Genomic DNA, 57,671 nt, shown 5'->3' with positions numbered 1-57,671 from the left:
TTTTTCATCAGTAATATGTATAGCTGTTATCTCAGTTTGGGTGATAAGAAATTTCATTGTTATGGAAACAAATGAAATTATACTCACAACTTCTTCCGGTGCAGTAATGGCTAAGGGCTGGAACAGTAAAGTCGTGAAAAATCACACCAATACTAAAGGAGATCTGGCCGATGAAGGCCTTGTACTTAAGGAATTTGAATATGATAAGAATATCGGATATAAAGAAGTTGAAAGAATGCAACTTTATAAAGATGCTACCCTAGACTTTATTCGCTCAAATCCCGAACTTATTCTTCCTATAATTGGCAAAAAACTGCTGAGTGCCTTCAACCCCTTTCCCGAAACTCCAAGGTCTGGAATTCTCGAAACAGGTAGGTGGTTATTCCAGTTCCTTGCACTGCTATCGCTTATTTACATACTGTTTTTCTCCAGGAACAAACTAATTCAATCTCTTGCAATCGGTTTAATTCTTTCCACAATTGGAATAAGCATTTTAACCTATTCCGGTTTTCGATTCCGAATGCCGCAGGCTGGACTTGAAATGCTTTTTATTATTTTTGTAATTGATGATATTTTAAAAAGAAATAAATTTCATTTTAATTTTAAAATCGCTAAAACCATTTAAAATCAAACCCTTCTCCTTACCTATTAAAACCAGATTGAATTAAGCAATTAGTTTCGGAAATTAGAAAGTTCACTTCACGATCAAAGGTTATGAAAAGGTCAATGCTATATGGCGTGTTCATACAAACGACAAACGGTAAACTTTAAACCGTATCAATAAAATTCTTCTCTGTGCGATTAAAGACTATGAGTCCAAATAAAAATAAAAATATGGAAATCAATAGTGTATATGTAAACCCGAACCATGTGAAAGTACCCGAATCCAGGATCATGTACCGAAAGCCTTCTATTATTTGTGTAAGTGGATTATATTGAACGATCCAGGCATAATCCGGCATCTTATTCTCTACCTCACTTAGAGGATAAGGAACAGCTGAAAGATATACCAACAAGGAGGTTGCAAAACCTACCAAAACAGTAAGGTCCCTATATTTAGTAGTAAATGCTGAAATGATCATTCCCAGGCCTAATCCAAGCATTGCCATCATCAAAATATAAATTGGCAGTAACAAAAGATTGAAATTTGGACTTATTTGCACTCCACTCCATACCACATAAATATAGGAGACCAGCAAAACCAATAGTTGAATTCCAAATTTAAATAAATTTGTAATTACATTGGAAAGTGGCATTATTACCCTGGGAAAATAAACTTTTCCAAATATTCCGGCATTTGCCCTAAAAGTATCCGAAGTACCTGTTAAACATTGACTAAAATAATTCCATGCAGTAATCCCTGTAAGATTAAACAAAAATGGAGGAATATCTCCGGTAGGAATATTTGCAATATTATTAAAAATTAAGGTAAATGTTATCGCAGTAAAAATAGGTTGAATTAAGTACCATAAAGGACCGAGTATTGTTTGTTTGTAAACGGTAACTATATTACGTTTTACAAAGAGGATCAAAAGATCTCTATACCGCCAGATCTCCTTAAAATTAAGATCGATCAGTTTGCGTTTAGGGGTGATCTCGTAAAGCCAGTCATCATTCAATTCCTTCATCTTTTATTCAAAATTTCGCATCGCTTTTCTCCACACTTTCTTAATTTGATCTAATTTATTTGGTCCTTCTCCATAGGCATTGTATTTATTATATGAATAGCCATAACCGTAACCATAGCCGTATCCATAACCATAACCATAGCCGTATTTTGCTCTGTGCTGGAAGTAATTAAGTACAAAGCTTATGTTTTTAACCTCACCCTTAGAATATTTTTCGTTTATAGATTCTAACATCCCTCTTTTAGTGTAATCTTGTCTAATTAGATATAGGGTAGCATCGGCATATTTCACTAAATTCATAGCATCGGCCACGATCCCAATAGGCGGAGTATCCATAATTATATAATCATATTTTTTCTTTAATTCACTCATGAGTACTTGCATCTGATCGCTCATCAATAATTCTGAAGGATTAGGAGGAATAGCACCCGCAGTAATTACATCTAGATAAGGAATTTTACTGGATTGAATAATTTCATCTACGCTATTATTCCCTATTAAATAATTAACAACTCCAAGATCGTTATCCAATTCAAAATCGTCAAAGATCTTTGGTTTACGCAAATCCAATCCAAGTAACACTGTTTTCTTTTCACTTAGGGCAAAGACTGTAGCCAAATTCATGGCACAAAAGGTTTTCCCCTCCCCCGAGACAGAAGAGGTGATCATCACGGTTTTAGAGCCTTTAACACTTAGTTTTTTATACATGAATTGTAAACTACTCCGAATCCCCCTAAACCCTTCGGAAATAGCGGATTTTGGTTTTTCGAAAACAACAAGATTTGATTCCACTTTATTCTTACCAATTAGACCCAAAATAGGAATTGGGGATAACCTGGAAACTTCTTGTGCATTCAACACATTTGTGTTTAGGAAAACTATAAGAAAGACGAAAACTAACGGGATCACTGCTCCTACCAATAAGGCCATTACATAATTCAATTGCGTGTTTGGGCCTATTTGGCCTCCTCCTGTATCTTTAGCGCCATCTATGATCATTACATCACTCACATTTGCCGCTTTTATTAAACTAGCCTCACTCCTTTTCTCTAGAAATAGATTATAGGTTTTTTCACTAATACTATATTTTCGCTGGATCTTAAGTAGATCTTGTTCTTCCTGAGGTAATTTTTTTATTGCAGCTTCAGATTGAGCAATTTGTCCATTAATAGATCTCAATTCACCTTGTAAAAGCCCTGTAGAAGAGCTTATATTTTCTAGTAATACGGTCTTTATCGAATTGATCTGTCTATCTATATCTGCAAACACAGGAGAATTCTCCTTCAGAGAATATTGATACTTACTTCGCTCCTGAGATAATTCTAGAATCTTTCCGACGCCTGAGGTGATACTTCCTTCAGTGATTCCTGCTACAGATGGCGCTGGAACATTAGAATAATCTGTCTTGGTTTGCAGATAACCTTCTAACGTACTGAAATATGCAAGTTGTCTTCGGATATCTTCCTTTCTGACATCAAAGCCTGCCAATTTTGAGGAAATCTGGGAGCTTTCCGCAGAAATATCTAAAATGGCATTATCATTTCTAAAGTCATTTAATTCATCTTCGACGTCTTTTAATTCCCGTGATTTGACCGCTAGACTACTATCAATAAACCTTATTGTTTTAGTTGCGAATAAATTCTTACGTTCCAGCATATTATCACTAAGAACCCCAACAGTACCATTTAAATATTCTACGATACGGGCTTTGTTGCCGCCTGTCATAGAAAGATTTAACATAGAGCCATTCATATTATCTGCTCCAATTGCCACTCCTCTGTATTGACCTACAGCGCTATCAAAATTCGTGAAGCTAATATAAAAAGGGGTACCTACTTGAAGTGCTTGATTACTCCTATTTATTACAGCACTAAAAAAAGGAAGTTGAATGGGTTCTCCAACCTTAAAATCTCTACTAAAATCCTGAGAATCCAGACTTACGGATCCTTTTTCCTTTGTCCCGTAATTTTGTGTAGCAACGGAGGCTGGAAGATTTGCTTTTAAATTAAAAGTGTCTTCAGATTTAAACGTAATCGTAATTGGTAAATTTACAGCTTGAAACCGAGTTGTATCAACAGCTATCGTAAATGGTGTACTTCCATAAGCATCCACTCTTTGATATTCACCCTCTTTTAAATATTGTAAATAATATTGAAGCTTTTCTACTACTTCTTCATTGTGAGATCTTGACTTTAGTATTGTGGTTGCGGTACTTACTTTGTCTGAAACCCCACCCCAATTAAATGTAAGACTTGTATTTGTAGTGAAAAATGGATTCTGATCATCTTTTATAGCAATAGAATTGCCCAATTGATAAACTGGTAATTTCCTAACATTATTATAATAAGCGACGGCCATACTGATAGCCACAGAAACCAAAATGAGTTGCCAGTAACTTAGAATTTTAAGAAGAAATCCTTTAAAATCGAAGGTGGAACCTACATCGGAAATATGATCATCTTCATTTGCCATTATCTTGTGAAAATTAAGATTACAGAAGTCAGTAAGGTTACAACCCCTACGATATCTCTTGCTGTCGCCAAACCTGTTGTTCCAAAGCCTAATGCTTTTTGAGGTAATGGATCTACTAAAATCAAGTCATTTGGTTGTATATAATAATAAGGACTTTTGGTTGCTGCTATGGAAGTAAGATCTATACTATGAATTTTTTCTCCTCCGGGATATTGCCTGATAATTTTAACATTGGTCATATCTCCATATTCTGTGATTCCACCTGCATTTGCCACCGCTTCCATAATAGTCACTTGTTCCTTGTATACAACTTGGCTACCAGCACTTATTTCACCTAAAGTCGTATATCTAATCCCAGCTAATTTTACTGTGACAAAAATATTTGCCTCGCTTTTAAAATATTGATCTAATAATTCTTTTTCTATACGTTCTCTTACCTCATCTACGGTAAACCCCATTACATTGATCTCCCCTAAAGAAGGTATCCTTATATTCCCATGAGGGTCTACCAAAAATCCATCATAGTACAATCGTTCTTCTCCTGTGGCAGCAATATTAGCCTCATTAATAGGATTAAACATCCCGACTAATTCCTGGTCGAGTGCTTTTACCCGAATACTCAATAGGTCATTGATCTGGATTCTATATGGTTTTTGAAGACGTTGAATTTGAATAATGCTATCTACCGCTGTTTCATCTTGCTGTAAATAGGTGATCTTTTTTGTGGAAATACATGATGTAAAACTTAAAACAACAATTCCAATGAATACCAATAATTTATATTTCATAAGCGGAGATCGGAGTAACAAAATTCAATTAAACCAGATGTAGGGGTTAAGTTTATGCAATTCATAATATTTAAATATACTACGAATATTACACTTGAAAAACAAATATAGCGGTTGTATGTTAATAATAAAATTTATCTTCTTTTAACTCCGTAAATTCTAGCTATTTTTGCAAAAAATTATTCTGTGAATTACTTATCGGTTGAAAATATAGCTAAATCTTTTGGCGAAGTAGGATTATTCTCTAACATCTCTTTCGGGATCAATGAAGGACAAAAAGTAGGCTTTGTTGCTAAAAATGGAAGTGGGAAAACCACTTTACTTCACATCTTAGCAGGCACCGAATCTCCAGATGAAGGGAGAGTGGTATATAGAAAAGATATTACTTCTGCATTTTTAGCTCAGGAACCAGATCTGGATCCTAATCTTACGGTAGAGGAAACTATTTTTGCTTCAGATAATGAGATCATGCGAGTGATCGCGCAATATGAAAAAGCATTAGAAAATCCAGAGGATGCAGATGCCTACCAAAAAGCTTTCGAGCTTATGGAAATGCATCAGGCTTGGGATTTTGAAACCCAATATACTCAGATCCTTTTCAAGATGAAACTGGATCAATTAGACAAAAAAGTAGGTGATCTTTCGGGAGGGCAAAAGAAACGTCTTGCGTTAACCGTGATGCTTTTAAGTAAACCAGATTTTATTATTCTAGATGAACCTACCAACCATTTAGATCTGGATATGATAGAATGGTTGGAAGAATTTTTTAGAAAAGAGAATTTCACCATTTTCATGGTTACTCACGACAGGTATTTCCTTGAAAATGTATGTAATGAGATCGTAGAATTGGAAGATGGAAACCTCTATACTTACAAAGGAAACTATTCTTATTATTTAGATAAGAAAGATGCTAGAATAGAACTAGATCAAACCAATACAGATAAAGCAAAACAACTTTTCAAGAAGGAATTGGACTGGATGCGCAAGCAACCGAAGGCGAGAACCACCAAATCTAAATCCAGAATAGACGATTTCCATGAGATCAAGGACCGGGCTTCCAAAAGAAGAAAGGATCATCAAGTTCAATTGGAGATAAATATGGAACGTCTTGGAAGCAAGATCGTAGAGATCCATAAAATATCTAAGAGTTATGAAGGAAAACAACTTTTAGATAAATTTGAATACAATTTTCAAAAAGGAGAACGAATTGGGATCATAGGGAAAAATGGAACTGGAAAATCTACCTTTCTAAACATTTTAACTGGAGCTATCAAGCCAGATTCCGGAAAAGTGATCATTGGAGACACCATTAAGTTTGGATATTATACTCAAGGCGGAATTCAAGCGAAACCGGGACAAAAAGTTATAGATGTAATTCGTGAGTTTGGAGATTTCATCCCTTTGCAAAAAGGAAGACAGATCTCTGCTCAGCAACTATTAGAACGTTTTCTTTTCGATCGTAAAAAACAATATGACTTTGTAGAAAAATTAAGTGGTGGAGAACGAAAAAGACTTTATTTATGTACTGTTCTTATTCAGAATCCTAACTTTTTGATATTAGATGAACCTACAAACGATCTGGATATTGTAACCTTGAATGTTTTAGAGAATTTCTTATTGGATTTCCCGGGATGTTTAGTGGTAGTATCTCATGACAGGTATTTCATGGATAAGATCGTGGATCACCTTTTCGTTTTTCGAGGAAATGCTGAAGTTGAAGATTTCCCAGGTAATTATTCCGATTATCGTGAATATGAGGACAGTCAGATTTCTGAATCCAACGGAAAATCTAAGAATACTAATGTAAAAGAGGTTGCTTCTAAATCTGAAGCAAAACCTGAAAGCGGACTTACCTATAACGAAAAGAAAGAATTCAATAAGCTTGAAAAAGAGATCGCTAATCTTGAAAAGAAAAAGGAAAAGATTCAGCAGGAGTTTTTAGAAAACTTGACTTCCAATGAGATCGCCAAGAAATCTATAGAGCTTAAAGAAGTTGAGGACTCTATAGAAAATAAAACTGAACGCTATTTTGAGTTAGGGGCGAAAGATTCTTAAGTTTCGGGTTTTGGGTTTTGGGTTTCGGGTTTTGGGTTTTGGGTTTTGGGTTTTGGGTTTTGGGTTTTGGGTTTTGGGTTTTGGGTTTAAAATTCAATAAAATTTTGAATTTTGAATTTTGAATTTTGAATTTTGAATTTTGAATTTTGAAAATAAATTTAAATTATTGCATCAATTAATAGCTTATATAAAATTCCTATTCAGATCTACCAATCAACATGGAGTGCATTCCCCATTTGTATATGATCTGCTTACAAAGTGTTTGTATCTGAAAAATGATACACCCGCATTTCAGAAAATAAGAGCTTATTGGAAAGCGGTGAACCAAGATCCCGAAATTATTAAAGTAACAGACTTTGGCGCTGGTAGTAAGGTCTTTAAATCTAATGAACGTAAGGTTTCTAATATTGCGAAAAATACCGGGATCCCTATAAAAAGAGCTTTGCTTTTAAATAAGATGGTTTCTTATTTTCAATTTAAATCTGGTCTGGAATTAGGAACTTCCGTAGGATTATCCTCTGCGGCAATAGCAATGGAAAACCCGATTTTGCTAACTACTCTAGAAGGTTGCCCCGAAACTGCAAAAGTAGCTCAAAGGTATTTTGAAGAATTCAAATTAGAAAACATCAATTTAAAAGTCGGGGAATTCGATGAGATCTTAGATTCGACTTTCTTAGAATCTTCTCAAAAATTTGATCTTATCTATTTTGATGGAAATCATCAAAAAGTTCCAACTCTAAAGTATTTCAAGAAACTACTTCCCGCGGCTCACAATAATTCGGTATTTATTTTTGATGATATTCATTGGTCTGCAGAAATGGAGGAAGCCTGGGAAGAGATAAAAGCGCATCCTTCTGTTCGTGTAACTATAGATAGTTTTTACTGGGGACTGGTTTTTTTCAGAAAAGAACAAGAAAAAGAGCATTTTACAATTCGCTTGTAACAAAAAGCAGAACTTTACGTCCTATTGAAGCAATAAATTTATTGGAATCATACTATGAGCAAAGTTATTGAGATACGCAGCATTACTCGAGACTTCCCTTTAGGGCAAGAGATCATTAAAGTTTTAAAAGGGATAGATCTAGATATAGATAGAGGAGAATATGTAGCATTTATGGGGCCTTCTGGTTCTGGAAAGTCTACGTTAATGAATTTATTAGGTTGTCTGGACACTCCTACTTCTGGTCAATATATTCTTAATGGGAACGATGTAAGCAAGATGAGTGATGATGAGCTTGCAGAGATCCGGAACAAGGAAATTGGCTTTGTATTCCAAACTTTTAATTTATTACCACGTACCACCGCGTTAGAAAATGTAGCACTACCAATGGTGTATGCAGGATACTCTAAAGCCGAGCGTAAAACTCGTGCGGAAGAAGTATTAACCAATGTTGGATTAGCCGATAGAATGGACCATAAACCCAATCAACTCTCTGGAGGGCAAAGACAACGTGTGGCAGTAGGTAGAGCCCTTGTAAATAAGCCTTCTATTATCCTTGCCGATGAACCTACAGGAAATTTAGATTCCATCACTTCTTTGGAGATCATGACTTTATTCGATGAAATTCATGCAGCCGGAAATACAGTGATCTTAGTAACACATGAAGAAGATGTTGCCATGCATGCTCATAGAATTATAAGACTTAGAGATGGGGTTGTGGAAAGTGATGTTAGAAAGGAAGTTTCCAAAACTGTTAATTAGGCTTCGACAAGCTCAGCCTGACACGTTTTTTATGACTATTATCTTGTCTCGATAGTTATGGTGATTATCAAGAGTTTTCCAATAAGGCGTTGGATTAAATCAAATGAATTCTCAACCCTGATAGCCAGCGGGACGCTCGAAGTGACAAACAATCTTTAATGTCATCCTTAATTTATTCTAAAGATTTCTCAACCAGTAAGATCTAGGGAAAGAATAACAAAAGCTAACTGTGACTTTAATTGAACTTGGCATTTAAAATTCATTTTCTTACCTTGTATTAAATTCATCTACAAATGATTGATTTTGACAGGGAAACCTGGATTTATTTATTGATAATTGCAGCTGTGATCACCTATTTTATTTGGAATAAAGGCAGTGCAAGTAGACTTCGTAAGCACAAGAAAAATCGAAATTTTAGAATGCGTTATCTAGAGCGTAAAAAGAAAAGGAAATCAACAAACGAAGTCTAAGGTTCAAATTTCTCTATTCAAAAACACATTTTCACAGCATCCTATTATCAAAGTTTTCTCCCATTACCTTCTTTGAATGTTTGTATCTTTGAAATGCTCAAAATAAACTGACATGAAAATATACACCAAGACAGGCGATAAAGGTACTACCTCTCTCTTTGGAGGAACCAGAGTTCCTAAACACCATATAAGAATAGAGAGTTACGGTACAATAGATGAGTTAAACTCCCATATTGGTTTAGTAAAAGATCAGAAAGTTGGCGACCAAACTAGGGAAATACTAAACAGAGTTCAGGATAGACTTTTTACATTGGGGGCGATCTTAGCAACAGATCCAGAAAAGGCCATCCTTAAAAGCGGGCAAGAGCGTTTAAACATTCCAACTATCACTGAAGCAGACATTAAACTTTTGGAAAATGAAATGGATTCTATGAATGAGAAACTTCCAGAAATGACCCATTTTGTGCTTCCTGGCGGCCATCCTTCTGTGTCAATATGTCACATAGCGCGTTGTGTCTGTCGTCGTGCAGAACGTTTATCTACAGCACTTTACGAAATAAGCCCTTTTAATGAATTGGTTTTACAATACCTAAATAGACTCTCTGACTACCTGTTTGTGCTGGCACGAAAATTGTCCAAAGACTTACATGCAAATGAGGTAAAATGGATTCCTGAAAAGGGGAGTTAAACAAATTGATATTTTTCAGCTAAAATCTTGATTTTATATAAAAATTGACTTTTTAGACTATGTTCTTAACATTATTGATTAAAATAATAGATTTTTTACTTGCCAATTACAACAAAAAAATTATTTTTGCAAAAAATAAATACCGATAAATCAATGTATTGGACATTAGAATTGGCATCCTATTTAAGTGATGCACCTTGGCCGGCAACAAAAGATGAATTAATTGACTACGCAATTCGAACTGGAGCTCCATTAGAAGTAGTAGAAAACCTTCAGTCGATAGAAGATGAAGGAGATTCATATGACTCTATTGAAGAGATCTGGCCCGACTATCCTACAGACGAAGATTACCTTTGGAATGAGGATGAATATTAGAAAAACATAACACGTAAATACTAAAAAGTCTCCTAAAAGAGGCTTTTTTTTTGCGTACATTTGAACCATATAAACACAAAAAACTATGAGTTTTTTAGATTCTGTATTAAAAGTATTTGTTGGCGATAAGTCCAAGAAAGACGTTAAAGACATACAACCTATAGTAGAGAAGATCAAGGCTTTGGAGAAGGAGTTCGAAGCGCTTTCTATAGATGAACTAAGGGAGAAAACTGTTACTTTTAGGAAGAAGATCGCCGATGCTACTGCAGATATTCGCTTGAAAATTGAAACATTAAACAGCGAAGCTGATGCTTCAGAAGATATAACCAGAAATGAAGATATTTACACCGAAGTTGATGCATTAAAAGACGAAATGTATAATATTACGGAAGCTGTTCTTAACGAAATTCTTCCTGAAGCCTTTGCAACCGTAAAAGAAACCGCCAAACGTTTCGTTCATAATCCCAAATTAAAAGTTACTGCTACTGCTTTCGATAGAGAAATTTCAGCAGAGAAAGATTATGTAGAATTAGATGGAGATCATGCTATTTGGAGTAACTCTTGGGATGCTGCTGGAAAACCTATCACCTGGGACATGATACATTACGATGTTCAATTAATTGGTGGTGTAGCAATGCATCAAGGTAAAATTGCAGAGATGCAAACTGGGGAAGGAAAAACACTTGTTGCAACTCTTCCTATGTATTTAAATGCCTTAAGCGGAAACGGTGTTCACCTTGTAACCGTGAATGATTACCTAGCAAAAAGAGATAGTGCCTGGATGGCACCAATCTTTCAGTTCCACGGAATTAGTATAGACTGTATAGATTATCACAGACCTAATTCTGCTGCAAGAAGAAAAGCATATAACGCAGATATCACTTATGGAACAAATAACGAATTCGGTTTCGATTATTTAAGAGATAATATGTCTCACGCTCCAGATGATCTTGTACAACGCCCTCACAATTTTGCAATTGTAGATGAGGTGGATTCTGTACTTGTAGATGATGCTAGAACACCTTTAATTATTTCTGGACCTATTCCGAAGGGAGATATTCATGAATTTGAAGCATTAAAACCTGCTATCCACAATATTGTAGAAGTACAAAGAAGTCATTTAATTAAGGTTTTGGCTGAAGCTAAGAAATTAATTGCTGCTGGCGATACTAAGGAAGGTGGTCTTCAACTTTTAAGAGTTTTTAGAGGTTTACCCAAAAACAAAGCACTTATTAAGTATTTAAGTGAAGATGGTATAAAGCAACTTCTTCAGAAAACCGAGAATCAATACATGGCAGATAACAATCGTGAGATGCCAAAAGTAGATGAGGAGCTTTATTTTGTTATTGAAGAAAAAAACAATCAGATAGATCTAACCGATAAAGGGGTAGAATTTTTATCTGGAGAAGATGATCCAGACTTTTTCGTTATGCCAGAAATTGGGATGGAAATTTCTAAGATAGATAATGAAGGACTTAGTAAGGAAGAGGAAGTAGAGAAAAAAGAAGAGCTTTTCCGTGAATATAGTGTGAAAAGTGATCGTATACATACCATGCGACAGTTGTTAAAGGCTTATACCTTGTTCGAAAAAGACACAGAATATGTGGTAATGGAGAACAAAGTGAAGATCGTAGACGAGCAAACTGGTCGTATTATGGACGGGAGAAGATATAGCGATGGATTACATCAGGCTATTGAAGCTAAAGAAAATGTAAAGATCGAAGATGCTACTCAAACTTTTGCTACTGTAACCCTTCAGAATTTCTTTAGAATGTACCGTAAACTTTCTGGGATGACGGGAACTGCGGTAACTGAAGCTGGAGAATTATGGGAGATCTATAACTTGGATGTAGTAGAAATTCCTACTAACAGACCAATTGCAAGAATAGATCGTGAAGATCTTGTTTACAAAACGAAAAGAGAAAAATTTAATGCAGTTATAGACGAGGTTACCAAACTTTCTAAGTCTGGAAGACCAGTGTTAATTGGAACGACTTCTGTAGAGATCTCAGAATTACTGAGTAGAATGTTGAAATTAAGAAATGTGCCTCATAACGTATTGAATGCGAAATTGCATAAAAAGGAAGCAGATATCGTTGCAGAAGCTGGTAATGCCGGAATAGTAACTATTGCTACCAACATGGCAGGTCGTGGTACAGATATTAAATTGAGTAAAGAAGTTAAAGAAGCGGGTGGTTTGGCCATTATTGGTACAGAACGACATGATTCTAGGCGTGTAGACAGACAATTACGTGGTCGTGCTGGTCGTCAAGGGGATCCAGGAAGTTCTCAATTCTATGTTTCTTTAGAAGATAACTTAATGCGTTTATTCGGATCTGAAAGGATCGCGAAATTAATGGATAGAATGGGCTTGGAAGAAGGTGAAGTAATTCAGCATTCCATGATCTCTAAATCTATTGAGCGTGCACAGAAAAAAGTTGAAGAGAACAACTTTGGAGTTCGTAAGCGTTTGTTGGAGTATGATGATGTTATGAATGCCCAAAGAGAGGTTATTTATAAGCGTCGTTATCATGCACTTTTTGGGGATAGATTAAAAGTGGATATCGCTAATATGATCTTTGATACTTCTGAAGTTATTACTGAAAATAACAAAGCAGCCTCAGATTATAAGAATTTTGAATTCGAACTTATTCGTTATTTCTCTATGAGCTCTCCTGTTTCTGAGGAAGATTTCGGAAAAATGGATGTTCAGAAAATAGCAGGTGTTGTTTACAAAGCAGCATTCGAACATTATCACAATAAAATGGAACGTACAGCTGTTTTAGCTTTTCCAATTATTAAAAATGTATACGAAGATCCAGCTAATAATTTTGAGCGTATCGCTGTTCCGTTTACAGATGGAGTAAAAAGCTTACAGGTTGTTACCAATCTTGAAAAAGCTTACGAATCTGAAGGAAAACAACTAACAAAAGATTTTGAAAAGAACATTACTCTTGCAATTATAGATGAATCTTGGAAAACGCATTTGCGTAAGATGGATGAATTGAAACAGAGTGTGCAATTAGCTGTTCACGAACAAAAAGATCCTTTATTGATCTATAAGTTTGAAGCTTTTGAGCTGTTTAAATCTATGATAGAGCAGGTAAATAAAGATGTGATCTCTTTCTTATTTAAAGGAGAAATTCCAGAAGGAAACACCACAAATATTCAGGAAGCTCGCCAACCTAGACGTAGCGAGAAAATTGAAACCACTAAGGAAGAAATCCCGAATTTGGATGAACGTTCAGCACAAAGTAGAGCTGCCGGACAAACTCAACAAAGACCTCAAATAACTGAAACTATAGTTCGTGATCAACCAAAGATCAACAGAAACGATAAGGTGACGGTTAAAAATGTGATGAGTGGTGAGAATAAAACCATGAAGTATAAGCAAGCAATTCCTCTTTTAGAAAAAGGAGATTGGGTGCTTACCGGTCATGAAAGTTAGAATAAAAGATTTTTTTAAAACAAGAAACCCGGCAATTGCCGGGTTTCTTGTTTTAATTTTCAATAGAATTCAACTATTTATACTGGTTTCTCATATAATTTTGAAGAAAAGGGATCTGCAAAAAGAACAAGGAAACAAAACCTATTGCATACAGCATAGTAGAAGATAAATTGATCTTTGGGATAGAGATATAGTTCATAAATTCGAAATTCCATTTCATAGAAAAATCTGTAGTTATTAGAAAAAGACCAAGAACTGCGAAACTCATTAGTACCACCAAAGCGATCCAAACATTTCTTGAAATAAGCGGTTCATAAGCAAGATTTAAACTTTGCTTGGCCTCAATAGCATACATCACATTTCTTAAAAGATCAGGAGATGCCTTTTCTCTGTTAGTTTCTTGTATTATTCTTCTGAAGAATTCCTCTTCTCTCTTATGCTTTTCCATTTTCACTAAATATTTTAGGGTGAATATGATTTTCCAAAAAGGAATATAACAATTTCCTGCTTCGGTGTAATTTCACTTTTATATTATCCTGAGACAAATTCGTGATATCTGCGATTTCTTTTACAGATTGATCTTCGTAATAATAAAGGGTAATAATGGCCGCTTCAATTTCGGGAAGCTTGAGTATACAATTCTTAATAATCTCTTTTCGTTCCTCCATCAACATAATCGCTAATCCGCTTTCAAAATCCATGGAGGCATCTTCAGTCAGATTTTCCACCAACTCTAAGGTTGCAGATCTCTTATTCTTTTTTATCCTATCCAGAGCTTTTCTATAAGCGATCTTAAATAACCATGTAGAAAATTTCGCTTCTCCTTTAAAGCTCACCAACACCTCATATGCTTTTATAAATGTATCCTGAGCGATCTCTTCTGCTTCTTCCCTATTTCTAAGCATCTTAATGATAACATTAAAGATGTAATCTTGATGTCGATTTACCAATACTCCAAAGGCATTGGTATCTCCATCCAAAGTTTTCTTTATTAATAAAAGGTCAGATATCTTACTCATTATTCTATAAGACGCATGAAAAGAAGAATTGGTTACATAATAAATTTAAAATCATGAATCTCGAGAATATATAACCAACTTATTAGCTAGAGTATTTTTGAAAGTCACACATAATGGCAGTAGGATCAAAATATTTAATCAATTAAATATGTAGAGATCAGCGATTTTACTAATATCAAAATTATCATTTGTAATAGCAATGTCAGGTTGAGCGGAGTCGAAACCTATTTTTAAATTAAAAGTTTTCGACTTCGCTCGAACAGACAAAATTGGGTGTTTTAGCTAATTGAAAATCAATTAAAAAAATATCGAAATCTCATATTGGTATCTATTAACCTCAATAATTACTTAACTCGTTACCTAAAAAATGGATGTTTAATACTAAGATAAATCTGAAGACTTAATTAAAACATTAAAAAAAAAGAACTTTTTTGTAACCGAAAATAAAATGCCAGCGTCTTAATAGAAAACGAACTGTTATTATTCACAATTAAAAACAAATCATCATGGGATCTGAAGTTATCATTTTACCTATTATTTTTGGCGTTCTTTTCGGAATGTTCTATTTGTATATTTCCGCAAGAAATCGGGAAAGACTTGCATTAATAGAAAAAGGAGGAGATGCCTCTATTTTTTATAGCTCGAGCAAACGAGTTACTCCTATTTGGAAGGTGATCGTACTTAACTTAGGTTTACTTTTAATGGGGATTGGAATCGGGATCTTTTTTGCCAACATTCTTACTTACAATTTAAATGTAGACGAAGATGTTGCATTTCCAGGCACTATCTTTTTAATGGCAGGAATCTCTTTATTAGTTGGGTTTTTCCTGACAAAAAGATTGAATAAAGACGCTTAGATCACTAAAGGTAAAGTTACTTAGAGGCTGTCTGAAATTCGATTTCAAACAGCCTCTATATTCAGAAGAAAATTCTTCTAAGTTTTTGATACCTTTACTTTCTAACCAAAGAAGATCAAAAATGAATAAAGTTTCTATAGAAATTAAGTGGGGTGTTATTTTCACACTTGTAACCTTACTTTGGATGGTTTTTGAAAAAGCTATGGGCTGGCATGATGTTCTTATCGCCAAACATGCTATCTACACCAATTTCTTCGGAATAATTGCAGTACTGATTTTTATACTTGGATTAAAAGATAAAAAAGCGAATTTCTATAATGGGAACATGACATGGCGCCAGGGTTTTGTGGCAGGTTTAATTATAACCATTGTAATTACAATTTTATCGCCATTATCTCAATTTATTAGCAGTACCTATATAACACCAGATTATTTTAATAATGTGATCGCATATAGTGTAGATTCAGAAGTAATGACCCAAGAACAAGCAGAAGCTTATTTCAACCTGAGATCCTATATTATCCAAGCCACTTTTGGCGCATTGGTAATGGGAGTTGTAACCTCAGCAGCTGTTGCATGGTTCCTGAAGACGAAAGAGAAATAATTCTTCAGAAAGAAAATGGTGTTTTTATTTATATATCCATTTTCTGATTGAAATTGATTTCGAATGTCATATCTCGATCCCGATAGCTATCGGGATCGAGATGTTTTTCACCATTTGACTTCTGTTACTGAGACATAACATCATGAAAATCAAAAATCTAGGCTAGTATAAAAACAAGAATTATTAAATCTACATTTTAGTCGATCTTCAGTAACAAATTAGGATCTGGACAATTGTCTAAATAAAAATCTAATTTATCTGCAGAGGCAACTCCTGGGTAATCCCCGGTAAAGCCTTGAATATCTTTGATGATCTGAAAATGTAAGTGCGGAGCATAATCTCCATTAACTTTTCGTGAGCCAAGACTTCCTATTTTATCTCCTGCTTCTACGATCTGCCCGAAGCTTAATTTCTTAATAGAATCCTTACTTAAATGTCCATAAAGGGTATAAAAAGTTCTATCTCCCAAAATATGTTCAAGAATTATAGTTGGCCCATAGTTACCAAAACCTCCATTATCATTAAAACTATGCACCGTTCCCTCTAAAGCTGCAAGTACAGAAGTCCCAACATCACACCAAAGATCTAAACCTATATGTATGTTTCTTGCAGAAGGAGTATTTTCACCTTTAAAAATCACACTTCGCTGGTATAAAGTACGCTTTTCATTATATCCTCCATAAGCTACTTTTGCCTTTTTGGAAGCTACATAACCATCTATAAAAGTTTTTACAGCATTTGCAGATGGAATTGGCATTTCTCTAATGTCTTTATTTGTTTCAGAAAGATCTATGTGAACAAAGTCTTTCTTAACAAAGGTTTTATCTAAGACAGGAGTGAATTCTTCCGTGCATTCGTTAATAAATTCAGCGAAATTTGATTTGGCCATCGAGCTTTTTTTTCAAAAATAACTTATTTTATATATACGTCGCTAAAACTTGCATTTATGTTAACACTTCCGTTTCCATCCTTAGATCTATAGTAGCCATTAAGGATCTCATTGTCATAAGATTTGGTAGATTTTATTGAGGCTGCTTTTGGATATTCAATATTGCTTTGAGTACCATTATAATTAAAGTTTAAAGCTGCGCTAGGCAAAGACAATCTTAGGTCGCTATTCTCCAAAGTGATATCCAGGTTCTTAAAACCAGTTCCTAATTTACCAACAGACAATTCTCCAAAAGTCCCAGAAAGTATTCCCGTTTCTGTGATCTCATTAATAGTTACATCGCTAGAATTAGATATAAGTTTAATGCTCTTCGCTTTGCCAATCTCACAATTCTCAACATAATTGGTCTTTAAAACTCCATAATTCCAAACATTCACATTAATTGGACTATAAGAAACCTCAACCTTGGTTTTCTCACCTTCAATAACATTGGCAGTTAGTTTACTGTGGGATAAATTAGCTTTTAAATTAGTGGTTTTCTCTCCCAGTTTTAATTCGCCATATCTCACATCTAAATCTAGTTTTGCATTTCTTGGCATTCTAATTTTTATAATACGCTTGCCTTGAGATGAAGCTTTTGAAGCTCCTTTTGCTTCACCTTTAAACTTTTGCTTTCCTTCCATTTCTTTTCCAAAGTTCTCTCCCCAATTCTCCATTTTCTTTCCGAAATCTTCTCCCCATTTCTCCATGTCTTTTCCGAAATTCTTCTCAAAATCTTCACCCCAAGCTTCCATTTTCTTTTCAAAATCTTTTTCCCAGACTTCAGAGTTCTTTTCAAATTGTTTCCCCCATTCTTCCATAGATTTTTCGAAATCCTTTCCGAAGTTCTTTTCCATTTTTTTCTCCCATTTCTCCATATACTTATCTCCATCTTTTTTATAAGCATCATAATCGAAATCCATATTGCCTATCTTTTCATGGAATTCTGGGGGTAACGGATTTTTACTGATGTTTTCTAACATAGGAGCTATCATATCTGTCATCATTGGCCCTAGAATATTTTGTAAATCTCCCATAGAGTCAGATAACGAAGAAAGATCCATGTCTATATTTAAATTCATTCCCGTTCCTCCTCCAGAGGTGATTTCAATTTTATCTGAACTTCCTGAAGTTTCCAATTTCCAGCTTTCTAATGCTTTTTTAGCATCTTCCCCTTTTAAATTTCCTGTCTCCAAAAAAGCTTCTATAGCAACTTCATTCTTATCCCAGTTTTCAATGATTATATTGGTGTATTTTGCATCTATCACCACAGAAACATCTTGATTCGTTTTATAAGTCTTCTCGAGTTTTTTGGTTTGTGCAAATATCCCTGCCGAAAATAATAGACAGAAAAGAAGGATATAATTAGACTTTATAGTTTTCATTACGTGGTTTTTTAGTTTGTTTGATTTCATTTAATTTATTCTTGAGTTTGTACAACAAGTCCAAGCGAAATTGAAGATTTTCGACCATTGCTTCAATAGTTTGCTCATTAGGACCCGTTTCATTAAACTCGGCATTCAAGCGTTTATATTCATTATTTAATTCAGACATTTTCCCCATAAAGGAATCTATCAAGGCTTTATTGGTAGGATTCACTTCCAACTTAGCCAACTCCATATTAATCCCTGCTAAATAGTAATTCTCGATCTTTTTAAAATCTGGAGAAACTTCACTTAACTGGAATTCTTTAACCGGAAGCTCATTTTTATCATTCTCGCTTTCTGGAGTTATAACTATTGGAGTTTCTGTTTTAATTATTCTGTCTTTATGTAAAAAGAATGCTCCAATTCCAATAGCTACAATGAATATTGCTGCGATTTTCAAGAAATTGAACTTAGCCTTGTTCTTTTGTATTGGCAATGCCGCCTCCAACTTAGCCTCAAATCTATTTTGATGTCCTTTACTTAACTTTTCTATGGTCCAGGGCTCATTATCCTTGAACATATTTCTAATATCCTGTGCCATTTCTAAATGCTTTTAATTTTTCCTGTAATTTCTTTTTCCCTCTATGTACCAGTGTTCTGGAAGCTACTTGTGAGATCTTCAATATTTCTGAGATCTCCTCATGATCATAACCTTCAATCAAGAAAAGCATAAGAGGGTATTTATACTTTTCTGGAAGCTCTAGAATTTCAGCCTTTACTTCCTCCACTCCAACGCCATCATCCACCTGCCAATCTTGAGCCTCATCATCTGCCACTTTTTCAATTAACTGCTCATTAAGCGCAACATATTCTAATTTTTTTGCCTTTAATTGATCTAGACATTTATTAATAACGATCCGTTTTAACCATGCTCCAAAAGTTACTTCTCCTGAATATTGATGCAGTTTTGCAAACGCCTTCACAAAGGCTTCCTGCATGGCATCTTCAGCCTCTGCCGTGTCCCTTAGGAATCTGCTGGCTACAATGAACATCCCGTCACAATAACTATTATATAGTTTTAATTGTGCTTTTCTGTTGTTGGCACGACAATCTTCTATGAGTTGATGCTTTAACAAAATTTAATAATGCTTAGTTAGTTAGTACTTGAAAGACGAACTAAAAATATCCTTGTTGCAAAACTTAGATATTATTTTTCTGAAAAAATATATTTCTAAAAAAACAGTAATTTTTTAATCCGTGAATTCTTCATAATTTAAGGTATTTGGTATAGTTTTAGAAAACTATTTTATAGGGAAAATCCAGATAAACTAAATAGCCACCTGATTCCTTGTTATAGATTAGATTTAAAACTCATGAAAAATTCACGACGCTTTACAATTAAGATCATAATTGCAGTGATAGCAGTGGTTATTGCAGGAGTCTTATTATGGCGGTATTCTACCAAAGCATTAAGCCCTGAAGATTCGAGTTTATTTTCTGAAGATTCTTTAAAAATGGAAGTTGTTTATAATAGACCTTATAAAAAAGGTAGAGAGATATTTGGACAACTAGTACCTTATAATGAAGTTTGGAGGACAGGTGCAAATGAAGCAACTACTTTTTCTACAAATAGAGATATTTTGATTGATGGATCTCTTTTACAAAGCGGAACTTATACATTGTGGACAATCCCAAACAAGGAATCCTGGAAAGTGATCTTTAATTCCAAGATGTATCCTTGGGGCATCAACTTGGAAAAAAAAGCATCTCGGGATCCCAGTTTTGATGTATTGGTATTAGAAACACCTGTTATAAAGATGAAAGACACTTTAGAACAATTCAGTATTTATTTTGAAAAGGCAAATGATCTCGTGCTTTTTAATTTGGCTTGGGATGATGTTAAGATCAGTATACCCATTAAAAAATAAAAGAGCTGTTCAAAAAATATATTTTTGAACAGCTCTTTCTTCAACTAACTAGAATAAAATTGAGGTTTTCTCAATTATTCATCTAACATTAAGTTTAAAGTAACATCTATATTATCTCTGGTAGCTCTAGAATAAGGACAAATTTCGTGAGCCTCATTTACTAATTGCTCCCCTTTCTCTACTTCTACACCTGGAATATAACAATCTAAAATGGCAGCTAATTGTAAATTACCATCTTCTAAACTTCCTAATTTTACAGTTGCAGTAACATTAAAATCACCAAGTTCTACTTTGTGTTTTTTCGCAATCACTTGCAAAGCACTTCCAAAACAGGCAGAATATCCCGCCGCAAAAAGTTGTTCTGGGTTGGTAAAATCTTCACCTTTACCGCCCATTCCTTTAGGCATACTTACTCTCATATCTAATATACCATCGTCACTTTTTACGTGTCCTTCTCGTCCTCCAGAAGTTGTAACTTTGGCTTTGTACAATGTTTTCATCTTGTATATTTTTGATTAATTTTAATTAAATTTGAAGATACCAACATAAGCCATTTACTTCAAAAGAAGTGCTCATAAATTTGTCATAAATCTCAATTTTCATCTTGTCTAAATCAGCAAAAAAATCTGCCTTACACCAATCAGCAAGCATACCTACTACGCCAAATATAAATCCAGCTTCAAGAAATAAGATCAAGGTCTCCAGAAAGAAGTTATTTGAAGATTCAGCTTTAGCTTCAAAACTATTAACAGGTGATAAAGCTGCTTTGAGTAGAGGGATCACCTTAGTGGAAAGTAATCAGCGAGAGCATCAGGCCATCGCAGAGAAACTTATAGAAGAGTGTTTGCCGCATGCTCACAAGTCCCTTAGAATTGGGATAACGGGCGTTCCCGGGGTAGGAAAAAGCACTTTTATTGAAGCTTTTGGAAGTTACTTGATCAAGCAAGGGAAAAAAGTAGCTGTTTTAGCAGTAGATCCTAGTAGTTCTGTTTCTCATGGAAGTATCATGGGGGATAAAACCAGAATGGAAAATTTGGTGACCGAGGAAAATGCCTTTATTCGTCCTTCTCCTTCTGGAGATTCTCTTGGAGGGGTTGCAAGAAAAACAAGAGAATCCATCATTTTATGCGAAGCTGCAGGATTTGACATTATATTAATTGAAACTGTTGGCGTAGGACAAAGTGAAACCACCGTACATAGCATGACAGATTTTTTCTTATTGCTGAAATTAGCGGGCGCGGGAGATGAATTACAAGGCATAAAACGAGGAATTATAGAAATGGCAGATGCTATTGTAATAAACAAAGCAGATGGAGATAATTTGAAAGCCGCCAGAGATGCCAGACTAGAATTTAAAAGAGCCTTACACTTATACCCTCCTAAGACCAGCGAATGGCAACCAAAAGTGTCCTTATGTAGTGCCTTAGAAGAAACTGGTATTACCGCTATTTGGGAAATGATCTTAGAATATAAAGCTCTCGTAGACAAAAACGATTATTTTGAAATTAACCGTCATAACCAAAATAAATTCTGGTTATTACAAACCATAAATGAGCATTTAAAAAGCAGATTCTATCAAGATCCTACGATCAAAAAAGCATTGGAAGAGCAACTAAAAGCCATCGAGAATAATGAAACCACTCCTTTTGCAGCGGCAAAACTATTGCTGAGTTTACAAAGCCTTTAAAACAGTAATATCAATTACCTTCACCACATGAATATTTTAAAGAAAATCTATCATAATTATCCTGTGCCTTTACTGCTTCTTCTAGGAATTTTAGTTTTTATTACTAATCTGGATGTATTGATGGTGAATATAATGGAAGCTCGTAATTTCATTAGTGCCAGAGAAATGCTCACTCATAATAATTGGATCTTTACTACTATGAATGAGGCTGCTCGTTATGAAAAACCTCCATTTCCTACCTGGTTAACAGCGATCTCTGCCTATCTTTTTGGTATAGAAAGTTTATTCGCCTATCGTTTGCCTGCAGCCATCACCTCGATTTTCCTTCTCATTATATTTTATAAGCTTCAGTTATTACTAGTTATTAAAAAGAATGTTGCGTTTATCTCTAGTCTAATTTTAATGACTTCCTTTTATATAGTATTTTCTGGAAGAGACGGCCAGTGGGATATTTTTACACATGCCTTTATGATGGGATGTATTTATTTTCTAATACGCACACTAAATTCTAATAACAAAAAATACAGCTATGCACTTCTTGCAGGATTATTTTTTGGTGCTTCCTTATTAAGTAAAGGCCCCGTCTCCTTATATGTGTTATTTATATCTTTCTTAATTAGCTACTCCCTCACTTATAAATTCCGAAATCTAAAGCTCAACTGGAAACCACTTCTTCTCTTTCTAGTTATTGGTATAAGTACAGGCATTTGGTGGACCCTTTATGTGCATTATTACGATGCTGAAGCTTTTGCCGCGGTTGCTGAACTTGAAAGCAGCAGGTGGCTTAATTATAACGTTCGACCTTTTTGGTATTACTGGAGCTTTTTTACACAAAGCGGAATTTGGACTATTCCAGCATTTATAAGCTTATTCTATTGGTATTTAAAACCTAGAGTTTCCAATTTGAATGCGTATAAATTCTATATTTTATGGACAGTATTTTCTGTAGTATTACTTTCAATAATTCCTGAAAAGAAAAGCAGGTACTTATTACCCGTATTAATTCCGTTAGCAATGACCACAGGGTTTTATGTAGAATACATTATCAATAATTTCAAACAAAGATTAACGAAGTTAGAACGATTTCCTGTTTACCTCAACTTTATAGTTTTGGTGATTATTGCAATTGGCGCTCCTTTTGTTTTTTATTATTTCTTTGGTTCAACGATCTGGGAGAAAACATTCACTTACATTTTAGTAAGCATCTCCCTTGTATTAATTGGGCTTGGACTTATTTTTGGATTGCTGAAAAAGAAACCAAAATTGCTATTCGGCTTGCAATTTCTTATGATCTTAGCGATTCTAAATTTCGGGTTTCCCTTAGCCGAATTGATCTCTCCACATAGAAATAGTCCAAATATTAAAGCACTTATAGAATATGAAGAGGAAGAAAATATACAGATTTATGAAGCCTCCGGAATTATCCCTGAACTCATTTTTGAATATGGAAAACCAATGCCTATTGTACAATCTGAAATAGATCTTCCATCGAAAGCCAACACAGATAAATTTGGAATATTAGTGCATCAAGAGAAAGAACTAAAGTGGAAAGAGAATTTTCACAGCTATAACTTTAAACTCATTGACACTCTGGATCTAAATCCAACGATGGATAAAGGAAAGAATAGTCGGTTAATTCGAGAATTCTATGTTTTAACTAGAAAGTGATTTTAAATTTTTCGATTAAAAATTTATGAAACACTACAAATAATAGTCCTAATATTGTTCCCATTAACATCCCAGTGATCACGTCTAAAGGATAATGAACCCCTACGTAAATTCTACTATAAGATACTATTAGAGCCCAAAAGCCTATGAAATATATTAGTTTTGGATAGAATCTTTTCAAGATCAAACCAACAAAAATAGCTAAAGCTGTAGAGCTAGCTGCATGTGCAGAAAAATAGCCAAAACTACCACAACGCACTGCGATAAATCGAGTATATTCCATCACATCTTCCTGTCTACAAGGTCTAGGCCTTTCAAATCCATGTTTAAAAAGATTCGCTAACTGATCTGTACATGTGATCATTAAAGCAACCAGCACTATGGTGATCAAAGTTCCTTTAACACCATATTTCCTGAATATTAGAAACAACAAAAATGCATACAGAGGAATGGCAGTCCATTTATCGGTGATAAGGAGCCAAAATGGATCCCAAGTTGGCGTTCCTAGATTATTTAAATAAAGAAATAACTCTCTGTCGTATTCAATTAGTTGGTCTATCATTTAATATTAATCATCGTATCTGGACACTTCCCTATCGTAAAATTCGTTTGCTTGTGTGATCAAGATCTCTGCCTCTGTAGCAAGTTCTTTTTCGTCACCTTTATCAAAATCTTCTAACCATTCCACATCGTCGTTTTCTAAATTGATTATAAATCTTGGATATTCTGTGTGGATCACAAAAATAGCATCTGGAAAATCGGTGTTATCACCTAAAAGAAATTTTGGGAATTCCATAGTTTTTACTTTTTATAATTTTAAAAAAAAGAAAGTTTTCTAAACAAACTCTTCACTGTCCTGATCTCATTTAATAATTATTGAAATTAGTTCAGGATCTATTTTACTTATTTAACTGATAAATCTTACTGAAATCGCTTCAGCTAAGCATTTATGCAGCCTTCAGAATTAATTTTTTACTTAAATAATTGAACCTAAAATACAACATTATAGCCGATGCGGTTAAACCTGCTAATAAGCCAAGCCAAATTCCCATACTACCTAAATTTTCTGCTTTTCCGTAGTATATGGAAACCGGGAAACCGATGATCCAATATGCGATAAAACATATAACCGTTGGGATCTTTACATCTTGTAAGCCTCTTAAAGCTCCAAGAATCACTACCTGAAGACCATCGCTTAGTTGGAATAAAGCTGCAACTACTAGCAATTGTGAAGCTAAAATAATTACATCTACATTATCCAGATATAAAGTTGGCAACCAATCTTTCATTAAAATAAAGAGAACAGCAAAAAGAGCTTCAATTAAAAACACCAGTAAAAATGTGGAAAGTGCTATTCTACGAAGTTCTTTATAGTTGTGCAATCCTTTTTGATTTCCAACACGAATGGTGGCAGTTACTCCCAATCCAACCGCGATCATAAACGTCATAGATGCCAAATTAAGTGCAATTTGATTTGCCGCCTGTGGATTCGTTCCTAACATTCCTGCTAAGAAGATCGTTCCGGTAAAGATCGCTACTTCAAAAAACATTTGTAAAGCAGTGGGAAAACCTAAAGCGAATATTCTTTTAAAAATAGCCAGTTGAAATAATTCCTTTTTTGACCAGATAAAATACGATTTGAATTTTTTCTTCTTCCTTAATACCTCCCATAGAAACCACAACATAAAGAACCTCGAGATCAAAGTACCAATTGCGGCTCCTTCTAATTCCAGTCTTGGGAAAATCCAAAATCCGTAGATCAATATAAAATTGAATATTACATTTACCACATTTGCGAGTAAAGTGGCATACATGGCATATTTTGTTTGAGATAACCCATCGGCGAACTGTTTGTAAGCTTGAAAGATCATTAATGGGATCATTGAAAAAGCAACGATCTCCAAATATGGGATCGCTAATGCAACCACTTCTGGCGGCTGATCTAAATGATATAAAATTGGTTTAGCTAGTAATAACAACAAGAAAAGTGCTACCCCATTCACCGTGCACAACATAATACCATGATGAAAGTAACTTCTTCCTTTTTCTATATTCCCCGCTCCGTCTGCTTCAGCAATTAACGGGGTAATAGCAAAGGAAAATCCAATACCTAAAGATAAAGCGATAAACACCAAGCTATTCCCTAAGGAAACTGCAGCCAGTTGTGCGGCTCCTAATTGCCCGATCATTAAATTATCGGCGAGACCCACCAAAACATGACCCAATTGTCCCATCATTACAGGAAAGGCGATGCTTAAATTATATTTGAACTCCTTGGTGTAGGCTGTTAACTGCAATTTCTAAAATTAAGCTGCAAAGATAACAGGATTTGTTTGGGCAAAAATTGAATTCCATTTTAATTTTCTGAAAATCATTGCAGATCTTTTTCTTGAAAATTAAAATGGAATTCTAAAATAGAATAACTATTCTCACTAAAGTTTTGAAACTTCAGATGTATTTGAAAGTCCGTATTTGTCTACTAAGTAAATCATAGATGCCATAGTAGCAGCACCTAGTTCTAATTCTCTTTTATTTATCTGATCGAACGTGTCATTTTCTGAATGATGATGATCAAAATAGCGTTGAGAATCTGGCACTAATCCCGCAAGTACGGTTTTACCATTTTTCAACGGACCAATATCTGCTCCTCCATGACCTAATTCGAAATAATGAATTAAATAAGGTTTAAATAAAGATTCCCATGCAGCGATTTGGTTAAACTGATCTTGTCTTGCTTCAAAGGAAAATCCTCTAGGAGTGAATCCTCCAGAATCACTTTCTAAAGCAAAAATGTGATTTTCATTTTTTTCTTCAGCTATCTCCGCATATTTATTTCCTCCACGCAAGCCATTTTCTTCGTTCATAAATAATACCACACGAATACTTCTTTTCGGCTTTATTCCAGATTCCTTAAATAACCGCAATACTTCCATAGATTGAACTACTCCCGCACCATCATCATGAGAACCATCTCCAACATCCCATGAGTCTAAATGTCCTCCCACTACTATATATTCATTAGGAAATTCACTTCCTGTTATCTCCCCAATCACATTGTAACTTTGAACATCTGGGAGTTGTTCGCTATTCAGTTTAAAATATACTTCAGCTTTCTTCTCAATTTTCAATAAACTGCTTAAATATTCTGCATCATTCGTGCTTATTGCTGCTGCTGGTATTCTTTGAGAAGGTCTTAATTCACCATAACTCATCGTACCAGTATGAGGAAAATCATCCAATCTTAAATTCATAGATCTTACAAGTACTCCAATTGCTCCATATTTTGCAGCTTCTGCAGCACCAGAATATCGCTGATCTACACAACCTCCATATGCTTCGAAAGTATTTATTAGATCTGCACGCATTGGTCTATTATAAAAAACGATCTTTCCTTTAATCTGCGCCTCTCCATATCTTGCAAGATCTTCTATACCTTGTACTTCTATAACCTGAGCTTTTGCTCCGCCCATAGGTGTAGACACGGAACCTCCCAGAGCCGTAATATTAATATTCCTAGTGCTTCCCGGCGCAGTTTCTATGTAAGCAAATTCTTTTGCTCCTCTTACCCATTTTGGTACCATTACCGGTTGTAACCAAACTTTATCTAAGCCTAAAGTTTCCAATTCCTTTTTCGTGTATTCCACCGCCTTTTGAGCATCTAAAGATCCAGAAAGTCTCCCTCCAATATCGTTTGATAAATGCTCTAACCATAAATAAGATTTGCCGTTAAGCAAAGACATATCATATAATTTTCGAAGATTTAAAGAATCCTCCTGTTTGTTACTGTTCTGCGAAAATGATAGCTGACTACATAAAATGGAAAGTCCCACTATTAAAATTTTTCTCATCGATACTGTTTTTGTGAATTTTAAAATTATAAAGTTTCTTTTTTTAAGATCTCCATGTATTCTTCAAGATTACTTTTAACCTCCGGAGATAACTCTGGCTCTTGGACATCTTTATATTCTATAAGCACATCGTATAAAATTTTAGCAACCAAATAACGTGCCGTGTCCTTATCATCTGCAGGAATCACATACCAAGGTGCATGAGGTTTGGAGGTGGCATTGATAGCCTTTTCATAGGCATGTTGATACTCATCCCATAAAGCACGCTCCTTAAGATCTGCAGGGGAGAATTTCCAGTTTTTTTGGGGTTTTCTTAACCTACGCAGCAAGCGTTGACGTTGTTCTTCTTTTGAAATATGAAGGAAAAATTTAAAGATCAAAGTGCCATTCTCGGCAATATGCTTTTCAAAATTCCTGATGGAATTAAATCGTTCCTCCCAAAATGCTTCATTTACATCTTCCAAACTAGTAACCTCTGGAAGATTCTCTCCTAAAATATATTCTGGATGAACTTTAGTAACTAGAACATTTTCATAGTGTGTTCTATTAAACACCCCAAACTTACCCCGTGCAGGTAAAGCTATATAATGTCTCCATAAAAAATCATGCTTTAACTCTAAAGGTGTTGGCACTTTAAAGCTATGCACCACTACTCCTCTAGAATTAAAATCTTTAAAAACCTCTCTTATTAAACTGTCCTTTCCTGCAGTATCCATTCCTTGAATACAAATAAGCACAGCATATTTGCCATGAGCGTATAGTTTATCCTGCCATTTACCAAGTTTCTCACGGGTATCTTTAAGAGCCACTTTAACTTTTTTTCCATTGATTTCCAAAGGATAGGAAGTCGCTTTATTTTTTAAATCTGTTGTAGAATCTATCCGAAAATGTTTAAGATCTAATTTATCCATAATCTAAATCGTTGAATGCTAAATATACAATCTTTAAGAAACATATTTTTTTTATCTTCGCCCTTAAATTCAATAGCTTGGAAAGAGAAGAGATAATACAGAATGTTGCCACCTTACTAAAGGAAATCCCTAGTTCTATGGAAGTGGTAAAGAATGATTCTAAAAGAGATCAACGATTCCAATATCTAGCAACTCATATGGTAGATAAGGCTCTTGAGAAAGATGCTTTAATTATTTCTGAAAATCAAAAAGGTTTCGCAATACTTTTTAAGACTAGTAAGAAGGATGAAAATTTTTGGAAAGAATTGCCTGAGCAATTAGGTCTTGTTTGGAATGTTACAGGAATTAAGAAAGCTTTAAAAATCTTAAAAACCCAAAAATTCATTAAAAGTCAACGCCCACAAGAAGGTGAGTATTTGTACTGTTGGTTTTGGGGGATTTTAGAGGATTCTCGAGGTGCAGACAAACAGGTAGGAAAAGAAATGAAAGACGAATTTTATCGTCAAGCAAATCTTTATAATATCCCATTATATGCCGAAACCAGAATGCGTCAAAATTCTTTAGTATATCAACGCTTTGGTTTCGAACTTTTTAATGAATGGCAGCATCCAAGTGGGGATACCATGTATTTTTTAAGGTACATTCCGGATTCCCTTAAAACCAAAAAATAGTTTTTAAAAATTAGCACTAAGCCTTACTAGCAAAAAGTTTCACGTCTTCTTCTGTAACCTCTGAACCTCCTAGGATAATAAGACGTTCTACCACATTTCTTAACTCACGAATATTTCCTGTCCAGTCATAATCTTGTAGTTGGTTTATGGCTTTTTCAGTAAATACCTTCACATTACTTCCATGCTCCTCTGCGATCTTTTGTGCAAAGAAATTAATTAATAAAGGGATATCATCTCTACGCTCATTTAAAGGCGGCACCTTTACAAGGATCACTGCCAATCTATGATAGAGATCTTCTCTAAACTTTTTATCTTCAATTTCCTTTTTAAGATCTTTATTGGTAGCTGCAACTATTCTAACATCTACTTTAATATCCTTATCACTCCCTACACGCGAGATCTTATTTTCTTGTAATGCACGAAGAACCTTGGCTTGAGCAGAAAGACTCATGTCTCCAATTTCATCTAAAAAGATGGTACCGCCATTTGCAGCTTCAAATTTTCCTGCTCTATCTTTATTTGCTGAAGTAAAAGCTCCTTTAACATGACCAAAAAGTTCACTTTCTATTAATTCTGAAGGAATAGCTGCACAATTAACCTCTATCATAGGGCCGTTAGAACGTTCGCTTTTTTGATGTATCCAATGTGCCACCAATTCCTTACCAGTTCCATTAGGTCCCGTAATAAGTACTCTGGCATCGGTTTGAGCAACTTTTTCTATAATTTCTTTAATGGAAGTAATCGCAGGTGATTCCCCGATCATCTGGTATTTCTTTCCTACTTTCTTCTTAAGCAAGGTGTTTTCTACCACTAATTCTTTGCGGTCTAATGCATTACGAACCGTATTTAATAACCTATTGAGATCTGGGGGTTTAGAAATATAATCGAACGCACCCATTTTCATAGTGTTTACGGCTGTATCTAGGTCTCCGTGCCCAGAGATCATAACCACTGGCACTTCTGGTTTTATTTTCTTTATGGCTTCAAGAACCTCGATCCCATCCATTTTCGGCATCTTAATGTCGCATAAAACAAGGTCGTATTCTTCATCTTTTATTTTCTCTATCCCTATCAATCCGTCTTCAGCCTCATCTAGCTGATAGGTTTTGTTTTCTTCAGAAAGAATCTTAACTAAAACCCTACGTATTGATGCTTCATCTTCTATTACTAAAATCTTCGCCATTATAATATACTGAATTTAAGACCTGTACGGCCGTATAAAGAATTTGTGTCGTTTATGGTATATACCCTATCTTCATTTTCATCTCTTAAACGAATAGTATTAATAAGGCTATGACCACCGTAAATATAAAAAGAAAAATACTTCGAGAACCTCCATTCGTAACCAATCCCAGATAAAACTGTGGTCATAGATATATTTTGGGCCGGTTTTTTATCTAAAGAAGTAATAGGATTTATATTAATTCTATCCTGAATATTTGCATAATACCCATCTACCGTGACAAATGCCTGAAAAGTACTTTTTTCGCCTAGATAGTATCTTAAATTGGTTTTTGGCACCCCTAAAGTAAATGACCAATTAGGATCGAACTTCCTGTAATAATTTACAATAGGTAATGGGAAATTTAAACTGGTAGAAGTAGAATAACGCAATCCAAGAATTAACCTCCATGGTTTATTAATTTCTTCTTCATTCCTAGATTTTATAAAATATATAGAGCCTGTATACTCTACATCTTCACTTTGTAATTCTTTAGTTTCAAAATTAGAGGTGGCATTTACCTCAGCTTCTATCCCAAATCGCCAATCTTCACTCATTTTATATGTGTAACCTAAACTAATGGCGTAAGATTGAAGATGTTCTAAATTTTCTGTAGAAAATGGCGCGGAATCTTTATACTGAAAATTGACATTTTCATATTGAACACCAGGTATAAAATACGCACCACTATCATTTAATTTAATAGGAAATTTGAAGAAGGTTTTGAAACGACTAAAAGAATTATCTGAATTGGACTGTGGAAAATTCGTGTATTCTACTCTCGCCAAATCGGTAGCTTGACCATGCATTATTGTCGTACTTCCAATACATAACAAGAATAAAATAGACTTAAGAATTTTCATCATTTGGTGGCGGAATTGGAGGAGCACTAGCGTTACTAGGATAAAACATATGTACATCTCGCTGAGGGAAAGGTATGGAAATACCATTCAATCTAAACTTATGATCTATTTTAAACCTCAATAGACTTTTAATTTTAGGATCTACAAAGCTATCTGTAACGAAGAAATGTAGGGAAAAATCTAAAGAAGAATCGCCAAAATCATCGAAGATCACAAAAGGCTCTGGCTTTTTAACGATTCCAGTTTGTTCTCTAGCACATTCCAATAAAATTGCTTGTACCCTTTCTGTATCGCTTCCATAAGCTACTCCAACTTTTACGAACTCACGCGTAGTTTTATGGTTTTGAGTGTAGTTAAATAAGATATCACTTATAAACTTGTGATTGGGAATGATCATTACTTTATCATCTCTTGTAAGTACTCGAGTAGTTCTAAGTTTAATATCTATCACCCTACCTACTCTCCCTTCCATTTCTATAATATCTCCTACTAATAGGGATTTATCTACAATTATAAATAAACCTCCAATAACATCTTGAAAAAGTTCTTGCAATGCCAATCCCAAACCAACAAAAAGAACGGCAGAGGCAGTTAACAGTATTGTAATATCTATACCCGCAGAACTTAAGGTTATAATTATTACAATTATATAAACGAGATATTTTATAAATTTAAAAACACTAATAAATTTAAGCTTATCGTTTTCTTCTAGTTTTCTCGTTAAGAAAACACGTATTAACCTAAGCGCAATAGTTGTAACAACAAATGCAAAGATCACTAGAAGAACTACACCCACGGTAATATGTATACCATCCGCCTTGTCTCCAGTTAATGGATAAATAGTGATATTTAGGAAGTCTTGAATCAACCCCCAAATATCCTGTTCTATCACTTCTTTAACTTTATCTACATTACTTTGCATTCATTAATATTTAATCCATTTATACAATTCTTTATAAGTTGGTTTTTTACCATACATTAAAATCCCTACTCTATAAATTTTAGCTGCAAGCCATACTACTCCTGCATTGGTAACGAATAATATAATTACAGAAATCGCCAACTCATACCATGGCACTCCAAATGGAATTCGCATTAGCATAACAATTGGAGAAGTTAAAGGGATCATAGAGAAAATTGTAGAAACCGTGCCGTGCGGATTTTCAATTACTGAGAAAAAACCAACATAGATGCCCAACATTAAAGGCAATATTATAGGGAACATGAATTGTTGGGTATCAGTTTCAGAATCTACTGCAGCACCAATAGCTGCGTAAATAGCACTATATAGAAAATAACCACCTATAAAGTAAACCAGAAAAGAGAGTATTAAGGTTAAAATTGGCAAGTTGGTAATGTCTATTATTAGCTGCTGTATTTCTCCATTAGAAACTTGCTCTATATCTTGCATTTGCGGCTGAGCTTCCATGAGATTCATACCAGTAAGAGAGGAGGTTACAAATAAAAGAATGGTTCCTAAAACAACCCAAATAGAGAATTGAGTGATTCCCGCCAAGGAAGTTCCAATAATTTTTCCCAGCATTAATTGGATAGGTTTTACTGAAGAAATTATAATTTCTATTATCCGGTTGGTCTTTTCTTCAATAACGCTTCGCATTACCATATTTCCATATATAATAATGAACATCATAAGCAGATATCCTGCTGCACCCCCAAAAATCATCTTTATATAATTAGACATTTTTGAAGTTCGCTCCCCTTGAAAATTCTCTATTCGAATATCTACTTGTGCTTCTGCCGCCTTTATTTGCGAAATATCTAAACCACGAGAAATAAGCTCTCGTGTAGTAAGATTTTTTGAAATAGTGCGTTCGATCTGTCTTAAAATTCCAATAGAAGGTGCTTCTTTCCCGAAAAACAGAATAGATTTAGCTAAAGCTACATTATCTTGATTATTAGGAATATAAAGCACTCCATAATATTCTTTTTCTTTTACTAAAAGTTTTGCATCTTCCAGAGAAATAGAAGATACATCTACAAAATCTATTTCTTCTTTATTTTCAAATTCCCCCTTAAATAATCCACTATCGTCTTTAACCGCAATAGTATGAGTCTCACTATTATTAAGCATACTTAGATAAGCGATCAAAGAAAACATTCCTACTAAGATCAACGGACTCAAAAAGGTCATTACAATAAAGGTCTTATTTCTTACCCTTGCCAGATACTCTCTCTGAATAATTAGTTTGAGGTTATTCATTTTTAGTAACGGTTTTAATAAAGATATCATTTACTGAAGGCACTACTTCTACAAAATGATTAACTCTGGATTTTGTAATTAAATATTGAAGCAGATCGTTTGGCGATTCATTTGGCTTAATTTGAATATTCAATTTTAAATCGTCTGAAAGGGATTTAAAATGCGCCTTCTTAATTTTGAAATTGCTATTTAATTCTGCTAATAATTCATTCTCATTAAATGGGTTCATCCCTACTTCAAAAGTATTAGTCTTATGTGCTCTTTTAATGTCATCTACCTTACCATCTAACAACTTATTAGACTCATGTATCAATGCCATATAATCACATAATTCTTCTACACTTTCCATCCTGTGGGTAGAAAACAAGATCGTAGCACCTTCATTTCGAAGTTGGAGGATTTCATTTTTAATAAGATCGGCATTTACTGGATCAAAGCCACTAAAAGGTTCATCGAAGATCAATAATTTAGGACGATGAAGTACAGTAATAACAAATTGTACTTTTTGAGCCATTCCTTTAGAAAGCTCTTGTATTTTTTTATCCCACCAGTGTTTAATATCTAATTTAGTAAACCAATAATCCAACTGCTCTTTAGCTTCGGCCTTAGTTAAACCTTTAAGTCTTGCAAGATAAAGCGCTTGTTCACCCACCTTCATAGATTTATAAAGTCCGCGTTCCTCGGGCAAATACCCAATATGCCCAACATCATTTGGGTGAAGGGGTTTTCCATCTAAATATACTACGCCACTATCGGGCATAGTAATTTGATTTATTATCCTTATAAAAGTGGTTTTTCCAGCACCATTTGGCCCTAGAAGTCCAAAAATACTTTCTCTAGGGATATTGATGGAAACATTATTTAGTGCAGTAAAATTTCCAAATTGTTTGCAAATATTTTCTGCAACCAGAAGATTATCCATAAAAGTCTATTATCTCGTAAATATATTGAAATAGCGCAGAAATGCTTTTATATACCTAAGATTTTATTTTGGATGCAGCTACTAAACATTTATCATAACAAAAACCCACCCTCAAAACGATATTAAGGATGGGAAAAAAATTGCTATGAAAAAGAAAAAGTATCACTAATTAAATTAGTGATACTCAAATATATAAAAATTATCTTAAAATTTTCTTAATTAAGAAAACATATCTTTTACCTTCTCGAAAAATGATTTATCACTCTTTTCTGGATTAGGTTGGAAATTTTCATCTGTAGCCATTTTCTCAAAGAAGTCTTTCTGTTCTCTATTTAAAACTTTCGGAGTCCAAACATTTACATGCACTAAAAGATCTCCCTTTCCGTAGCCATTTATATTCGAGATACCTTTACCTCGAAGTCTCAAAATCTTACCAGACTGCACTCCTTCGTCTATCTTAATTCTCACTTTTCCAGAAACAGTATCTATTTCTTTACTCGCTCCAAGAACAGCTTCAGAATAGCTAATATAAAGGTCATAGTGCAGATTGTCTCCTTCACGTTGTAATGTAGGATGCTCTTTTTCTTCGATTGCAACTAATAGATCTCCGGGAACACCATTTCCTGGTGCCTCATTTCCTTTACTCGAGACTTTTAATTGCATACCATCTTCTACCCCTGCTGGAATTTTGATAGTTACAGTCTCTTCTTTAGAAATTAGTCCGTGAGCATCTGCATCTGCAGGTTTTTGATCTATTGTTTGACCGGCCCCACCACAAACTGTACATGGAGATGCTGTTTGCATTCTACCAAGAATCGTGTTCGTAATTCGTGTTACCTGCCCTGTTCCACTACAAGTAGAACAAGTTTTATAAGTTGTGCCCTCAGCCTGAACTTTACGCTTTACTTTTATCTTTTTCTCGGCTCCATTAGCAATTTCCTCAAGGGTTAAACTCACTCTAATACGTAAATTACTTCCCTTAACTCGTCGCTGACCACCGCCGCCACCGAAACCTCCAAAACCGGAGAATCCGCCGCCACCGCCGCCAAAACCACCATTTCCGAAAATATCACCAAATTGGCTGAATATGTCATCCATATTCATACCGCCTCCACCACCACCGAAGCCACCTTCGAATGCTTGATGTCCAAAACGGTCGTATTTAGCACGCTTCTCATCATTGCTAAGAATTTCATATGCTTCAGCAGCTTTTTTAAAGCTCTCCTCTGCACTAGAATCCCCAGGATTTTTATCTGGGTGGAATTCTATAGCTTTCTTTCTATAAGCCTTTTTAATTTCAGCTTTAGTTGCACTTTTGCTTAATCCTAATATTTCGTAATAATCCTTTTTCATTTTGTGATTTTGTAATTTTTAGTAGCGACTTTAATGTAAATTATTTACCTGTCACCACTTTTGGATAGCGAATAATCTTGTCTCCAAGTTTATACCCGCGCTCTACCACATCTACTATCTTGCCTTTCAGTTTATCTGAAGGAGCTGGAATTTGAGTAATGGCTTCATGCATATCTGCATCAAAAACATCACCCTGCTTTACATTCATTGGCTCTAAACCTTTATTCAGCAAAGTCTCATTAAATTTATTATAAATAAGCTCTACACCTTTAAGTAGATTTTTATCCTTTGCTTTCTTAATTTCATTCATCGCTCTGTCAAAATCGTCTAAAACGGGTAACATAGCTGACATAACTTCCTGATTAGCGGTCTTAAATAACTCGATTCTCTCTTTAGAAGTACGTCTTTTGAAATTTTCAAACTCAGCAAAAAGTCTTAAGAACTTATCTTTCTCTTTTTCAAGATCTGCTTTTAGTTGATCATTCTCAGATAACTGCTCTCCTTCTGCTCCCTCTACTTCCTCAATAGCTTCATCTAGAAGTTCTTCAATTTGGTCTTTTACAGAATCGTTGTTATCTAATTCGTTGTTATGCTCTTTATTATTGGAATCTTGTTGTTTGTTCATTGGTGCGCAAAATTTGTTTTCATGCAAAGGACAAATTTGTTGCCAATCCTATAAAAATGTCAAAATGTCATCTGAAAAAATTTAATATATATTTATGATGAACGTGTTAATTACGTTGGTACTTTTGCACTTCATTAAAAATTACGAATAAGATGAAAAAATCAATATTAAATATTTTCACCATTGCAGCAATTGGATTTGCTGTTGTAGGTTGTAAAAACGAAAATAAAGAAGCTGAAACTACAGATGCTCAAGAAGTTGCAGACTCCACTATGGAAGCTGCTTCATTTGAAGTAGACACTACAAGCTCTGTGATCAACTGGCAAGGTGAGAAACCTACTGGAACTCACACGGGAACTATCAAGTTGACAGAAGGAACTTTTAAAGCTAACGATAGCGTAATTGAAAGTGGAACTTTTGTAATTGATATGAACTCTATTAATGTTACTGATCTTGAAGGAGATGATAAATTGAATCTTGAAAAGCACCTTAAAGGAACTGTGGAAGGTAAAGAAGGAGATTTCTATAATGTAACTAAATATCCTACTGGAACTTTTGAAGTTACTGGGGTTTCTGTAAAAGACGGAAAAACAATGTTACAAGGGAATCTTACTTTAAAAGATGTTACCAAAAATGTTGAATTTCCTGTAACTATCAATATTAATGAAGACACTTTAGAATTAACAAGTGAGAAATTTAATATAGACAGAACTAAATGGAACGTGAATTATGGTTCTAAATCTGTATTTGATGGTTTAGGAGATAAGTTTATCAATGACGAGATTGAATTAATGATAGAAGTGAAAGCTAAAAAAGCTTAATTCTATTAAACATATATGAAAATAGGCTGCAAATTGCAGCCTATTTTTTTTACAATAAATTCTGTAAAGCCTTTGTTAGATTCTTATATTTAAAGGTAAAACCTGTATTTTCAATTTTATCTGAACTCACCAATTGGCTGGCTAAAACTACAGTAGACATATCTCCCAAAGCTACTTTTAAAGCTATAGCAGGAACATTTGGCAACCAAACATTCTTATCTAATTGTTTGGCAATTCCATCCATCAATTCCGTATTGGTAACAGGATTTGGAGCTACGGCATTGTAGACACCTTCCAAATCATTCTCTAAAATATGTATGTATAAGTTGGCAAGATCTTCTATATGTATCCAAGATTGCCATTGTTTACCACTCCCAAAAGCGGCACCTAAATTAAAATCTGCAGGTTCTTTCATTTTCTGTAATGCCCCACCATCTTTGGCGAGAACTAATCCTGTTCGAACTTTTGCCACCTTAATATTTAGATCACTAAATTTATCTGCTGCTGCTTCCCATTTCTCAACAACTTCTCCCAGAAATGAATCATCTGTTCGCGAATCATCTTCCTTATAAAGATTTTGTAAGGAACTAGGATAGATCCCGATCGCACTGGCCGAAATAAATTGCTTTATAGATTGATTGGTAGCTTTTAATCTGTTTAAAAGAAGATTTGCAGTATCTATTCTACTATTCAATATCTCCTCCTTATAACTACTTGTCCATCTTTTAGCGATGCTTGCACCTGCAAGATGAATTATTACATCCACCTTATTAAGACATTCATCGTCGATCACATTATTCTCGGGATCCCAATAAAAGCCCTTAAAATTTCCCTCTTTCCTGACCTTGTCTTTGTTTGTAGTAAGATAATTAACCTCAAAACCTTTGGCTAAACATTTTTTTGAAATATTTGAACCTACTAAACCGGTGGCACCTGTAATTAAGACTCGCATTTTTTTATTTGCAATATACCGACAGGATTCCGTCTCAGCTAACTATTTCACTAGGTTTAACAAGGAGAATTATATTATTTTAGTTGCTCTTAACATTTCTCTCTTTCCGGGAGGTCCCGGGAGGCGTTCTACACCGAAGCCAACTTCTAGCATTGCTCTTCTAACACTGCCTTTCGCAGCATAAGTAACCAAAATACCATTGTTCTTTAAAGCATTAAACATTTTCTTAAAAATCTCTACAGACCATAGCTCCGGTTGAACCCTTGCACCAAAAGCATCAAAATAAATAAGATCATATAATTGATCATCATCAATATCTTGAAAGAATTTCTGCTGTTTGATAAGTTTAAAGCTTGGTGTAATTTCTACTTCATTTTCCCATTCTGAAGAATGGATGTTTTTAAAAAAGTTTTCAGCTTCTGAATCTTCAAGCACTTCCACAAAATTCAATTTATCAACCTCCTCCTGGGCTACAGGATATGCTTCTACACCAGTATATTTAACAACTGTGTTTTGAGCAGATGCTTCTTCCCAAGTAACCAAGGCATTTAGACCTGTACCAAATCCAATTTCCAATATAGAGATCTCTGTTTTATGGCTACTACTTATATAAGGGATCAAGCCTGTTTTTATAAATACATGCTTAGCTTCTTGCAAAGCCCCGTGTTTAGAATGATATTGCTCGTTCCACTCGGGAATATGAATGGTAGAAGAACCATCTCCAGTAATAATTATTTCTCTTTTCAAATCTAATATATTGAGTGGTAAAATTAATTTAATTAAAGCGGTTGTTCTCAAAATTCTCAATTAAACTCTAATCCCACATTCAAATGGTTTAAAAATATCTATCTATTTAACTTATAATAAATAAAATAATATTCTCTGAAATAGTTGATTTTCAATAAATTGCCGCTTCTATTCTGAAATCAATCAAATATTAACGTTAATTTTAGAAATCATCAATAATTATATAAAATTATTATAAATATTACAGAGCTTGTTAATAATTTCAATCGATGTAACTTTGATTTAGGTTTAATTTGGGTAAATTTGCAAATACTAAAAAAATTATAATGAAAAACGATGCAACCATCGATATTGATATTAAAAGAGCCCTTACCTCTAAACTAGATTCTATAGATTTCGAAAATTTAAAATTTGGGCACATTTTTACCGATCATATGATGACGTGTGATTATGAAAATGGTTCTTGGCAGACTCCTAAAATTATGCCTTACGGACCTATTTCCTTGGATCCTTCTGCGAAGGTTTTTCATTATGGACAAGCAGTATTTGAAGGTATGAAAGCCTTTAAAGATGATCAAGATCAGATCTGGATGTTTAGACCAAAAGATAATTTTAATCGTATTAATATCTCTGCTAAAAGGATGGCTATCCCGGAATTTCCGGAAAACTTTTTTTTCCAAGCATTGGATACACTTTTAAAAATGGAGAAAGACTGGATTAAAAAAGGATTTGGGAATTCTCTTTACATAAGGCCTTTTGTAATTGCTACAGAACCTGGAGTATCCGCTTCCCCTGGAACAAACTATAAATTTATGATTATATGCTCTCCAGCAAAATCATATTACAATGGAGAAGTTCGAGTTAAATTTTCTGAAAATTATAGTCGTGCTGCAGATGGTGGTGTTGGATATGCAAAAGCTGCTGGAAATTATGGAGCACAATTCTATCCAACTAATTTAGCAAAGGAAGAAGGATACCAACAAATTATCTGGACCGATGCTAATACGCATAGTTTTCTTGAAGAAGCTGGAACCATGAATATTTTCTTCAGAATAAATGACACTTTAATCACCACACCAACTAACGATAGAATTTTAGATGGAATTACCAGAAAAAGTTTAATCACTTTAGCTGAAGAAAATGATATTAAAGTTGAAGTGAGAAAAGTTCCTGTTCAAGAAATTTTAGATGCTGCGAAAGATGGCACATTAAAGGAGATCTTTGGAACCGGTACAGCAGCAGTTATAAATCCGATCTCCGGATTTGGTTATAAAGGTGAAAAACATGAATTACCAGTATTAACAGATTCTTATGCAACTTTCTTTAAAGATAAATTGATGAAAATTCAATACAACCTATCTGAAGATAAGCATGGATGGAGATATTTAGTGAAATAAAATAAATAGAAGTCAATATTAAAAAGCCTTGAAATTAATTTCAAGGCTTTTTGATTTTTATTGAAGATTTTTTAAAGCTTAAATATCATGTTGAGCAGGATAGAAACCTCCTCCATTCTTTTATAATTCTCGACTACGCTCGAATAGACCCTTCTATATATTGTAAATCTTTAAAGCAGCACGAACCTAAGTCTTAACTATTTCTCTAAAATCTTCTGAATCTCAGGCCTAAAATAGTTTGGCCCTTTCAACACCTTTCCATCTTCCCGGTATATAGGCTTACCATTTTCACCAAGCTTGCTCATATTACTGCGTTGAATTTCTTCAAAAACCTCTTCTATTTTATGTTGCATCCCATGTTCTATAATGGTACCACATAAAATATACAACATATCTCCTAAAGCATCCGCGACTTCTGTAAGATCATTATTATTGGCTGCTTCCAGATATTCTTCATTTTCCTCCTTCATTAAATTAAAGCGAAGCATATTCTTTGCTTCTCCAAGATCTGCAATTGGATTTTCATTCATTCCCAATCCAAATGCGGTATGGAATTCTTGTACGGCTTCAATTCTTCTTTTCATTATTAATTGCGTTTTAAAAGTTAACTTTGCTCTAAAATAACAAAAATGTTTAGTACCGGACAATGGATTTTTGCAGCAATATTTTTTCTCTCATTTGTAGTGGTGATAATCTTCAGCTATAAAAAAGATATTGCTATCCATAAAAAATATCATAAAGGCAGTTTATATGTATTAGTTGGCTTTTTAATCTTTATAGGTTTATTGTTTGTGATAAAGGCTTATTTAAAAAAATAGACAACTATAATTAGTTATCTATTTTAGATTTCATTAATCCCGGATGATTTTTTCTTAAGAACGAATTTCGAGAAGAATCTATTTGTCTTATAAATTCTTCTAACTCCAAATTTTGTCTTCTCCAATTTCTCAAAAAATAATCGTCTGCGAAGAAATCATTCATGAAAAGGGAGTCATTTTTTGGAAAATAGGAAAAATAATTTTCCCATTTATAGGGGGCTTTAACCTCAAAATATCTTCTGAAGTTATCCATTATACTATCTAGATTTTGACTAATAGAATCACCCTCTATTGTTGAGTATTTCCAAGAATAAACCGAATCGTACCTTATTAAATTTCCTTCTTCATCATACTCCTTTTTAACATCCCACTTCTCTTCGGGTTGAGCTGAGGATAATTTTTGGTCTTTATTCTGTTCCTTTTTCTCTTTTTCCTGTGCATTACAGGATAGAGTTGTTAGCACAAATAACAAAATAAGTAATTTTTTCATAACATGATAATTTAGAATTGTACTTAAAAACATCTTCTAAATTAATGTCTAAAGAAATTATTATAAATGATTTTAATCATAAAAAAAAGCCCCGACAAATAATATTTCTCGGGGCTTTATTGTAGATTTTATAAATTGTTTACTCTGCAGGCACAGCTACTTTTTCTTCCTTTTTCAAGAAGTGGTAATTCTTTGTATAATCCATCATTTGAGTTGCAAAATCTTTAGGCTGCGTAACCTTAATAGATTTGATCTCGTTATTTTCATCCATCTCTGGTACTAGTACAGCATTTACAAATCCGCTGTAAGGAGGAGATTTAAACTGGGCATTTCTATCTAAAACTTCTTTATGAATCTCTTGATCTACTTTAACCCCGTAGTTCTCTACTAAATTCTTAGCAGCTTCAAAATCACCTTCAGATTTAATTCTCTGAGATTCTTTTAATAACTCTCCAAATAACTCACGTAAACGCTCATAGTTTTTGATATCGAAATAAGTTTTACCATCTCTAGTCACTTTCTCGATAACTCCTTCTTCTTTTCCTTTTTCATAAACCCAAGCGCTCACCCATTGTCTATTACGCATATGAGCTTCTTCTACATCGTCTCCTATGTTCAATCTTCTTAGCTGAGTCATTAATCCATTTCTAATATACCCATCATAAGCAGCTTTCCCTGTCTTTTCCCAGCTATCTGTTAATCCAAGTTCTTGGATTTTTGGATCCATTAAGTAGTAAAGACCTACAAGATCTGCTCTACCTTCTTCCATTGTAGAAGCATAGTTCTTCAATGTTTCTTTAGTTTCTCCAACTCCAGGATTCAATTGTCCAGATGCATGACCTACTACTTCATGAAGTGCAGTGTGCAATTTATCTGCATTCTGCCCGTATTCTTCTTCTAAAGCAACTTCTTCTTCATCATTGGCAAATTCCTGTAAAACTCCAGTACTACCTGCGTTGTTATACGCGCCAATAATATTTCCTAGAGAAACAGACTTACTTCCGTGAGCGGCTCTAATCCAGTTTGCATTTGGCAAATTAACCCCGATTGGTGTACTTGGGGAAGCATCTCCAGCTTCTCCAGCAACCATAACTGTTTTGTAAGTTACTCCTACTACAGATTTCTTCTTGTGTTCTGGCATTAAAGGAGAATTATCCTCGAACCATTGTACATTGTTTTCAAGAACCTGCATTTTCTTAGACATTTCGAAATCCTTGATCTGTACAATACTCTCATAAGAACCTCTATATCCTAGCGGATCGTTATAAACTTCAATAAAACTGTTGATGTAATCTATATTTCCTTCTGTAGCTTCCACCCATGCAACGTTATAATCGTCCCATGTTTGAAGATCTCCAGTTTGGTAATATTTAATAAGCAATCCTAAAGCATTTCCTTGTGCTTCATTTTCTGCAACACCCTTTGCTTTTTCTAACCATACAATGATCTGGTCTATTGCATCTCCATACAATCCGCCACTTTTCCAAACTTTTTCTACTAGTTTTCCATTCTCTTTAACTAGAGTAGAATTCAATCCGTAAGAAAGAGGCTTATCTTTATTAGGAGAAGATTTCTTTTTGTAAAAAGCCTCTGCTTCAGCAGCAGTTACATCTGGTCCATAAAAATTGATCGCAGATCCTTCTAACAATCCCTTATTAGGATCTAGATTTACTTTTTTAGCATCCTTTTCATTAAAGATCACCTCGTAAGGTTCACCAGTAAGTTCCGTTTTAGTTTCAGCTAAAAGCGTATCGAAATACTCTTTGCTGAATTCTGGTTTCAACTTATCGTTAGAATAGTGGTGGTGGATCCCATTAGAGAACCAAACTCTTTTTACATAAGTTTCAAACGCTTTCCAATCTGATGTTTCTTTATCTCCGCTATAGTTAGCATAGATATTCTCCAAAGCATCTCTAATTTCAAGATTATGTCTATAATTCTGGTCCCACATTATATCACGACCACTTAATCCTGCTTGAGTTAAGTAATAAACCAATTTTTGCTCTTTCAGAGTTAAGTTTTCAAATCCAGGAATTTGGTATCTTAATATTTTAATATCTCCAAATTCTTCAACATTATATTCGAAATCCAAGTTGGTAGAAGTTTCAACTTCAGCAACCTCATTTTCTTTGTTTTCATCCTTACAGGAATACAGTAGAGTAGCCATTAACATTAATGACAAAATGAATTTAACTTTCATATGTTTCTGTTTAATTTTCCTGCAAATGTAGTAATTAGCATCTTGATATTTAGCTATATTAGCATTCTGAACCATTTTAACACCCAATTTTAAATGAAAATTTTAAAATATTTATTCTTTTTACTTCTTATTGTAATAATAGCAGGAGCAATTTACGTAGCCACTAAAGATGGAAACTACCAGGTAGAGGAAACTGCAATAATAAACGCACCCGTGCCTGTAGTATTTAATGAAGTGAATAATTTTAAGAATTGGGAACAATGGGGCCCGTGGATGGATGATGCAGAGGATATGATAATTAGTTATCCAGAAAAGACCATTGGAAAAGGCGCAAGCTATTCCTGGAAAAGTGAAGAATTAGGAGATGGCTCTATTAGAAATGTAAAAGTGATCCCAGAATCAGACATAGAACAGGTCCTTGTATTTATTTCTCCTTATGGGGAATCTACTAGTAATGTATATTGGGATTTTGTGGAAGTTGAAGAAGGAACTCAGGTGACTTGGGGAATTAAAGGAAAACAAAGCTTTATGGAAAAGCTTGCATTCAGCTTTACAGACGAGAGTTTTTCTGAAATGATCCGCCCTATGTATAAAGAAGGTTTAGAAAAATTAAATACAGTTGTGCTTGAAAAAATGAGTTCCTATTCTGTAAATGTAGATGGTGTAACCACGCATGGAGGAGGTTTTTATATGTACACCACCACAGCTACTAAAATTTCCCAGATACAAACTAAGATGCAAAAGATGTTTGCAGACGTTTCTTTATATATGGAGAAAAATAACATCTCTACCATGGGGAATCCTTTTGTTCTTTATAATCAATGGGATGAGCAAAATAATTCTGCGATCTATTCAACAGGATTTTTCACTCCGAGTTTAATTATTACTCCTACAGAGAGCACTGTTCTAAACGGAATGATGCCTGTGCAAAAAGTAATTAAGACCACTTTAAAGGGAGATTATAAAAATTTAAAGGAGGCTTGGGAAACTGCTTATAAGTATGCTCAAGAAAATAATTTACCAGTAAATCCAGATAGTCCAGCTTTCGAAGTGTATTCTATTGGACCAGATAAATCTCCAAACCCTGCAACTTGGGTGACAGAGATCTATATCCCTCTTTTGGAAGCTGAAGAACAGCCAACCTTATAACATTTATAGACCTTTAGATGAAAGCAATATTAATGGTTTTTCTTGGCGGAGGTTTAGGAAGTGCATTACGCTTTGTGATCTCTAGGGTTTTAAATAAATCTGCACTAGAGATCCCATTTGGCACTTTTACTGTAAATATTATTGGGAGCCTTTTATTAGGATTAATTCTTGGAATTTCTCTAAAATCTGGCACTCTTTCTAACAACGCCATGTTATTTCTAGCAACTGGTTTCTGCGGAGGATTCACGACATTTTCTACTTTTACTTTTGAAAATCAAGTATTTTTAAGAACTGGAGATTATACTAATTTCGCTATTTATACTTTTGGAAGTATTCTGGCTGGCTTTGCAGCAGTATTTATAGGATTGTATCTATCTAAATTGGTGTAAGCTATTTTTTATAAGCCTTTACACCTACAGGGATCCCTATAGAAATATCGTTTTCTGATGGTGGAATAGGACAAGAATATTTCCCATTATAAGCACAATAAGGATTGTATGCTTTATTAAAGTTAAGTGTAATAGTTTTTCCAGTAGGGATTCTCAAATCTAAATATCGCCCACCTCCATAACTTGTTTCTCCATTGGTAGCATCTGTAAATGGGATAAATAGATAATCTACGTATTCTGCCTTTGTAATTAATTCCTGATTCTGATAGATGTTTAATTTGAATGATTGCCCTTCTAAATCAAAATAAGCTTCTCCATATTTCACATAGATCGGCTTTCTGTCTGTAGTAGTAGGCATGGAAAAAGGAGATTCGTAAGGTGTTCTTACAAATTCAGCTTCAATTACATAAGCGGTATCAATATCAAAAAACTCTAAGGCTTCAAATTTTTTAATATCTTCTAATGTTAATGGAGACTCTTCAGGATTCGCGAATTCCGCATTTAAATGCTTCTGAAAAGCTTCAACATCCTTCAGTTTAGAAGCTTTTTGTGCAATAAGTAGAGAAGTATTTAGAAGCGCAATTAATAAAAAGAGCAAGTTTTTCATCTTATTGAGAATTAGAAAACAAAAATGAGGAATTTTATTGGAAATATACTTTCTTAAACTTTTATAGAATTCGGATGTTTTAAAGGTCAATTCACTTAAATAATTACTGCATTATTTTAAATATTTTCTTTAGGAAAATTAACTAATTTTGAGCTCTAACCAATCTAAATGTTTCAAAAGATCTTTCGTTCCTATGTAGACTCCTTTAGCGATCTAAGGCGAGAGGTTTGGCTTTTGGCCTTAATTACTTTTATTAATAGAGCTGGCACAATGGTGATCCCATTTCTCTCTCTATATCTTACAAAAAGTCGTGGTTTTTCTCTGGAAGAAGTTGGATGGATACTAACGTTTTTCGGACTAGGTTCTGTTACTGGTTCTTGGTTAGGGGGCAAATTAGTAGATAGCATTGGACATTACAAAACAATGGCCGGTAGCTTACTTATATCTTCCGTCCTTTTTGTGCTCTTGCAATTTCCAAGCTCTTTTTGGGGGATTTGCGCTGCGATCTTTTTAGTGATGACAGCAGCAGATATTTTTAGACCTGCTGTATTTGTGGCTATTAGCGCTTACAGCAAACCACAAAATAGAACGAGATCTGTAACCTTAATTAGACTAGCTATAAATCTAGGTTTTTCTGCTGGCCCAGCATTAGGCGGATTAATAATAGCTAGTGCAGGATATAGCGGCTTATTCTGGGTAGATGGAATAACCTGTTTACTGGCAGGAATATTATTGCTTAAACTATTGCACCCTAAAAAGGCTGTGGAAAATATACGAGAGGTGAATTTGAGTCCTCAAGGAGTACTAAAGGATTTCCCATATTTAATTTTTATAGCGGCAATGGTTTTGTTTGGTTTTATATTTCTTCAATATTTTTCTACAATGCCTTTGTTCTACGCACAAGAACACAAACTAACAGAACTGGAAATAGGAATTTTATTGGGAATAAATGGATTTTTAATTTTCCTTTTTGAAATGCCTTTGATAAAATATCTTGAAAATAAAAAGGTCACTGCAATTTTTCACGTAATAGTAGGTACGGCATTAGTAGGAGTAAGCTTTGTAGCCATAAACCTAACTGGCTGGATAGGAGTATTACTAATTGGGATGCTCTTTATGACTATTGGAGAAATGATCGCATTTCCATTTTCTAACACCTTCGCTTTAATTAGAGCAGATAAAGGCAAACAAGGATCTTATATGGCTTTGTACAGTATTGCGTTCTCGCTAAGCCATATTTTCGGACATAACTCGGGAATGCAGTTAATTAGCAAATTTGGATATTTCTTCACATGGAATGTAATGATCACACTAGCTGCTGTAGCTTGCGGGCTATTGATCTATCTTAGTTATCTATTAAAAAAAGAAAAGCCTACTAGCATTTAATTTTCAAATGGAAGATTATAATACTTAGATTCTCCCAAGTATTTTTTAATCAACTCATTAAACTCCGGACTTAACTTAAGATCTAAAGTACCAGGAATATTATACAATTCCTCTAAATTCTTGTACCCTGTTTTTAGAAGGTCTTCTAAATATAGCATTGCGGTATAATAATCTCCATCTTGAGCACTTAATGAAATGATAGAGAAATAGCCTTCAGGATTTTCTTTATCGAATACAGTACGCAAAATAGAAATAAGTATTAATTTATCAATTCCGGCCTTTACAGATTTTAATTCGGTGAATCTTTCTTTTGTGTATGTCTGCAGGTAATCTTCCAACCTATAACCTAACTCAACTTCAGCAACCACATTACTGCTTTTAAGCGAATCTATTTCTTTATATTGTTGCACCCACCAACCAACATTTTCAAAGCTTTTAGAAATTAAATCATCCTCCAATAGCAAAGGATATTCATATCGTAAATTTTGCTCTTTTATTTTTGCTGAATTGTATTGAGAACGTTGTTCTTTATAAATTGACTCCCTTCTAATTTCCTTCTGAAGATCCCGAATTTCATCTTTCTTGTCGAAATATTTATATTTTTCTCGCATAAGTTCCAGCAACTCGTATGCCTTATAAAAGTTTAACTGTCTTCGCATACTTTCAGCTGTTTCTAATTCTTGTTCAAACAGCATATTAATAATTTGCTCATCCTTAGGCTGATTTCCCTCGAGCATAGACTGTAATGTAAAGCTCCCTATGCCATGTGAAATAAGTTTGACTGAAGGCCAGCTTGATTCATCCTCATAATTATAGATCATAGATTTATGATTGAAGATTTTAAACATATCAAAGCTTTCATTGAACTTACTATAATCGCTTTTGTAGCCAGCAAAACCAACAACAGTGCGTTTTATATTATCTTGAGCTAGAAAATCTTTGTTTATCCAAACATCCTCCACAACTAAAATCCCTTTTATTTTCGGATAAAGTACAGGGAGTGCGCTGGAAACCAAAGCGCCTTCTCCCAATCCTGCTGTAAAAACTCTATTCTCATCTATTGGGAAATTCAGAAGGATTTTTTTCACGAGTCTAGATGCAGTTTCTAAATTAGTTAATAAAGAATCTTCTTTAGATATGTTATTTGAAGCTACCACAAGATATCCCTGTTCTTCTGTAGCGCTACTAAATAATCGTGCCGTGTTAATTCCCCTACCCTCATTATCAAAAACAAATACTATAGGCCAACTTTTATCTGTAGTATAATCTCTAGGCAAATACATTGCAAAACTATCTGGAATACTATCATTTATCGGCAAACTATCTACTACAGCTCCTTTTCTTAAAGATATGTCTTGAGCGTTGAGTGCTTGGGAGTAGAACAATAAAGTAAACAGCCCTATAAAGATGGGAAGAGTTATTTTCATACTTCTAAAGTAACAGAATTAAAGGAAATAAAAAAGACCACATTTCTGTGGTCTAATTTAATTTGTAGGGTAATTTTGTTGGAGATTATTTCTTAACTCTTTGTAATCTTACTTCTTTACTGTCTGAAAAAAATATTTTTGATATTAACGCAACTATCAACAAATCAGCGAAAATCAAAAATAATACTCTCACCACTTCAATTCCAAAGAAATTCAATCCTGCAAAGCCAAGTATTCCTGTAACTATGGTCATTATTAGGAAATGTAAAGTATAATTTTTCATGGTGTTCTTATTTTTTAGTCAAAGATAACTGGTTAGTAGTCGTACAATTATTAACTAAATTACAATTGAGATTTATTTAACTAAAAAACCTGATATTTCAACCTCACAAAACTAGCATTCAATAGCTTAGATCTATGAATCACAAAAGATAAACCCATATTAAAATAAAATAGTACATTTGCAGCCGGTTGCTACCTTCTCCAATAAGCAACATTTTACACATAGCCAGTTCAATATTAATACAGGACGGCATTTATAATTCATACATGACATTTAACGATTTACAATTAACTGAACCCTTATATAAGGCAGTTCAAAAAGTAGGATATACTACACCAACCCCAATTCAAGCACAATCTATCCCAGCCATTTTAAATGGAAGAGATATTTTAGGATGTGCACAAACAGGAACAGGAAAAACCGCAGCTTTCTCCATTCCTACTATTCAACTATTAAATAGCAACCTCAATAATGGAGGTCGCAAAACCACAATAAAGAGTCTTATTTTAACTCCAACTCGGGAACTTGCGATCCAAATTGGAGAAAGTTTAACTGAATATGGTCAATTTAGCGACCTTAAACATTTGGTGATCTTTGGTGGTGTTAACCAAAATTCTCAAACAAGAGCACTTAGAAATGGGGTGGATATTTTGGTAGCTACACCAGGAAGACTTTTAGACTTGATGGACCAAGGTTTTATTTCCCTTTCCAATATAGAGATCTTCACTTTAGATGAAGCAGATAGAATGTTGGACATGGGTTTTGTTCACGACGTAAAAAAAGTGATCAAAAAAATCCCTGCTAAAAGGCAAACCTTATTCTTTTCTGCCACGATGCCAGATTCTATTATAGATCTTGCAAATAGTATTCTAAACAATCCTTTAAAAGTTTCGGTTACTCCGGTTTCTTCTACCGCGGAAAGAATTGGACAGGAAGTTTATTTCATAGACAAAACCAATAAAAAGAATTTATTAATAGATCTATTACAAGTTTCAGATGCAGATCGTGTACTCGTATTTACAAGAACCAAACACGGCGCTAATAAGGTGGTAAAAGATCTTATTAAAGTTGACATTAAAGCGGAAGCTATCCACGGAAATAAGACTCAAAATGCTCGTCAAAAAGCGTTGAAGAACTTTAAAGATAAAACTACTCGAGTTTTAGTAGCTACAGATATTGCTGCTAGAGGAATAGATATAGATGATCTGGCTTTAGTTATTAATTTTGAAATCCCAAATATCGCTGAAACTTATGTTCATAGAATTGGACGAACGGGAAGAGCAGGCGCTAGTGGAAAAGCCATCTCTTTTTGCGATTTTGAAGAAAAAGCATACTTAAAAGATATTCAGAAGTTAATAGATCAAAAAGTTCCTGTTATAGAAGAGCATGATTACCCAATGTCTTTCTTCGAAATTCCAGAAAAGAAACCACAACAACGCAGACCTTCTAGAAATGGGAATTCTAGCAAAAAAAACACCTCCGGAGGAAATTCATCTAAAAGGAATAATGTTGGAAGATCAAGAAGGTAATAAAGGACATTCCGAGAGTTATTTTGGAGATTACAGAGACTTCTGGTGGAATCCCACGTTTATTGAGCTCACGGCAAAAAGACTAGATCTAAGCAAACATAACTCTATGCTAGATGTGGGTTGTGGACAAGGCCATTGGACTCGTATTTTAGCTCCATTTCTTGCTGAAAATGCTGAAATCACTGCTGTAGATAGTGATGAAAGATGGTACTCTAAAAACGAAGAACTAGAAAGACTTTTTGCAAAGTCCGATAATCCTTTTGTATTAACAAAGGGAAATGCTCAACAACTACCATTTGAGGATGATCAGTTTGATCTGGTAACTTGTCAAACAGTTCTAATTCATGTACCAAAACCTCAACAAGCATTAGAAGAGATGAAACGGGTGCTAAAACCCGGAGGATCTCTTCTATGTGTTGAACCAAATAATATAATCCAGAGCCTTACTAAAACTTCACTTTCCAAAAATGATTCAATAGATGAGACTTTAGATCACATTAAGTATAGGTTGATCATTGAAAAAGGCAAGAAAAATATGGGGCAGGGAGACAACTCACTAGGAGATCTTTTACCTGGCATGTTCGCCCTGGCTGAAATGCATGATATTGAGGTTCGATTATCAGACAAAGCAATAGCTATGTATCCTCCTTACAGCACAAAAGAGCAGGTTGCAACCTTAAAGCAATGGATGACTGGAAGTTCCTGGAAATCTAATACTCAAAAAGATATTGACTTTTTTAGTGCCGCTGGAGAAGAATTCATGCCATTTTATTTTGAATATCAGGAAAAATACGCCAGAAGAGACGATCACTTAATGGGTGCTTTGCAACGAGAACAATATCACGCTGCAGGCGGTTCATTAATGTATCTGGTAAGCGGAACAAAATAAACTAGAATTATCCTCTTCTTTTTATAGGACCTTGATCTACTACATTAGAGAGGATAATATGGGTTTTTGTTTCTCCATAAGTAATAAGCTTATCTATGAATTCCTCCAAATGGGACTGGTCATATAGAACCACTTCCATAATGATGTTTTCATTCCCAGTAATTCGGTAACAATTTATAACTTCCTTAAATTCCTTTACCTTTTCCAGAAAGGGCTTCAATCGTCCCATAAAGGCGCGCAATGTAATGACGGCTTTTAATTGATGGCCAGTTTTATGATAAGAAACTTGTGCCTTATAGCCTTTTATAATTCCGCTATCCTCCATTTTTTTAACTCTTTCTGCAACCGCAGGAGAAGTAAGTCCAACAATCCTTCCTATTTCAGCAAATGACTGTCTTGCATTTTTCTGAAGGCAATCTAGTATTTGCCAACTTAAAGCGTCTATAGGCATATTTAATATTTTTAACTACTTAATTACATTAATTTAAAGCTAATATACTCATTCACTTTAAAATCGAAAGAACATTAAGCCGATATCTCACTAATTTTATGGAACTCAAAGCAATATAGCGTTCTATGAATACTCTTACCAGATCAGATTTTAATTATTCTCCAGTATATCGGCAAGCGATAGAAATCCTAAATATTTCTAGGCTTATTTCGAACTATCTTGCTCAGGATCTGGCTGTTCTAAAACAGAATGGAAAAGAAGATCAAGATATTTACTTTTCAGGAGATATTATTCAGCAATCCACTTCCTTAGTGCCTCATATTTTAAGGGCAGAGAGCGAACCTTTTTCCGAAGAAAAACAGAAATATGCAGCAGCTGTAACCCGACTCACCAATTTACTATATAAAAATTGTGATCGTTTGGAATTATCAAACAGTAATGGAAAGGAGTTTTTAAGGATCCTAAGAATAGAATTAAAAAAATTCAGGAAATTACAGCGCATCTGGAAGCTGACATTATAATATTGAATAGAAGAACAAATACCGAAAATCAAAAAATCCCAATTCTAAATGAATTGGGATTTTTTAATTTATTTTTTTTTAATATTATCGGATTAAGCGATTCGCACGCTTTTCAATCATAATATTACTAACGAAGATCCCGCTTTTGCTACCCTCATCGGGATAAGCGATTCGCACACATTTCAAAATAAATTTTGAAATGTGGCTCTATGCTTACATATTTCTTCTATACTGTCCTCCCACTTCAAACATTGCAGAAGTGATCTGTCCTAAAGAACAAACTTTAGTTGCATCCATTAAGACTTCAAATAAATTCTCATTCTTAATCGCTGCCTCCTGGATTAGTTCCAATGCTTTTGCAGATTCCTCTCCAAAGGCTTTATGCAAATTCTTTAAAGTTGAAATCTGATATTGTTTCTCTTCTTCTGTAGCTCTAATAACCTCTCCCGGAGTAACTGTTGGAGAACCTGTAGAACTTAAGAAGGTGTTCACTCCAATAATTGGGAATTCCCCATTGTGTTTCAAAGTCTCATAATACAAGCTTTCTTCTTGTATCTTACTACGTTGATACATTGTTTCCATAGCGCCAAGAACTCCACCTCTTTCAGTAATTCTATCGAATTCCAATAAGACAGCCTCTTCCACAAGATCTGTTAACTCTTCTATTATAAAAGCTCCCTGAATTGGGTTCTCATTTTTAGTAAGCCCTAATTCTTTGTTTATGATCAACTGGATAGCCATAGCTCTTCTTACTGAAGCTTCTGTAGGCGTTGTAATCGCTTCATCGTACGCGTTTGTATGTAAAGAGTTACAATTGTCATAAATAGCATACAGTGCCTGAAGCGTAGTTCTAATGTCATTAAAATCTATTTCCTGAGCATGTAATGAACGTCCAGAGGTCTGAATGTGGTATTTCAACATCTGTGCTCTTGGATTGGCTCCATACTTATATTTTAATGCTTTTGCCCATATCTTTCTAGCAACTCTACCAATTACTGCATATTCTGGATCTACTCCGTTTGAGAAAAAGAATGATAAGTTTGGTCCGAATTTATTAATATCCATACCACGGCTTAAGTAATACTCTACATAAGTAAATCCGTTAGCCAAGGTTAGTGCCAATTGAGTCACAGGATTTGCGCCTGCTTCAGCAATATGGTAACCAGAAATAGAAACTGAATAAAAGTTTCTTACCTGCTTTTCAATAAAATATTCCTGCACATCACCCATCAACCTCAACGCATATTCTGTTGAAAAAATACAAGTGTTTTGAGCTTGATCTTCTTTTAAAATATCTGCTTGAACGGTTCCACGAACGGTATTCAAGGTTTCTTTCCTGATCTTGGCATAAACATCGGCTGGAAGTACTAAGTCTCCAGTTACACCTAGTAACATTAATCCCAATCCGTTATTTCCTTCCGGAAGCGGACCTTGATATGCCGGACGTTCTATTTTTTTGTCCTTGTATATTTTCTTGATCTTCTCCTCTACTTCGTCCTGAAGATCATGTTCTTTTATATATTTCTCACATTGCTGATCTATAGCTGCATTCATAAAGAACCCCAATAACATTGGAGCAGGACCGTTTATGGTCATACTCACAGAAGTCATAGCATCTGCCAGATCGAAACCAGAATATAATTTCTTAGCATCGTCTAAACAACAAATAGAAACTCCTGCATTCCCGATCTTCCCGTAAATATCTGGTCTTAAATCTGGATCATTTCCATAAAGTGTAACAGAATCGAAAGCGGTAGAAAGTCTTTTTGCCGGCAATCCTGCACTCACATAATGAAAACGTCTATTTGTTCTTTCCGGCCCACCTTCACCCGCAAACATTCTAGATGGATCTTCTCCTGCTCTTTTAAAAGGATAAAGTCCTGCAGTATATGGAAATTCTCCCGGGACATTTTCCTGTAAACACCATTTTAAGATATCTCCCCAAGCTTGATATTTAGGCAAAGAGATCTTCGGAATTTGAGTGTGCGATAGAGATTCGGTATGAGTTTCTATTCGTATTTCCTTATCTCTTACTTTAAAAGAATATATCGGCTCTTTGTATTTATTCACCTTTTCATCCCAACCGGTTATGATCTCCCAGTTATAAGGATCTAGGTTCAATTTAACGCGGTCGAATTCAGCAATTAAAAGTTTTATGAAATCCTGATTCTTTTCGTCATTCTGAACTTGTTTCAGAATCTCATCAGAACTTAAACCATGCTTATCCAAGTATGACTTCTCGTCTTCGCTCGAGCTGGCATTTGTAACAGAACCTATAGTTTTATAGATTCCATATAATTTTTGTGCCACTTCTTGTTGAGTGATGGCCGTTTCGTCATATTTTCTGTTATTCTCAGAAATTTCAGAAAGATATCTCACTCTACTTGGTGGGATCACATATATTTTTTCGCTCTTATCTTCGTTGATATGAAAAGTAGAAGATAAAGCTGCTTCTGTTTTTTCTTCAACTTTATTCATCAACTTCCTGTAAAGAGTATTCATTCCCGGATCATTGAACTGGGAAGCTATAGTTCCATATACAGGAAGCGTTTCAGGATCGTCATGCCATAAGCCATGATTACGCTGATATTGTTTTTTAACATCACGTAGCGCATCTAAAGCACCACGCTTATCGAATTTATTAATTGCTACCAGATCTGCGAAATCCAACATATCTATCTTCTCCAGCTGAGTTGCAGCTCCAAATTCTGGAGTCATTACGTATAAAGAAGCATCAGAATGTTCTAAGATCTCGGTATCGGATTGCCCAATTCCTGAAGTTTCTAAAATAATGAGATCAAAATTGGCCGCTTTTAATACTTCAACTGCTTCAGAAACATATTTAGATAAAGCTAAGTTAGACTGTCGAGTAGCTAAGGAACGCATATAAACACGTTCGTTATTAATAGCATTCATTCGTATTCTATCTCCCAGCAATGCACCACCAGTTTTACGTTTTGATGGATCTACAGAAATAATTCCAATGGTTTTCTCTGGGAAGTCTATTAAAAATCTTCTAACCAATTCATCTACCAGCGAAGATTTACCCGAACCACCAGTTCCCGTTATCCCAAGCACAGGGGTTTTACTTCCCTTAACTTCTATCTTATTGAAAGCTTTTTCAAAATCTTCATGCCTGTTTTCAGCTAAAGAAATTAATCTAGCAATGGTATTTATATTTTTATCCTCTAGAAGACTTTGAGTTTTATCTGCATTTTCTAAAGGAGGAGTTGGAGTATCTGCTGTTTTTACAAGATCATTGATCATTCCTTGCAATCCCATTTCTCGTCCATCATCTGGAGCATAAATTCTGGTAATTCCATAATCCATAAGTTCTTTTATCTCAGATGGGAGGATCACTCCGCCACCACCGCCAAAGATCTTAATATGCTCTGCACCTTTTTCTTTTAGCAGATCGTACATGTATTTAAAATACTCATTATGTCCTCCTTGATAAGAAGTCATAGCAATTGCATTTGCATCTTCCTGAATAGCACAATTCACCACTTCTTCTACACTGCGGTCATGTCCTAAGTGGATAACCTCTACGCCAGTAGACTGAATAATGCGTCGCATAATGTTTATTGCGGCATCGTGACCATCAAAAAGCGAGGCTGCCGTTACTATTCTTACTTTATTATTAGGAATATAGGGTGTTTGATCTTGCATCGTTATTCTAAATTTTTGGAGCTGCAATTTACTAAATTCGTAACGAATTTCTCTAATCAGATCAATTTATAAAGGAATCTTAAAATAAAGAGAGGCTTAATTTAACTCGAGTTTCTTCTACATTTCATAAAATTATGACACTGGAACAAAAAAGCGAGTTATAAATTTGAGCATAGTCTTATAAATTTCATGCTTACAGAGCAGATTACTTCGCCAAGACTTTTTCCAATTAAACCAATATGAAATTCGATTGTTAAATTGGAACATTAATTGCTACTTTTAAAAAATTATAACCCTAATTTATTTTTAAGATGAAAAAATTATACATCCTTTTACTTGTGCCATTTTTCTTTGGCTGTGCAGAATTACAAAGTATAGCTACCCAATTGCCTAGTGGAGAGTACGGTGTAAGCAATACTGAAATCGCTTCGGGCCTGAGACAAGCTTTGGATTTTGGTATAGATAAACAAGTAACTAAACTTACAAAAGAGGATGGTTTTTTTAAGAATGAGTTAGTGCGTATTGCATTACCAGCAGAACTTCAAAAAGTTGACAAAACTTTAAGAGATGTAGGATTAAGTTCCTTAGCAGATGAAGGTTTAAAAGTTTTAAACAGAGCTGCCGAAGATGCTGTTAAGGAAGCAACTCCAATTTTTGTAACAGCTGTTAAAGAAATTACTTTTACCGATGCTAGAAATATATTATTAGGTGGTGACACATCTGCAACCATGTATTTAAATCAGAAAACGGAAACTCAATTATATTCTAAATTTAATCCGGTAATAACTACTTCTCTAAATAAAGTTGGGGCTACTGAAGTTTGGTCCAACATTATTAACAAGTATAACTCGCTGCCACTTACAAATAAGGTAAATCCAGATTTAGCAGATTATGTTACAAATGAAGCTTTGAAGGGAGTTTTTACAATGATCGCAGTGGAAGAAAAAGATATTAGAAATAATTTCTCTGCAAGATCTACGGACTTACTTAGAAGGGTCTTTGGCTTACAGGATTAAGGTTGAAACCATTATTGCTGTGATAATTTTACAATTACTTTAACCTCAACTTAATACATATTAGGAACTGTTCCCATTAAATTTGTGGAATAATCCTATATGATGATTGATATAATGTTATTTAAGACCGAGGAAGAGCGCTTATGCCAAAAGTATACAGCACTCATGCATAAAGCTTTTAAAATTGCCTTAGTAGATAAGGAAAAAAGTGACAAAATAAATGCAAGAGCTAAAAAGATATTGGAACAGCTTAAAAGGAAAAATTACAAGGGCTTAGACAAATGAGCTTGTATTTCTTTAAAATAATCTAAAGCTAACAATTGGCGTGAGCCATACCAGCTAAAGAACTCCCCATCTACTATTTCTATTCGAGCGTTAGAAAATGCTCGAATTTCACTTATGTGTTTTTGTTGAAAAGGAAAAGGCTCCGAGGACAATAAAATTAGATCTGGATTCTTATTTTGTAGAACTTTTAAATCTATTTCGGGATATCTTCCCGTTGCTCCTTTAAAAATATTATTCCATCCATTAAATTCTAACATAGAATTTATAAAAGTATCACCTCCCACAACCATCCATGGTTTTCTCCAAATGAAATAAGCCACTTTTA

Annotated in this window: 57 protein-coding genes (2 of these 57 running past the window's edge); 24 read left to right on the top strand and 33 right to left on the bottom strand. The window is 34.5% G+C overall.

The annotated features are described in order from the left end of the window. A protein-coding gene (locus BC962_RS13700; RefSeq protein ID WP_183075514.1) for a glycosyltransferase family 39 protein crosses the window boundary here: on the top strand, nt 1-625 show its 3' portion. 653 nt of this gene lie to the left of the window's left edge; 625 of the gene's 1,278 nt are visible here — the last part of the coding sequence; its start codon lies off the left edge, out of view; its stop codon occupies nt 623-625. 142 nt (nt 626-767) lie between these two features. Here BC962_RS13700 and BC962_RS13695 read toward each other — a convergent pair whose 3' ends face one another. From BC962_RS13695 to BC962_RS13685, 3 genes are read right to left on the bottom strand one after another with little or no spacing between them, the layout of a single operon-like run. Then, the gene (locus BC962_RS13695; protein WP_121346578.1) at nt 768-1,628 is read right to left on the bottom strand and encodes an ABC transporter permease; all 861 of its coding nucleotides are present in this window, start codon (nt 1,626-1,628) and stop codon (nt 768-770) included. 3 nt (nt 1,629-1,631) lie between these two features. After that, nucleotides 1,632-4,100, bottom strand: coding sequence for a polysaccharide biosynthesis tyrosine autokinase (locus BC962_RS13690; RefSeq protein ID WP_121346577.1), 2,469 nt, complete (start codon nt 4,098-4,100; stop codon nt 1,632-1,634). After that, nucleotides 4,100-4,888, bottom strand: coding sequence for a polysaccharide biosynthesis/export family protein (locus BC962_RS13685; RefSeq protein ID WP_121346576.1), 789 nt, complete (start codon nt 4,886-4,888; stop codon nt 4,100-4,102). Before BC962_RS13685 ends, BC962_RS13690 begins: the two co-directional genes overlap by 1 nt. Nucleotides 4,889-5,074: 186 nt before the next feature. Here BC962_RS13685 and BC962_RS13680 point away from each other — a divergent pair, with 186 nt between their 5' ends. The 7 genes from BC962_RS13680 to secA all read left to right on the top strand — a co-directional run bounded on the left by BC962_RS13680 (nt 5,075) and on the right by secA (nt 13,626). Next, the gene (locus BC962_RS13680; protein ID WP_121346575.1) at nt 5,075-6,943 is read left to right on the top strand and encodes an ABC-F family ATP-binding cassette domain-containing protein; all 1,869 of its coding nucleotides are present in this window, start codon (nt 5,075-5,077) and stop codon (nt 6,941-6,943) included. 166 nt (nt 6,944-7,109) lie between these two features. Beyond that, nucleotides 7,110-7,886 carry an O-methyltransferase gene (locus BC962_RS13675; RefSeq protein WP_121346662.1) on the top strand — a complete coding sequence of 259 codons (777 nt, stop codon included), beginning with the start codon at nt 7,110-7,112 and terminating at the stop codon, nt 7,884-7,886. 54 nt (nt 7,887-7,940) lie between these two features. Continuing rightward, entirely contained in the window at nt 7,941-8,645 is a 705-nt protein-coding gene (locus BC962_RS13670) for an ABC transporter ATP-binding protein (protein WP_121346574.1), read from the top strand. Between the two features lie 293 nt (nt 8,646-8,938). After that, nucleotides 8,939-9,115 carry a hypothetical protein gene (locus tag BC962_RS16395; RefSeq protein ID WP_183075513.1) on the top strand — a complete coding sequence of 59 codons (177 nt, stop codon included), beginning with the start codon at nt 8,939-8,941 and terminating at the stop codon, nt 9,113-9,115. Nucleotides 9,116-9,227: 112 nt separating this feature from the next. Next, the gene (locus BC962_RS13665; protein WP_121346573.1) at nt 9,228-9,803 is read left to right on the top strand and encodes a cob(I)yrinic acid a,c-diamide adenosyltransferase; all 576 of its coding nucleotides are present in this window, start codon (nt 9,228-9,230) and stop codon (nt 9,801-9,803) included. Nucleotides 9,804-9,956: 153 nt separating this feature from the next. After that, complete coding sequence (locus BC962_RS13660) at nt 9,957-10,178, top strand: DUF2795 domain-containing protein (RefSeq protein ID WP_006989959.1); 222 nt, start codon at nt 9,957-9,959, stop codon at nt 10,176-10,178. A gap of 85 nt (nt 10,179-10,263) precedes the next feature. After that, nucleotides 10,264-13,626, top strand: a complete 3,363-nt coding sequence (gene secA / locus BC962_RS13655) for a preprotein translocase subunit SecA (RefSeq protein WP_121346572.1) — start codon at nt 10,264-10,266, stop codon at nt 13,624-13,626. A 73-nt stretch (nt 13,627-13,699) separates the two neighbouring features. On the opposite strand, the gene BC962_RS13650 is transcribed toward secA, so the two are convergent. Together BC962_RS13650 and BC962_RS13645 are read right to left on the bottom strand one after the other, a co-directional pair. Continuing rightward, complete coding sequence (locus BC962_RS13650; protein WP_121346571.1) at nt 13,700-14,074, bottom strand: hypothetical protein; 375 nt, start codon at nt 14,072-14,074, stop codon at nt 13,700-13,702. Beyond that, entirely contained in the window at nt 14,061-14,645 is a 585-nt protein-coding gene (locus BC962_RS13645; RefSeq protein WP_121346570.1) for an RNA polymerase sigma factor, read from the bottom strand. Before BC962_RS13645 ends, BC962_RS13650 begins: the two co-directional genes overlap by 14 nt. Before the next feature lie 506 nt (nt 14,646-15,151). Between BC962_RS13645 and BC962_RS13640 the strand changes: the two genes are divergently transcribed. Both BC962_RS13640 and BC962_RS13635 read left to right on the top strand, forming a co-directional pair. After that, nucleotides 15,152-15,502: a DUF6249 domain-containing protein gene (locus BC962_RS13640; RefSeq protein ID WP_121346569.1), complete on the top strand. Its 351-nt coding sequence runs from the start codon at nt 15,152-15,154 to the stop codon at nt 15,500-15,502. A gap of 121 nt (nt 15,503-15,623) precedes the next feature. After that, nucleotides 15,624-16,106, top strand: a complete 483-nt coding sequence (locus tag BC962_RS13635) for a DUF4199 domain-containing protein (RefSeq protein WP_121346568.1) — start codon at nt 15,624-15,626, stop codon at nt 16,104-16,106. A 196-nt stretch (nt 16,107-16,302) separates the two neighbouring features. Here BC962_RS13635 and BC962_RS13630 read toward each other — a convergent pair whose 3' ends face one another. Genes BC962_RS13630 through BC962_RS13615 form a run of 4 tightly spaced genes read right to left on the bottom strand, consistent with a single transcriptional unit; the run spans nt 16,303 to nt 19,537 of the window. Further along, on the bottom strand, nt 16,303-16,995 hold the full coding sequence (locus BC962_RS13630; RefSeq protein WP_121346567.1) for a peptidoglycan DD-metalloendopeptidase family protein: 693 nt from the start codon (nt 16,993-16,995) through the stop codon (nt 16,303-16,305). A 23-nt stretch (nt 16,996-17,018) separates the two neighbouring features. Further along, entirely contained in the window at nt 17,019-18,419 is a 1,401-nt protein-coding gene (locus BC962_RS13625; protein WP_121346566.1) for a hypothetical protein, read from the bottom strand. Further along, the gene (locus tag BC962_RS13620) at nt 18,400-19,002 is read right to left on the bottom strand and encodes a hypothetical protein (RefSeq protein ID WP_121346565.1); all 603 of its coding nucleotides are present in this window, start codon (nt 19,000-19,002) and stop codon (nt 18,400-18,402) included. Before BC962_RS13620 ends, BC962_RS13625 begins: the two co-directional genes overlap by 20 nt. Next, nucleotides 18,986-19,537, bottom strand: coding sequence for an RNA polymerase sigma factor (locus BC962_RS13615; protein WP_121346564.1), 552 nt, complete (start codon nt 19,535-19,537; stop codon nt 18,986-18,988). The genes BC962_RS13620 and BC962_RS13615 overlap by 17 nt, the downstream gene beginning before the upstream one ends. A 237-nt stretch (nt 19,538-19,774) precedes the next feature. Between BC962_RS13615 and BC962_RS13610 the strand changes: the two genes are divergently transcribed. Then, nucleotides 19,775-20,329, top strand: a complete 555-nt coding sequence (locus tag BC962_RS13610; protein ID WP_121346563.1) for a DUF2911 domain-containing protein — start codon at nt 19,775-19,777, stop codon at nt 20,327-20,329. Nucleotides 20,330-20,403: 74 nt separating this feature from the next. Here BC962_RS13610 and BC962_RS13605 read toward each other — a convergent pair whose 3' ends face one another. Beyond that, complete coding sequence (locus BC962_RS13605; RefSeq protein ID WP_121346562.1) at nt 20,404-20,829, bottom strand: organic hydroperoxide resistance protein; 426 nt, start codon at nt 20,827-20,829, stop codon at nt 20,404-20,406. Between the two features lie 104 nt (nt 20,830-20,933). Between BC962_RS13605 and meaB the strand changes: the two genes are divergently transcribed. Continuing rightward, entirely contained in the window at nt 20,934-22,016 is a 1,083-nt protein-coding gene (meaB, locus tag BC962_RS13600; protein WP_121346561.1) for a methylmalonyl Co-A mutase-associated GTPase MeaB, read from the top strand. Between the two features lie 27 nt (nt 22,017-22,043). Next, a complete protein-coding gene (locus tag BC962_RS13595) occupies nt 22,044-23,684 on the top strand; it encodes an ArnT family glycosyltransferase (protein WP_245984209.1) in 1,641 nt (546 codons plus the stop codon). Here the strand turns inward: BC962_RS13595 and BC962_RS13590 are convergent. The 5 genes from BC962_RS13590 to BC962_RS13570 all read right to left on the bottom strand — a co-directional run bounded on the left by BC962_RS13590 (nt 23,674) and on the right by BC962_RS13570 (nt 28,443). After that, entirely contained in the window at nt 23,674-24,246 is a 573-nt protein-coding gene (locus BC962_RS13590) for a phosphatase PAP2 family protein (RefSeq protein ID WP_121346560.1), read from the bottom strand. The genes BC962_RS13595 and BC962_RS13590 overlap by 11 nt on opposite strands. A gap of 6 nt (nt 24,247-24,252) precedes the next feature. Beyond that, nucleotides 24,253-24,480: a hypothetical protein gene (locus tag BC962_RS13585; protein ID WP_121346559.1), complete on the bottom strand. Its 228-nt coding sequence runs from the start codon at nt 24,478-24,480 to the stop codon at nt 24,253-24,255. A 151-nt stretch (nt 24,481-24,631) separates the two neighbouring features. Further along, the gene (locus BC962_RS13580; RefSeq protein WP_121346558.1) at nt 24,632-25,981 is read right to left on the bottom strand and encodes an MATE family efflux transporter; all 1,350 of its coding nucleotides are present in this window, start codon (nt 25,979-25,981) and stop codon (nt 24,632-24,634) included. Nucleotides 25,982-26,116: 135 nt separating this feature from the next. Next, entirely contained in the window at nt 26,117-27,532 is a 1,416-nt protein-coding gene (locus BC962_RS13575; protein ID WP_121346557.1) for a M20/M25/M40 family metallo-hydrolase, read from the bottom strand. Between the two features lie 26 nt (nt 27,533-27,558). Further along, on the bottom strand, nt 27,559-28,443 hold the full coding sequence (locus BC962_RS13570; protein WP_121346556.1) for a PPK2 family polyphosphate kinase: 885 nt from the start codon (nt 28,441-28,443) through the stop codon (nt 27,559-27,561). A gap of 77 nt (nt 28,444-28,520) precedes the next feature. On the opposite strand from BC962_RS13570, the gene BC962_RS13565 reads away from it, so the two are divergent. After that, nucleotides 28,521-29,114, top strand: coding sequence for a hypothetical protein (locus BC962_RS13565; protein WP_121346660.1), 594 nt, complete (start codon nt 28,521-28,523; stop codon nt 29,112-29,114). Between the two features lie 16 nt (nt 29,115-29,130). On the opposite strand, the gene BC962_RS13560 is transcribed toward BC962_RS13565, so the two are convergent. The 7 genes from BC962_RS13560 to BC962_RS13530 all read right to left on the bottom strand — a co-directional run bounded on the left by BC962_RS13560 (nt 29,131) and on the right by BC962_RS13530 (nt 36,320). Beyond that, nucleotides 29,131-30,297, bottom strand: coding sequence for a sigma-54-dependent transcriptional regulator (locus BC962_RS13560; RefSeq protein ID WP_121346555.1), 1,167 nt, complete (start codon nt 30,295-30,297; stop codon nt 29,131-29,133). Then, nucleotides 30,297-31,202, bottom strand: a complete 906-nt coding sequence (locus BC962_RS13555) for a DUF6268 family outer membrane beta-barrel protein (protein WP_121346554.1) — start codon at nt 31,200-31,202, stop codon at nt 30,297-30,299. The genes BC962_RS13560 and BC962_RS13555 overlap by 1 nt, the downstream gene beginning before the upstream one ends. Continuing rightward, nucleotides 31,186-32,121, bottom strand: a complete 936-nt coding sequence (locus BC962_RS13550) for a mechanosensitive ion channel family protein (RefSeq protein ID WP_121346553.1) — start codon at nt 32,119-32,121, stop codon at nt 31,186-31,188. Before BC962_RS13550 ends, BC962_RS13555 begins: the two co-directional genes overlap by 17 nt. 3 nt (nt 32,122-32,124) lie before the next feature. Beyond that, complete coding sequence (locus BC962_RS13545) at nt 32,125-33,420, bottom strand: ABC transporter permease (RefSeq protein WP_121346659.1); 1,296 nt, start codon at nt 33,418-33,420, stop codon at nt 32,125-32,127. Further along, nucleotides 33,413-34,342: an ABC transporter ATP-binding protein gene (locus tag BC962_RS13540; RefSeq protein ID WP_121346552.1), complete on the bottom strand. Its 930-nt coding sequence runs from the start codon at nt 34,340-34,342 to the stop codon at nt 33,413-33,415. The genes BC962_RS13545 and BC962_RS13540 overlap by 8 nt, the downstream gene beginning before the upstream one ends. 219 nt (nt 34,343-34,561) lie before the next feature. Further along, a complete protein-coding gene (gene dnaJ / locus BC962_RS13535) occupies nt 34,562-35,695 on the bottom strand; it encodes a molecular chaperone DnaJ (RefSeq protein WP_121346551.1) in 1,134 nt (377 codons plus the stop codon). A gap of 40 nt (nt 35,696-35,735) precedes the next feature. Beyond that, entirely contained in the window at nt 35,736-36,320 is a 585-nt protein-coding gene (locus tag BC962_RS13530; RefSeq protein ID WP_121346550.1) for a nucleotide exchange factor GrpE, read from the bottom strand. Between the two features lie 152 nt (nt 36,321-36,472). Here BC962_RS13530 and BC962_RS13525 point away from each other — a divergent pair, with 152 nt between their 5' ends. Continuing rightward, complete coding sequence (locus tag BC962_RS13525) at nt 36,473-37,141, top strand: YceI family protein (protein WP_121346549.1); 669 nt, start codon at nt 36,473-36,475, stop codon at nt 37,139-37,141. Between the two features lie 49 nt (nt 37,142-37,190). Here BC962_RS13525 and BC962_RS13520 read toward each other — a convergent pair whose 3' ends face one another. Beyond that, complete coding sequence (locus BC962_RS13520; RefSeq protein WP_121346548.1) at nt 37,191-38,093, bottom strand: TIGR01777 family oxidoreductase; 903 nt, start codon at nt 38,091-38,093, stop codon at nt 37,191-37,193. A 69-nt stretch (nt 38,094-38,162) separates the two neighbouring features. Beyond that, complete coding sequence (gene mnmD, locus BC962_RS13515; protein WP_121346658.1) at nt 38,163-38,840, bottom strand: tRNA (5-methylaminomethyl-2-thiouridine)(34)-methyltransferase MnmD; 678 nt, start codon at nt 38,838-38,840, stop codon at nt 38,163-38,165. Between the two features lie 326 nt (nt 38,841-39,166). Here mnmD and BC962_RS13510 point away from each other — a divergent pair, with 326 nt between their 5' ends. Then, nucleotides 39,167-40,237 carry a branched-chain amino acid aminotransferase gene (locus BC962_RS13510; protein WP_121346657.1) on the top strand — a complete coding sequence of 357 codons (1,071 nt, stop codon included), beginning with the start codon at nt 39,167-39,169 and terminating at the stop codon, nt 40,235-40,237. Between the two features lie 197 nt (nt 40,238-40,434). On the opposite strand, the gene BC962_RS13505 is transcribed toward BC962_RS13510, so the two are convergent. The 3 genes from BC962_RS13505 to BC962_RS13490 all read right to left on the bottom strand — a co-directional run bounded on the left by BC962_RS13505 (nt 40,435) and on the right by BC962_RS13490 (nt 43,745). Continuing rightward, nucleotides 40,435-40,821 (bottom strand): pyrophosphohydrolase domain-containing protein, encoded by a 387-nt coding sequence (locus BC962_RS13505; protein WP_121346547.1) that lies wholly within the window; start codon nt 40,819-40,821, stop codon nt 40,435-40,437. Nucleotides 40,822-41,065: 244 nt separating this feature from the next. Beyond that, entirely contained in the window at nt 41,066-41,545 is a 480-nt protein-coding gene (locus BC962_RS13495) for a hypothetical protein (protein WP_147405658.1), read from the bottom strand. Between the two features lie 139 nt (nt 41,546-41,684). Further along, nucleotides 41,685-43,745, bottom strand: coding sequence for a dipeptidyl-peptidase 3 family protein (locus BC962_RS13490; RefSeq protein ID WP_121346656.1), 2,061 nt, complete (start codon nt 43,743-43,745; stop codon nt 41,685-41,687). 93 nt (nt 43,746-43,838) lie between these two features. On the opposite strand from BC962_RS13490, the gene BC962_RS13485 reads away from it, so the two are divergent. Further along, nucleotides 43,839-44,894 carry an SRPBCC family protein gene (locus BC962_RS13485; protein WP_121346544.1) on the top strand — a complete coding sequence of 352 codons (1,056 nt, stop codon included), beginning with the start codon at nt 43,839-43,841 and terminating at the stop codon, nt 44,892-44,894. A gap of 17 nt (nt 44,895-44,911) precedes the next feature. After that, complete coding sequence (crcB, locus tag BC962_RS13480) at nt 44,912-45,283, top strand: fluoride efflux transporter CrcB (protein ID WP_121346543.1); 372 nt, start codon at nt 44,912-44,914, stop codon at nt 45,281-45,283. A gap of 1 nt (nt 45,284) precedes the next feature. Here the strand turns inward: crcB and BC962_RS13475 are convergent, their stop codons facing one another. After that, nucleotides 45,285-45,890, bottom strand: coding sequence for a DUF1684 domain-containing protein (locus BC962_RS13475; RefSeq protein ID WP_121346542.1), 606 nt, complete (start codon nt 45,888-45,890; stop codon nt 45,285-45,287). 168 nt (nt 45,891-46,058) lie between these two features. On the opposite strand from BC962_RS13475, the gene BC962_RS13470 reads away from it, so the two are divergent. Continuing rightward, nucleotides 46,059-47,276 carry an MFS transporter gene (locus BC962_RS13470; RefSeq protein ID WP_121346541.1) on the top strand — a complete coding sequence of 406 codons (1,218 nt, stop codon included), beginning with the start codon at nt 46,059-46,061 and terminating at the stop codon, nt 47,274-47,276. Here the strand turns inward: BC962_RS13470 and BC962_RS13465 are convergent. Both BC962_RS13465 and BC962_RS13460 read right to left on the bottom strand, forming a co-directional pair. After that, the gene (locus BC962_RS13465) at nt 47,273-48,703 is read right to left on the bottom strand and encodes a hypothetical protein (RefSeq protein WP_121346540.1); all 1,431 of its coding nucleotides are present in this window, start codon (nt 48,701-48,703) and stop codon (nt 47,273-47,275) included. The genes BC962_RS13470 and BC962_RS13465 overlap by 4 nt on opposite strands. Nucleotides 48,704-48,788: 85 nt before the next feature. Then, on the bottom strand, nt 48,789-48,986 hold the full coding sequence (locus tag BC962_RS13460; protein ID WP_245984207.1) for a DUF1328 domain-containing protein: 198 nt from the start codon (nt 48,984-48,986) through the stop codon (nt 48,789-48,791). 266 nt (nt 48,987-49,252) lie between these two features. On the opposite strand from BC962_RS13460, the gene BC962_RS13455 reads away from it, so the two are divergent. Beyond that, nucleotides 49,253-50,515, top strand: coding sequence for a DEAD/DEAH box helicase (locus tag BC962_RS13455; RefSeq protein WP_121346539.1), 1,263 nt, complete (start codon nt 49,253-49,255; stop codon nt 50,513-50,515). Further along, on the top strand, nt 50,439-51,404 hold the full coding sequence (locus BC962_RS13450; protein ID WP_245984205.1) for a class I SAM-dependent methyltransferase: 966 nt from the start codon (nt 50,439-50,441) through the stop codon (nt 51,402-51,404). Before BC962_RS13455 ends, BC962_RS13450 begins: the two co-directional genes overlap by 77 nt. Nucleotides 51,405-51,411: 7 nt before the next feature. Here the strand turns inward: BC962_RS13450 and BC962_RS13445 are convergent, their stop codons facing one another. Then, on the bottom strand, nt 51,412-51,855 hold the full coding sequence (locus BC962_RS13445; protein ID WP_121346538.1) for an Lrp/AsnC family transcriptional regulator: 444 nt from the start codon (nt 51,853-51,855) through the stop codon (nt 51,412-51,414). A gap of 125 nt (nt 51,856-51,980) precedes the next feature. Here BC962_RS13445 and BC962_RS13440 point away from each other — a divergent pair, with 125 nt between their 5' ends. Beyond that, entirely contained in the window at nt 51,981-52,376 is a 396-nt protein-coding gene (locus tag BC962_RS13440; protein WP_121346537.1) for a hypothetical protein, read from the top strand. Between the two features lie 213 nt (nt 52,377-52,589). On the opposite strand, the gene BC962_RS13435 is transcribed toward BC962_RS13440, so the two are convergent. Then, complete coding sequence (locus BC962_RS13435) at nt 52,590-56,045, bottom strand: methylmalonyl-CoA mutase family protein (RefSeq protein ID WP_121346536.1); 3,456 nt, start codon at nt 56,043-56,045, stop codon at nt 52,590-52,592. 311 nt (nt 56,046-56,356) lie between these two features. Between BC962_RS13435 and BC962_RS13430 the strand changes: the two genes are divergently transcribed. Both BC962_RS13430 and BC962_RS13425 read left to right on the top strand, forming a co-directional pair. Then, complete coding sequence (locus tag BC962_RS13430) at nt 56,357-57,061, top strand: DUF4197 domain-containing protein (RefSeq protein WP_121346535.1); 705 nt, start codon at nt 56,357-56,359, stop codon at nt 57,059-57,061. 99 nt (nt 57,062-57,160) lie between these two features. After that, nucleotides 57,161-57,346 carry a Lacal_2735 family protein gene (locus BC962_RS13425; RefSeq protein ID WP_317127962.1) on the top strand — a complete coding sequence of 62 codons (186 nt, stop codon included), beginning with the start codon at nt 57,161-57,163 and terminating at the stop codon, nt 57,344-57,346. Here the strand turns inward: BC962_RS13425 and BC962_RS13420 are convergent. Beyond that, nucleotides 57,325-57,671 carry the 3' portion of an ABC transporter substrate-binding protein gene (locus BC962_RS13420; protein ID WP_121346534.1) on the bottom strand. It continues 451 nt past the right edge of the window, so the window shows 347 of its 798 coding nt (coding positions 452-798); its start codon lies off the right edge, out of view; the stop codon is at nt 57,325-57,327. The two genes, BC962_RS13425 and BC962_RS13420, sit on opposite strands and share 22 nt — an antisense overlap.

The sequence above is a fragment of the Gillisia mitskevichiae genome (genome assembly GCF_003634585.1).
Lineage (GTDB): Bacteria > Bacteroidota > Bacteroidia > Flavobacteriales > Flavobacteriaceae > Gillisia > Gillisia mitskevichiae.
This window is presented reverse-complemented; position numbering and strand designations above follow the sequence as displayed.

Bases quoted from the DNA above. Each gene is read 5' to 3' on its own strand.
- BC962_RS13555 (WP_121346554.1), bottom strand. From the start codon at position 31,202: ATGATGAAAATTCTTAAGTCTATTTTATTCTTGTTATGTATTGGAAGT.
- BC962_RS13540 (WP_121346552.1), bottom strand. From the start codon at position 34,342: ATGGATAATCTTCTGGTTGCAGAAAATATTTGCAAACAATTTGGAAAT.
- BC962_RS13685 (WP_121346576.1), bottom strand. From the start codon at position 4,888: ATGAAATATAAATTATTGGTATTCATTGGAATTGTTGTTTTAAGTTTT.
- BC962_RS13605 (WP_121346562.1), bottom strand. From the start codon at position 20,829: ATGAAAACATTGTACAAAGCCAAAGTTACAACTTCTGGAGGACGAGAA.
- BC962_RS13635 (WP_121346568.1), top strand. From the start codon at position 15,624: ATGAATAAAGTTTCTATAGAAATTAAGTGGGGTGTTATTTTCACACTT.
- BC962_RS13610 (WP_121346563.1), top strand. From the start codon at position 19,775: ATGAAAAATTCACGACGCTTTACAATTAAGATCATAATTGCAGTGATA.
- BC962_RS13625 (WP_121346566.1), bottom strand. From the start codon at position 18,419: ATGAAAACTATAAAGTCTAATTATATCCTTCTTTTCTGTCTATTATTT.
- BC962_RS13670 (WP_121346574.1), top strand. From the start codon at position 7,941: ATGAGCAAAGTTATTGAGATACGCAGCATTACTCGAGACTTCCCTTTA.
- BC962_RS13440 (WP_121346537.1), top strand. From the start codon at position 51,981: ATGAATACTCTTACCAGATCAGATTTTAATTATTCTCCAGTATATCGG.
- BC962_RS13570 (WP_121346556.1), bottom strand. From the start codon at position 28,443: ATGGATAAATTAGATCTTAAACATTTTCGGATAGATTCTACAACAGAT.
- BC962_RS13460 (WP_245984207.1), bottom strand. From the start codon at position 48,986: ATGAAAAATTATACTTTACATTTCCTAATAATGACCATAGTTACAGGA.
- BC962_RS13450 (WP_245984205.1), top strand. From the start codon at position 50,439: ATGGGAATTCTAGCAAAAAAAACACCTCCGGAGGAAATTCATCTAAAA.
- BC962_RS13620 (WP_121346565.1), bottom strand. From the start codon at position 19,002: ATGGCACAGGATATTAGAAATATGTTCAAGGATAATGAGCCCTGGACC.
- dnaJ (WP_121346551.1), bottom strand. From the start codon at position 35,695: ATGAAAAAGGATTATTACGAAATATTAGGATTAAGCAAAAGTGCAACT.
- BC962_RS13510 (WP_121346657.1), top strand. From the start codon at position 39,167: ATGAAAAACGATGCAACCATCGATATTGATATTAAAAGAGCCCTTACC.
- BC962_RS13660 (WP_006989959.1), top strand. From the start codon at position 9,957: ATGTATTGGACATTAGAATTGGCATCCTATTTAAGTGATGCACCTTGG.
- crcB (WP_121346543.1), top strand. From the start codon at position 44,912: ATGAAAGCAATATTAATGGTTTTTCTTGGCGGAGGTTTAGGAAGTGCA.
- BC962_RS13695 (WP_121346578.1), bottom strand. From the start codon at position 1,628: ATGAAGGAATTGAATGATGACTGGCTTTACGAGATCACCCCTAAACGC.
- BC962_RS13495 (WP_147405658.1), bottom strand. From the start codon at position 41,545: ATGAAAAAATTACTTATTTTGTTATTTGTGCTAACAACTCTATCCTGT.
- BC962_RS13530 (WP_121346550.1), bottom strand. From the start codon at position 36,320: ATGAACAAACAACAAGATTCCAATAATAAAGAGCATAACAACGAATTA.
- BC962_RS13590 (WP_121346560.1), bottom strand. From the start codon at position 24,246: ATGATAGACCAACTAATTGAATACGACAGAGAGTTATTTCTTTATTTA.
- BC962_RS13560 (WP_121346555.1), bottom strand. From the start codon at position 30,297: ATGGCGAAGATTTTAGTAATAGAAGATGAAGCATCAATACGTAGGGTT.
- BC962_RS13520 (WP_121346548.1), bottom strand. From the start codon at position 38,093: ATGCGAGTCTTAATTACAGGTGCCACCGGTTTAGTAGGTTCAAATATT.
- BC962_RS16395 (WP_183075513.1), top strand. From the start codon at position 8,939: ATGATTGATTTTGACAGGGAAACCTGGATTTATTTATTGATAATTGCA.
- BC962_RS13470 (WP_121346541.1), top strand. From the start codon at position 46,059: ATGTTTCAAAAGATCTTTCGTTCCTATGTAGACTCCTTTAGCGATCTA.
- BC962_RS13545 (WP_121346659.1), bottom strand. From the start codon at position 33,420: ATGAATAACCTCAAACTAATTATTCAGAGAGAGTATCTGGCAAGGGTA.
- BC962_RS13645 (WP_121346570.1), bottom strand. From the start codon at position 14,645: ATGAGTAAGATATCTGACCTTTTATTAATAAAGAAAACTTTGGATGGA.
- BC962_RS13435 (WP_121346536.1), bottom strand. From the start codon at position 56,045: ATGCAAGATCAAACACCCTATATTCCTAATAATAAAGTAAGAATAGTA.
- BC962_RS13550 (WP_121346553.1), bottom strand. From the start codon at position 32,121: ATGCAAAGTAATGTAGATAAAGTTAAAGAAGTGATAGAACAGGATATT.
- BC962_RS13575 (WP_121346557.1), bottom strand. From the start codon at position 27,532: ATGAGAAAAATTTTAATAGTGGGACTTTCCATTTTATGTAGTCAGCTA.
- BC962_RS13525 (WP_121346549.1), top strand. From the start codon at position 36,473: ATGAAAAAATCAATATTAAATATTTTCACCATTGCAGCAATTGGATTT.
- BC962_RS13585 (WP_121346559.1), bottom strand. From the start codon at position 24,480: ATGGAATTCCCAAAATTTCTTTTAGGTGATAACACCGATTTTCCAGAT.
- BC962_RS13650 (WP_121346571.1), bottom strand. From the start codon at position 14,074: ATGGAAAAGCATAAGAGAGAAGAGGAATTCTTCAGAAGAATAATACAA.
- BC962_RS13665 (WP_121346573.1), top strand. From the start codon at position 9,228: ATGAAAATATACACCAAGACAGGCGATAAAGGTACTACCTCTCTCTTT.
- BC962_RS13430 (WP_121346535.1), top strand. From the start codon at position 56,357: ATGAAAAAATTATACATCCTTTTACTTGTGCCATTTTTCTTTGGCTGT.
- secA (WP_121346572.1), top strand. From the start codon at position 10,264: ATGAGTTTTTTAGATTCTGTATTAAAAGTATTTGTTGGCGATAAGTCC.
- BC962_RS13485 (WP_121346544.1), top strand. From the start codon at position 43,839: ATGAAAATTTTAAAATATTTATTCTTTTTACTTCTTATTGTAATAATA.
- BC962_RS13630 (WP_121346567.1), bottom strand. From the start codon at position 16,995: ATGGCCAAATCAAATTTCGCTGAATTTATTAACGAATGCACGGAAGAA.
- BC962_RS13425 (WP_317127962.1), top strand. From the start codon at position 57,161: ATGATGATTGATATAATGTTATTTAAGACCGAGGAAGAGCGCTTATGC.
- BC962_RS13505 (WP_121346547.1), bottom strand. From the start codon at position 40,821: ATGAAAAGAAGAATTGAAGCCGTACAAGAATTCCATACCGCATTTGGA.
- BC962_RS13465 (WP_121346540.1), bottom strand. From the start codon at position 48,703: ATGAAAATAACTCTTCCCATCTTTATAGGGCTGTTTACTTTATTGTTC.
- BC962_RS13455 (WP_121346539.1), top strand. From the start codon at position 49,253: ATGACATTTAACGATTTACAATTAACTGAACCCTTATATAAGGCAGTT.
- BC962_RS13475 (WP_121346542.1), bottom strand. From the start codon at position 45,890: ATGAAAAACTTGCTCTTTTTATTAATTGCGCTTCTAAATACTTCTCTA.
- BC962_RS13640 (WP_121346569.1), top strand. From the start codon at position 15,152: ATGGGATCTGAAGTTATCATTTTACCTATTATTTTTGGCGTTCTTTTC.
- BC962_RS13595 (WP_245984209.1), top strand. From the start codon at position 22,044: ATGAATATTTTAAAGAAAATCTATCATAATTATCCTGTGCCTTTACTG.
- BC962_RS13490 (WP_121346656.1), bottom strand. From the start codon at position 43,745: ATGAAAGTTAAATTCATTTTGTCATTAATGTTAATGGCTACTCTACTG.
- BC962_RS13690 (WP_121346577.1), bottom strand. From the start codon at position 4,100: ATGGCAAATGAAGATGATCATATTTCCGATGTAGGTTCCACCTTCGAT.
- BC962_RS13445 (WP_121346538.1), bottom strand. From the start codon at position 51,855: ATGCCTATAGACGCTTTAAGTTGGCAAATACTAGATTGCCTTCAGAAA.